The sequence below is a fragment of the Phycisphaerae bacterium genome (genome assembly GCA_017999985.1).
Taxonomy (GTDB): domain Bacteria; phylum Planctomycetota; class Phycisphaerae; order UBA1845; family Fen-1342; genus JAGNKU01.
In genome coordinates, this window is the sequence record JAGNKU010000001.1 from 57672 (window position 1) to 115342 (window position 57671).

The window sequence follows — 57671 nt, forward strand, 5'->3', positions numbered from 1 at the left end:
TGCGCCAGGTAGAGCACGACCGACGCGCGCAGCAATCCGCCCGAGAAATGTCGGCTCGCCGCCGCCTGCGGCCGGTGCACGATCCATTTCAGCGGCTGCTCGTCGAGCGCAAGACCCCGGCTCGGCTCGTCCTCGGTCAGCACGCGCAAGCGCCACGGTGCCTGTGGATCGCTGATCAAGCGGCCGTGCGGCACCGGCACGAGATCGACCAGTTGACCCCCTTCCCAGACGAGCTCCGCGACGGCCAGGCCGTATCCGATCGCCGCCGCCAGGTGCTCCAGTGCATCGCTGAAATGCTCCAGGCGTGCCAGCACAGAACGGCAGTACTCGGCCGCCTCAGCCGCGCCGGGTCCCGCCGCGGCGCCCGGCACGATTTCCCAATCGAGCCCCGTCAGGGCGAGACGCCGCGTGTGCTCCACCGCGGCCAAGCGCGGCCACTTCTGCAGCATCTCGTCAAAGAGCTCGAATTGGGCCTGCGGCGTGCCGGCGTCGGCGGCCTGCAGGAGGCCGAGCAGCCGCGCCGGCGTAAGTCCGACGCTCGGGTATGTGTGGAGGCTGTCTGCGCGCCACGGTTGAATGAGGCGGGACGCGTCGCGCCGTCCACGTGGCCGCCGGGGCCACAGTGACCCCAGGACGCGGAGGGCGGCGGCGACGCGCTGTCGGGTGTGCAGGTTCAAGGCGTGCTCCTGGCGGCCGGGCCGGCCGCGGTGTTGTGCCCGCCTGAAGGGTAGCCGCGCCGCATAGAATATCTAGAAACGCCCCCGTCCCGGGCGGCGGCTGTCACCGTCGCTTGCCGCCTGCGCGATTCTGCGCCCCCGCTCTCGGTCACTCACTCATAGATCCAGGCCGGCGGTACCAGGCTGCCCGGCCAGATCCGTGGCGTCCAGAACACCAAGCCCACCCACAGCAATGCCGACGCCAGCCGCCAGACCCAGGAAGCCCGACCCGGCCGGCGCGCCAGGTCGCGGCCCGCGCCACGCACCAGCGGCACGACGGCCAGGACGGGCCAGATGTGTGGAGACACTTCCGTCGCGAACGCCGGCACAAGCAGCAGCAGCACCCCCACCAGACCCACGACGTACAAGGCTGCGCCGGGGGCCCAGTGCGCCGTGAGCCGCAGCTGCGCCCGCCCGTCCAGCGCGGCCACGCCGGCCATCACCGGCTGCACGACCGCGCCAAACGACAAGAGCGCGCTCAGCATGGCCACCAGCACGACCCGCGGCGCCCAATACAGCGCCGCCGCCTTCAGCGCCGCCGCCGGGCTCGCTCCACCGTGCAGACCGCCCGCCACGCTGATCAGCGCGACTGCCAGCACGTACAGCCACACCGTACCGCACAGCCCCGTCAACCCCGCGCGCCCCAGTGAGCCGCGCAGATCCAGTGTGCGCAGCACCCATCGCGGCCGCAGTACGCCGCGCAACAACTCGTAGAGGCTGCCGAGCAACACCGCGTGCGGCTGCCACACATCGCACACATCCACGTGGCTGGGAACATGCTCGCGCAGCAGACCCGTGTCCCAGTCCGCCGCCGTGAAGGTCAACCCGCACTCCGGGCAGCGCGGCGCGCGCGCGCCGCGCAGGTCGTAGTCGCAGCGCGGGCAACGGCGCGCGGGTTGTTCCGCCGGTTCCACGCCGCGTAGGATACGCGCGGGGCCCCGCCCGGCGACAGGGCGGCCCCGCCGATCCATCCGGTTTCAGGCTCGTTTTCCCGCGTAATCCGCCGCGCAATAAAAGATGGAAGGTCTAGCCGTGGCGCGCTTGGAACCTTCCATCCGGGCGGGCGACCCACCTGGCGAGCCGCCTTTGTATTCAATTGTGTGCGGCGTGCAGCCGCCGCATGACGCAATCTTGCGCGAAACGAGCGCTGGTATGCAAGAGGTTTTTTCAAAAAACTTTGAGCACGCGACCGCGCCGTCACGCGCCGCGCTTAGCTTGTCGCGCGGACGCGCGCCACTGCTCACGCGCTGCGCGCCATGCTCTTGCGCCGCGCTGTCGCCGCACATGCGCGCGTGTCGTGCCGCGTTTTCGCGCGTGCGCGTCTGCCCGCGCGCGTCGTCACGGATCGGCATGCACGGCGCCGCGCTCTGCAGCGCGCGTTCTGCCGCGCGGGGCGTGGCGCGCCGTAACTGTCACCCGGCGATGAAGCGACGTGCGGCAGCGCGTTCGCCGGACGTCACACGCGTCGACCGTGCCGCGCGATGCGCGGCATCCCGGCGCGGGCGCTGCGAACGCATCCCGCCGACGCGCGCGGCGCGGCCCGTGTGCGGACCGCGGCGCTCGATTGTCATCAGGGTTAAGCCGATGCTGGGAGTTGAACCCAGAACCCCGGCTTTACGAAAGCCGTGCTCTACCATTGAGCTACATCGGCACCGTCGCTGGAACCGGCGAACGCATGTCAGCTTAGGGGGACGGTCCGGCGGAATCAAGAGGGCGCGCCCCTGGCCGCCCACGCGGGTCGTCTGTGAGAATTCCCGCAACGCTGGGGAAGTTAACGCGGACCTTCGTCGGAAACATCCTCGTCGTGACGCAAATTTCGAGCACTTGCAGGATTCCACTGGATGGAACGAGGATTGCTCGATATAATCAGCAACGACTGATGGAGCAGGCAACTACGCGACGGCCTCCCCCCTCCCTTCGGCCCGAACACCCCGGTCGTCGCAGCCTGCTCCTTCTTTTTTTTTGCGCAAAGCGCCGGGCAGACCGGCGCCAAGCAGCTCTTCCGCGGGCGCGGTGCGCGGCCGATAATACGCATCCATGATGCCTGCCAGACCTGATCCGGAACTCATTGTTCTCGCCGCGCGCACGCACACGCTGCATCCGCGCGTCCCCTCGGCCGAGGCCATCGCCATCGCGGACGGCCGCGTGCTGGCACTGGGATCACGACGCCGAATGCTGCGCGACCGACGGCGCGCCACACGTGTTCTCGACCTGCGCGACGCGGTCGTGACGCCGGGCCTCGTCGATTGTCATACGCACTTTTTTTACTGGGCGCTCGGCAACGCGCTCGTCATCGACGTGACCGCGTTGTCCTCGCTCAACGCCGTGTTGCAACGAATACACAAACTGGCCCCGATGCGGCGCGCCGGCGAGTGGACCGTCGTCCGCGGCTTTGATTACAACCGCTGGGGCCGCGGTCTGCCCTGTGCCGCCGACCTCGACGCCGTCGTGAAAGACCACCCGGTCATCGCCCACAGCCGCGACGGGCACACCGCGTGGCTGAATTCAGCGGCGCTGCGTCGCGCCGGCATCACCCGCCGCACGCCCGATCCCAAAGGCGGACGCTACGTGCGCGACGCGCGCGGTAACCCCACGGGCATCGTCCAGGAACTGGCCATCGATCTGCTGCCCAATCCGCTGCGCGAATTGGCGCGGCGCACCGACGCCGACGCGCAGCGGATCATCGACCGCGCGCTCCGCGCCGCTTATCGCACCGCCTGGGCCTGCGGGATCGTCGGCGTGCACTCCATGGACGACTGCGCGTCACTGGCCCAGCTCGCACGCCATCACACCGAGCGGTGGCTCGGCATTCGGGTCGTTCACGCCGTCAATCTCCCGGACTTCGAGCACGCCCTGGAACTCGGCCTGCGCAGCGGCCTGGGCGATGACTGGTTCCGTGTCGGGGGCCTCAAAGTGTACGCCGACGGCGCGCTTGGCTCGCAAACGGCGTACATGTTCAAGCCGTACCCGGGACAGAAACACTTCTTCGGCGTCGCCGCCATCGCGGCAGACCAATTGCAGGAAGTCGCCGTGCGCGCCGCCCGCCACGGCTGGGCGCTGTGGATACACGCGATCGGCGACCGCGCGGTGCACGAGTCCATCGTCGCGATCGAAGCAGCCCGGCAGGCTGCCACGCCGCCGATCCCCAACCGAATCGAGCACGCCCAGTGCGTGCGGCCGGCGGACGTGCGGTGGATGGCGCGCGCCGGCATCATCGGCTCAGTGCAGCCCTGCCACATTCTCTGTGACATCCCCATTGCGGATCGACACTGGCCCACCGCGCGAAAACACGCTTTCCCGCTTCGCAGTCTGCTCAACGCCGGCGTCACGCTCGCTGCCGGATCCGACGTGCCCATCGAGTCCATCGATCCACGCCGTAGTCTGTTCGGCGCGACGGCGCGGATGAGCGAGACCGGTCAACCTGCCAGCGGCTGGTTCCCGGAGCAGCGCATCTCACGTCTCGCGGCACTGCGGAGTTTCACGCGGGGTGCGGCGGCAAGCCTCGGTGCCCCGTTGCCGGCGGGAACGCTTGCGCCCGGTGCCCGCGCCGACCTGACGATCTGGGCCGAGGATCCGCTCCGCGTGGCGCCGCGCGATTTGCTGCACATCGGCATCCGCGGCTGCGTCGTTGCTGGCCAGGTCCATCTGACGGCCGACGCCTGATCGGCCGGGGGCTGGCCGGCGCGCCGGTGCCCTTATGCCCACATTCCCTTATGATCCGCGGATCAGCCGGACCCGACGGCCCGGCACGAACGCGTTGCTCCGGACAGGCACATGACGGCGACGTATACCATCGGTATCGATCTCGGCGGCACCAATATCAAGGGCGGCGTCTGTGACGCGCATAGCGCGCTGATCGCCCGGCACTCCATTGACACGCAGGCCGAGCGCGGCCCCGACCACGTCATCCGCCGCATGGCCGAACTCGTCGACGAGCTGCGTCGGCGCGCCAAGTTGGACCCCGCGCAAGTCGCGGGCGTCGGGGTGGGCGCCCCCGGGCCGATGTCTCACAAACGGGGAGTGGTCTACCACGCTCCCAATCTGCCCGGCTTCGTGGAAATCCCGCTCCGCGACCGCATGCAGGCGGCCACCGGGTTCCGCAGCGTGATTGAGAACGACGCCAACGCCGCCGCCTATGGCGAGTTCGCCGCCGGTGCCGGACGTGACGTGCGCGACATGGTGATGCTCACGCTCGGAACGGGCATTGGTGGTGGCATCATCCTCGACGGCCAGCTTTGCCGCGGCTACTTCGACAACGCCGGCGAAGTCGGGCACACGCTGGTCGTCCCCAATGGCCGTGCCTGCCCGTGCGGCCAACACGGGTGCCTCGAACGCTATGCCTCCGCCAATGCCGTCGCGGAGCGTCTCGCCGAAGCGGTCACCGCCGGCGAGGATTCCATTCTGAAGCCGAAAGTCCTGGCGCACACCGCCTTCGACGCCCGGGACGTGCTGGCCGCCATCGATCAGGGGGATACGCTGGCGGCCCGCATCTGGGACGAGACGTGTTTCTACCTGGCGCTCTCCGTGGTGAACCTCCAGCACGTGCTGAACCCGGAGCTGGTGGTGTTCGCCGGCGGGCTGATCAACGCCGGACAGCGTCTGCTGAGCTTGGTGCAGCATCACTTCGAGCGCTTGAGCTGGAAGATCGCCCCGGATCAACCGCGGATCGCACTCGCGACGCTGGGAACGGACGCGGGGACCATCGGCGCTGCGGTCCTCGCCCGGCCGTAGGCTCAGTGCGCAGCCCATCGCGACCCCTGGCGCGCCACACGCGCCGCGATCCAGAACGGCGCGTAGCAGAGCAGGATCAGGCCGGTCGCCACCACTGCCAGCCAGAGCAGCGTCCACGGCCGCGGCCCCAGCAGGTCAAAGAGCGAGGGTCTGGCCGGATTCGCGCATAAGTACATGTAGTTCGCACCGAGTCCCCAATCGACCAGCCCGACGACGATCGCCAGTGCCAGCGTCACCAGCCACACGCGCACCGGCGCGCCCGGCTGAAGCCGCATGTGCAGGCCGAACGTCATCACCAACACGCCGACTACGATCGCCCCGTGCAACACGAAATACCGTACGCAATCAGGGCTGTAGGCCGCGGTCGTCACGTCCGGCGTGAGCAGCGCCTGCGAAGTTCCCCCCAGACCCCACACACACGCCAGTTCATACAGCAGCTGCGAAGCCCGATTGGACTTCGCCCGTCGCCCGACCCCGATCAACGCCACCGCGGTTGTGAGCACCGCGATATCACACAGGTGCAGCGGCAACGATTCCTGCAACGACCACACGCCGCCGATGACCCGCCCGATCTGCGCCACCACGGCCCCGATGAGCAGGACGGCCGCGAGCGCCCAGCACACGCCGCGCCGCACACCCGGACGGTCAGCTCCGCGTCGCAGCAACAGGGAAAGTATGACCGCAGCCCCCGCGATGGCGGCCAGCGCAGCCCAGTGCACCGGGCTGAACGCCACGAATTCGCCGCCGCCAGCTTGCCCCAGAATCTCCATGCCGCCGGATATGGTGGCCGATGCCCCGGGCCGCGACAACCGCCTTGGCGCGGGGACTCACTTAGCCCCCCGCGAGCGTCCGCGCCACGGCATGTCGCACCGCGGCGAGTCGCTGCGCGCCCCGCTGGCCGATCGCCAGGACCAGCAGGTCCGCGGTCGCTTGGGGAATCTGACCCAGGTGTTGCTGAAACGAAAGGTCGTCCAGCTCTTTCTCTTCCGACGGGACCACGTCTTCGTTGACGCCCCCGAAGAGCGTGAAGGAGATCATGGCCAAAGGCCCACTACGCCCCGGCCGGGCGAGGGCCACATCCCAGTCCTCCAGCCGCAGCTTGCCCGCCGCCACTGCGTCGCGCAGCGCGACGTATTCCTCCGCCAGTGTCGGCCAGACCAGGTCAACCCCGCCGAACAGCGTGAAGAATGTGTACTGCGAGCCCACCCGGTCCTGTGGCCGCTGCTGCTGGACCTGTAGCAGGTGGGTTGCGGTCGGCGGCCGACGCAAATCCATGCCGCCGAAGACCGTGATGAAGAAGTCCCGCCCGGTCACGAGCTGTCCGGCATGGCTGCCGAAGATGCAAAGATGGGCCATCGCGCACCTCACGCCGCCGGCGGCGGCACCGACCTCCACTACGGGATTCGCGACATCGCCGCCGTTATTCTGCCCGATCCCCAAGCCGGTGGAAACCGCGCTCGGCGACGCGCTTCGGGACCGCGCAAAACCCGCCGAAAACGGGGCGTGGCCGCGTTGTCCAGGACGCCCGTCGCCCTGTAAATCCACCCGCATTCAGGCTATAATTCGCCCGATTCTTTGGACGCCGGTGGCCGCCTGGAATCAGTCCCCGCTTCCGGTCATTCCTTGGGCGCGTGACGCGTAGCGTGCCCGCCGCACCGGGCCTGTTCAGGCGTGTGGAGCCAAGATGAGCGACACGGAGAAATTGGCGAGCCAGAACATCCCCACCCCCATCTCGCAGGAGATGCAGGAATCGTACCTGACGTACGCCATGAGCGTGATCATGGCCCGGGCGCTGCCCGACGTGCGCGACGGGCTGAAGCCCTCGCAGCGGCGCATCCTGGTCGCCATGCACGACCTCAACCTGCGTCCCACCGCCAAGCATCGCAAGTGCGCCAAGATCTGCGGCGACACCAGCGGCAACTATCACCCGCATGGCGAAGGCGTCATTTACCCCACCCTGGTCCGGCTTGGCCAGGAGTGGAGCATGCGGCACAGCCTCGTTGATCCGCAGGGCAACTTCGGCAGCATCGACGGCGACCCCCCGGCCGCCATGCGGTACACCGAGGCCCGCCTGGCCGGCCCGGCCGAGGACATGCTCACGGACCTCGAAGAGGAAACCGTCGATTTCGAGGACAACTACGACGGCACACGCCGGGAGCCGGTCGTGCTGCCCAGCAAGTTTCCCAACCTGCTGGTCAACGGTGCCGAAGGCATCGCGGTCGGCATGGCCACGCGCCTGCTGCCGCATAACCTGAACGAAGTGTGCGACGCGATCATCGCCAGCCTCGATGACCCCGCAATCACCACGGCCGAGCTGATGAAGCACCTGCCCGGCCCGGATTTTCCCACCGGCGGCGTGATCTGCGGGACCGAGGGCATCCGCGAAGCCTATGAGACCGGCCGGGGCTCGCTGGTCGTGCGGGGCAAGATGCACCTCGAGGACACGAAATCCGGGCGCGTCCAGATCATCGTGGACGAGATCCCCTACGGCGTCCTCCTGCCGACCATCAAGGACCGCCTGCTCGAGGCCATCCACGACGGCACCATCAAGGGCATCGACGACGTCCGCGACGAGTCGGGCCGCGAGCGGCTGGTCCGCCTCGTGATCGTGCTGAAGAAGGACGCCAACGCCCAGGTGGTGATGAACCAGTTGTGGCAGTACACCCCGCTGCAGAGCACCCTGCACGCGCTGAACATCGTGCTGGTCAACCGCGTGCCGCGGACCCTGAACCTGCGGCAGCTCATCGAACACTTCGTGCGGCACCGCATCGAGGTCATCCGGCGGCGCACGGCGTACCGGCTGCGCAAGGCCCGCCAGCGCGCCCACGTGCTCGAAGGCCTGATCCTCGCGGTCGCCGACATCGACGGCATCATCCAACTGATCAAGGAATCGCCGGACGTCGATGCGGCCCGGCAGCGCTTGATGGCGCGCCCCCTGCGGCTGAGCGAGGCCGCGACCGTCCGCAAGCTGCTGCCCGCGCTGTTCGTCGAGCGCGCCACGTCGACCGACCAGCACCTGACGCGCACGCAGGCGGACGCGATCCTTGCGATGCAATTGCGCCGGCTGACCGGCCTGGAGATCGAGCAACTGGCGCAGGAATACGCCGGCCTCGTCGAGGAGATCGCCGATTACGAGCTGATCCTGAGCGACGAGCGGCGCGTGCGCGACATCATCGCCGAGGACCTCCGCGAGTTGAAGGACAAGTACGGCGAGCCGCGGCGCACGACGATCGGCGGCGCCGTCGGCACGCTCGAAATGGAGCAGCTCGTCGCGCGCGAAGACGTCGTCGTCACCATCTCCCACGAAGGCTACATCAAGCGCGTCCCGGCCGACACGTACCGCGAGCAGGGCCGCGGCGGGCGCGGCGTGCGTGGCACCGAGAACAAGGACGGTGATTTCATCGAGCAGATGCGCGTCTGCTCGACGCACGACTACCTGCTGATCTTCACGAATCGCGGGCGCGTCTACTGGCTGCGCGTGTATGACATTCCGAGCATGTCGCGGACCAGCCGCGGCCGTTCGCTCGCCAACGCCATCACCATGCAGGGCAACGAGCACCAGATGGCCGTGCTCGCGGTGAAGGCGTTCGAGGAGAAGTACGTCTTTTTCGCCACGGAGAAGGGCGTCGTGAAGAAAACGCCCCTGACCGCGTTTTCCAACCCGCGTCCGAGCGGCATCCTCGCCCTGACGCTCGATCCGGACGACTCGCTGGTGAAGGTATCGCTCACCGACGGCAACCAGGAGATCGTCCTCGGCACGCGGCAGGGCATGGCCTGCCGCTTCAATGAATCCGACGTCCGCGCCATGGGCCGCACCGCCCGGGGCGTCCGGGGCATCACCCTCGGCCGCGACGACGTGGTCGTCGACATGGTGGTCATCGAGCCGGGCATGAGCGTCCTCACCGTCTGCGAGAACGGCTACGGCAAACGCACCGACGTCGAGGAATACCGCCTGACGCACCGCGGCGGCAAGGGCGTCATCAACATCCGGGCCACCGAGCGCAACGGCCCGGTCGTCGCCCTGCGCGCCGTCACCGACGATGATTCGCTGATCCTGATCACCGCCGGCGGCAACCTCATGCGCATGCCGCTCGATGAACTCCGCGAGATCGGCCGCGCCACGCAGGGTGTGCGTCTGATCCGCCTCGACGAAGGCGACAAGGTCGTCGCCGTCGCCCGCGTTGTCAGCGACCAGGAAGAACGCGCCGTCACCGGCGAACCCGAGCCCGCGCCCGAGGCTCCGCCCGCCGCCGAGAATGGTGCGCCGCCGCCGCCGAACGCTGCGCCCGATAACGGCGCACCCGAGCCGTAGCCGGCCGCGCGGGCTTGCGTACCGCCACCTGCCGTGGGTACGCTTTGAGTCTTGCCGCGCCTCGAGCGCGGCGTCACCGTGAACTGACAGGATGAAAGGCAAGCTCATGACCCGTTGGATGACTCTGATGGTGCTGCTGGCCGTCGTGCCGGCGTTGTTGGCCCAGGAACCGAAAAAGGAAGAGACGATGACCGAGGAGCAGAAGGCCGGGCTGAAGAAACTCCAGGAACTCCAGGCCGCCAGCTCCCAGCCCGCCGCGCCGGCCGCGGTCGACAAGAAGGTCTACGTCAAGCTGGAAACCAGCCTCGGCGACATCGTGCTGGAGCTCGACGGCGAGAAGGCCCCCATCTCGACCAAGAACTTCGTCGATTATGTCGACGCGGGCTTCTACAACGGCACGATCTTCCACCGCGTGATGAGCAACTTCATGATCCAGGGCGGCGGCTACCTGCCCGACCTCACGGAGAAGCAGGACGGCCTGCGGCCGCCGATCAAGAACGAATGGCAGAACGGGCTGAAGAACGTCCGCGGCACGATCGCCATGGCCCGCACGCAGGTCGCCGACTCGGCTACCGCGCAGTTCTTCATCAACGTCGTTGACAACGGCGCGCTGGATCAGCCGCGCGACGGCGCGGCCTACGCCGTTTTCGGCAAGGTGGTCGGCGGCATGGACACCGTGGACAAGATCCGCAACACGCCGGTGCACAGCGACCCGAAGCTCCCGATGGGGCCGGTGGTCCCGACCGAACCCGTGATCATCAAGGCCGCCAAGCGCGCCGACGCCGCCGAGGGCGCAAAGCTCGCCCAGGAGGCCGCCGCCGCCGCCGCCAAGGCCGAGGCCGAAGCCAAGGCCGCCGGCGAAAAACAGCTCGCCGACTTCCTGGGGAAGGTCGAGCAGGAGACCGGCAAGAAGATCGAGAAGACACCGTCCGGGCTGATGTACGTCATCCTTAAGGAAGGCGCGGGCCCCTCGCCGAGGCCGGTGGATACCGTTGAAGTCCACTACACCGGCACGTTCCTCGATGGCAAGAAGTTCGACAGCTCGGTCGATCGCGGCCAGCCCGCCAAGTTCCAGCTCAACCGCGTCATCAAGGGCTGGACCGAAGGTGTAGGGCTCATGAAGGTCGGCGAGAAGCGCAAGCTGATCATCCCGTCCGATCTGGCCTACGGCCCCGCCGGCCGCCCGGGCATCCCGCCGAACTCGACGCTGGTCTTCGACATCGAGCTGCTCGGCGTGACCCCGCAGCCGTAAACGCGTAACTCCGCTTCCGCTCACGGAAGGAGCCGGGAGAGGGTTGCGTCGTTGCGTGCCATGACCTTCTGCGGCGTCGAACACACGTTTCGACGCCGCTCTCTTGCGCGCTCTACATATCCAGCCCGATGTCGAGGCCCGGCGCCGAATGCGTCAGCGCACCCACCGAGATGCGCTCCACGCCCGTGGCGGCCACCTGTGCCACGGTTTCCAGTGTGATGCCCCCGCTCGCTTCCAGCGCCAACTTGCCGCGCAGGCTGTGCGCATCCCGGAGCGCGACCGCCGCCCGCAACTGCTCGAGCGTGAAGTTGTCCAGCAGCACGATGTCCACGTCCGGCACGCGGCAGACTTCCGCCAGTTGCTCCAGGGTATCCACCTCCACCTCGATGAAGGCCGGCGTGTTCGTGATACGGCCGAGCTGTTCTTCGAGTGTCGCGGCCAGGCGCTCGACGGGAATCCCCGCGAGATGGTTGTCCTTGATCAGCACCGCGTCGTACAGGCCGATGCGGTGATTGTGTCCGCCCGCGACCCGCACCGCGTATTTGTCCAGTTGCCGCCAGCCGGGGATGGTCTTGCGCGTGTCGAGAATCTTCACGGTCGGCGCGACCTGTTGCGCGGCCTCGACATATTGCCGTGTCAACGTCGCCACCCCGCTCAACCGTCCGAGAAAATTCAGCAGCGTCCGCTCCACCGCGAGCACCGCTGCCAGCGACCCGCGCACGGTCGCCACGCAGGCCCCCGCCGTGACCGCCGCTCCATCCTGCCACGCGTGCCCGTCGCGCTCGGCCGCGCTGAACTGCAACGGTTTTCCCAGTCGCTGGGCGAAGACCTCGCAGACGACCGGCCCCAGTGCCAGCCCGCAGATCACGCCCGCCCGTCGCGCCACCACCCGCGCCACGACGTCCACCGTCGCCTGCGGCAGGAGCGGCGCGGTGATGTCGCCCGCCGCGCCGAGGTCCTCTTCGCAGGCAATGTCAATGAGTTGCCGTGTCAATCGTGACCACATCGGCGTCACCAGCTTTCCGGCGGGCCGCTCGCGCGCGACGCCGCCTCACTGCCCCGTGAACCGCGGGGCCCGCTTGTCGAGAAACGCCGCCACCCCCTCGCGATGATCCGCCGTCCGTCCCGCCGTGGCCTGCAGATAGGCCTCGTATTCGAGCTGCTCGTCCAACGTGGCGGTGCAGGCATGGTTCAGCGCCCGCTTGGTCAGCGCCAGCGCCCGTGGCGGCAGCGCGGCCAGGCGGAGCGCCAGCTCGCGGGCCGTGGCCGCCAGCAGCGCATCGTCCACCACGCGATTGACCAGGCCCATCCGCAGGGCATCCTCCGCCGAAACCGTCTCGCCCAGCAGGCACAGCTCCGACGCGCGCGCCAGGCCGACCTGCTGCACCAGCGCCCGCGCCGCCGCGCCGTCGGGCACCAGGCCGATCCCGACGAACGCCAGCTTGAAGTACGCGCTGCGCGCGCACACCCGCAGGTCAGCGGCCAGCGCAAAGCTGACGCCTGCACCGGCCGCAATGCCGTTGACCGCGGCGAGCACGGGCTTTTCCATCGTCCGGATGCGCAGCACCAGGGGGTTGATCTTGTCGCGGAGGTGCGCTCCCAGGTCCACCGCCTCGGTCCCGCCCGCCGTCATGCCCTGCAGTTCGCGCAGGTCCTGCCCGGCACAGAACCCCCGCCCCGCGCCGGTCAACACGACGCAGCGCACCGCATCATCTCGCTGCGCCTGGCGCAACGCGGCCCCCAGCTCCACGCTCATGTCCGCGTTGAACGCGTTCAGAACGTCCGGCCGGTTGAGCGTGACCGTCAACACGCCGTCGCCCGACTGAATCTGCACGGTCGCAAGCGCACTGGCCATCGGTGGATCCCTACCGGCCGGCGAAGACCGGCGGCCGCTTCTCCAGAAAGGCCCGCATGCCTTCCTTCTGATCGTCCGTGCCAAACAGCAATGTGAACAACTGGCGTTCGTACGCCAGTCCCTCGCTCAGGCTCATCTCGTGGGCCTGGCGGATTGCTTCCTTGGCGAGCTGCAGCGCCAGCGGTGGCCGGCGACACAGCTCGCGACACAGCGCGAGTGCTTCGCCGTCGCAGCTCTCGCGCGGCACCACGCGGCTCACCAGCCCGAGCGCCAGCGCCTCGCGCGCCGTGATCATCCGCCCGGTCAGGATCAGGTCCATCGCGCGGGCCTTGCCCAGCGCCCGTGTCAACCGCTGCGTGCCGCCGGCTCCGGGCATGATGCCGAGCGTGATCTCCGGCTGCCCGAAGCGCGCGGTTTCGGCGGCCACGACGATGTCGCACGCCAGCACCAGCTCACAGCCACTGCCGAGCGCGTACCCGGCCACCGCGGCCACCAGCGGCTTGCGCAGCTTGTCGATGTCGCTCCAGGCGGCCAGCGGGTGACGCTGCTGCACGTCGACGACGGATGCCCCCGCCATCTCGGCCACGTCCGGCCCGGTCGCAAACGTCCGCTCGTCGCCCAACAGTAGCAGGCAGCGCACGTCCGCATCATGGTCCAGCCGCTGCAGCGCCGCGGTCAGCCGCTGCATCACGGCGCGGTTGAGGGCGTTGCTGGCGGCGGGCCGGTTGATGCGGACGACCCCGACCTGTCCATTGACTTCGCTGAGGATCTCGCTGGACATGCCCGCATGGTACGGGCCGGCCGCGCGGGGCTCAATCCCCGGGCGGCCGACGAAAGCGCGACCGGCCCTGCGTCCGCGCTGTCTGCGCACTACTCTCTGTTCTACTGTCTGTTTCGCGGCTCTTCGGGATGGGTGAGGCCCGCGCGCCACGCGGCGAGCGCCGTCAACACGCAGATCCCCAGGTAGATCGGCAGGGCCACGCGCGTGCGGATCATCGGCAGCGCCTTGCCGTCCGGTCCCGTGCGCAGCCAGATCAGCAGCAGCCCCGTCACCGCATACAGGAGGGTGAGCGCGTAGCACACGAACACCGTCTGCCGCACGGTCAAGCCGCGCTGCACGAGTTGATCGTAGAAGTGGCTGCGGTCGCCCTCGAAGATCGAGCGCCCGGCCCGCCAGCGCCGGAACATGGCCAGCATCGTGTCGAACACCGGCAGAGCAAAGATCATGAGCGCCCCGATGATCCACCGGGCGATCCCGCCCTGCTCCGCGAAGAGCAGAATGAGCATGCCGCAGTTGTAGCCCAGCAGCACGCTGCCGGCATCGCCCATGAACACCTTGGCCGGGTTGAAGTTCCAGGGCAAGAAGCCGAGTGCCGCGCCGAACATGGCGATGGCGAGCACAAGCCGGATCGGGTCGCCGGTGGTGCTGTAGTTCCAGATCGCCAGGTGCGCGGCCAGGAGGAAGAAGCCGAACGAGATGATCGCCGTCACGCCCGAGCACAGCCCGTCCAGCCCGTCGATCAGATTGCTGGAGTTGCACGCCCCGAGCACGATGAACACGCTGAGGACCACGCTGAGCGGCACCGCGAGGAACTCGGGCAGGTGCAAGTTCACGCCGAAAAACGCCGCCACGCCCGTGCACACCGAGCCGACGATGGCAAACCCGGAGCGGGTCAGGAGGATCGTAACCGTGACGATCAACGCCCCCACCAGCAGGCGGGTCTTGGGCGCCACGCCGCGGACATCGTCGACCAGTCCCAGAATGGACATGCCGACGCCGCCGGCGAGCAAGACGAGGAGGGTGGGCCACTCGCGCACCGCGCCCGTGAACATCGCCGCGATGAGCGCCAGGGTCCAAGCAATGCAGATGGCCGTCCCGCCCAGGTACGGGATCGGCCGGGCATGCGGCTTGAGCTTCCGGTCCGGGATGTCCAGGACGCCCAGCCGGTGCGCCGCGCGAATCGCCAGTGGCGTGAGAAACACGGTCGCGATGAACGCCACCCAGCCGTAAGACTGGTAGGCCTGCAGTACGTCGAGGAAGTTGTGCATCTGGGGCGCGAGTATACCCGCTCCGTGCCGCGCGCAAAGCCCCCGCCGCCGGATGGTCTAGCGTGCGCGGACAGCACCCGCCGCCCGGGGGGCGTGTTCCCGCTCCTGCAGAATCCGCAGCACGAGCGCCGGCACGTCCTGGGGCGCGGCCGAATGGAGGGCCGCCCCCAGGTCCACGGCGACCTTGGGCATCCCGTAGACCACGCAGGTTTCCGCGCTCTGCGCGATGGTCGCCGCCCCGGCCGCGCGCATCGCCAGCAGGCCACGGGCTCCATCCGCGCCCATGCCGGTCAGCAGCACGCCCACCGCCCGCGCCCGCGCCACCTGCGCCACCGACTCAAACAGCACGTCCACGCTCGGGCAGTGGCGGTTCACCGGCTCCTGGTGCGTGTACTGCACGCGCCAGCCGACCGCCGCCGACCGCACCACCAGGTGCGTGTCGCCCCGCGCGATCAGCGCCTCACCGACCCCGGGCACCTCGCCGTCCTCCGCCTCGCGCACACACACGGGGACCCGCTGATTCAGCCGGTTCGCAAACGCCCGCGTAAACCCCGCCGGCATGTGCTGCACGATCACGATTGGCGGGCAGTCGTCGGGCATCGCCGCGAGCAGGGCCTCGATGGCTTGCGTCCCGCCGGTCGAGGCCCCGATCGCAAGCAGCGCCTGCTGCGGTTGTGTGCCGCTCGCGCGGAACGAGAACTGGCCCGCCTCGCCGGCCAGCGGCATTGGCACCGGACGCGCCAGGGCGGCCGCCACCCGGATCTTTGCCGCCAGCTCGTACACGTGCGGCAACAGGACTTCGGGGCGCAGGCTATCCGGCCGGCGTACTGCTTCCAGTGCCCCGCGCTGCAGGGCCAGCGCCGCTGCGTCGCGACCGGCTGTGGTGTCCATCGCCAGCACGATGATCGGCACGGGATAGTGCCCGCGCAGCCGGTGCAGCAGGTCGAGCGCGTCCGGCTGGCGCAGCCCCAGGTCGAGGAGAATTACTTCCGGATGAAACTGCAGCAGGTGTCCGCGCAGTTCCTCCAGGTATCCGCCGCTGGCGCGCGCGTGCAGGCCAGCGCACCGGTTCAGCTCGGCCGCCAGCGTCCGTGCGAAGACCGGTGCGGCGTCGATGATCAGAACACGGATCGGGCCCGTGGGTCTCACGTCGCCGGCACCTCCGCCGGATGCGCCTCCGACCAGCTCCGCAGCTTGCGGACCAGCAATTCTCCCGTCCCGGTGTCGAAGAGCAGCTTGCGTCCGCAGGGGCCGCCGGTGTCCTGGTGCACGACGCGAATGCCGGCCGCCTCGAGCAGGGTCAGGGCAACGGCCGCGTTCTCCGCGCCGATCCTGCGGGCGGCGCGATCGGACGGAGCCGGGCCGCCACCGTTGGTGACGAGCGGATGCGCGCCGCCGATGACGGCGGCTTGGAGGCGGTGCCGCAGTGCGCCCGCCTGACAAACGCGTTCGATGAGCCGCGGCGTGGCCACGCAGCCGTAGCGGGTGTCGGCGTGGTCGCCGGACGCCGGGCGCGCCAGGAGGAAATGGTTGACCCCCCCCACCCCCGCCCGCGGGTCGCACAGGCAGACGGCGACGCAGCTGCCGAGGATGGTTTTGACGCGGGCGGGTTGGGCGTGGACGGTGAGTTCGCCCGGGGCGAGGAACACGTCCACTCGGCGGCGGGGGGGTCTCATGTGGCGACCCGCTGGTAGATGGTGGGCTGGACGTAGCGGAGCGGGTGGGCCAGGCCGTTGAGGCTTTCGGAGTGGCCGATGAGGAGGTAGCCGCCGGGGCGGAGGTGGTGGGCGAACTTGGCGACGAGGCTTTCCTGGGTGGGGCGGTCGAAGTAGATCATGACGTTGCGGCAGAAGATGAAGTCGAAGCCGTGCCGAAACGGGAACTGGGCGGACATCAGGTTGAAGCGGGCGTAGCGGATGCGGTCGCGGAGGGCGGGGCAGACCTGGACGCGGGTGCGGTCGGGCGTGTCGGGCCGGGTGAAGTAGCGTTGGCGGAGCATGGGGGGCACGGTGCCGAGGCGGTGGGTTTCGTAGAGGCCGGCACGGGCCTGGTCGAGGACCCGGGTGGAGAGGTCGGTGGCGAGGATGCGCCAGTCGAGCTGGTGGCCGACGGTGTCGTCGACGGTCATGGCGATGGAGTAGGGCTCGTCGCCGGTGGAGCAGCCGGCGCTCCAGATGCGGAGGGTCAGGCCGAGCCCGCGTCGCGGGGGCTGGGCGAGCCGTTCGCGCAGGGCGCGGGCCAGGAAGTCGAAGTGCTGTTTTTCGCGGAACAGGTGGGTCGTATTGGTGGAGATGGCGTCGAGCAGGGCGCAGAGCTCGTTGCCGGTGGGGTCGTGGCGGACGAAGTCGTAGTAGTCGCGGTAGGACCTGAAGTTCCCGGCGCGGAGGCGTTTGCCGAGGCGGGCGCGGACGAGCTGCTGCTTCTGGTCGCCGAGGTTGATGCCGGACTTTTCGTAGACCAGGTCGCGGAAGAGCTGGTATTCGCGGGTGGTGAGCTCGCGGTCGGTCTCGGTCAGCACGGTGGTGTTCCTCGGTCGGGGCTGGGGGTGCGGCGCTCGACGCGGGCGGCTCCCCGGGCTAGGCGTCGGGCTGTGCGCGTTCGTAGAGGCACAGGAGGGGCTGGCCCTCGATGGAGAGGCGGCAGACGTGCCGGGGCGGGCCGGCGACGCCGGCGGGGGCCTCGAGGCATTCGCGGACGGTGGGGATGGAGAGGGTGAAGACGGCGTGTTTGCCGTGCCAGGCGGTGACGAGCTGTCCGCAGAGGACGTTCATGAACTCGCGGAGGGCGTCCTGGCCGGCGATCTGGGCCTGGGCGTCGGCGGCCTCGATGCCGAGGAGGTTGGCGGCGAGGCGGGTGCCGAACTCGCGGGTGCCCCAGCAGCGGAGGGTGCCGGTGGCGGGTCCGTGATAGGTGATCTGGGCCTGGAGCCAGACGGTGCCCGGGGGCCAGTCGGCGGGTTCGTCGTCGGTGACCATGAAGGCGAGGTCGCCGAGGACGTCGAGGAGGACGGTGGTGAGGTCGGGCGCGTCGGTGGCGGCTGGGTTATGGCTGGGCAGCATGTTGGGTCTCGGAGGGTTTGGGGTTCGGGGCGGTGGCCGGGTGCGCATCGGCGGGGGGCGCGTCAAGGTCGACGTCGACGCAGGGGAGGACGGTGACGGAGCCGGTGCGCTGGTTGACGGCGGCCATCTGGGTGACGTCGTCGATCTTGCGCATCTCGATGCGAACGGGTCCGTGCAGGGCCTTCTGGACGCGCGCCTCGCGCGCATCGATGACGAGCCGAACGCCGGGATGGATCATTTCGCCAACCAGAATGCTCGGCGTTCCCTGCGGCTTGCTCTCGGTCTGCAATTGTTCCATCTGCTTTTTCAGTTCATCGACCTGCAGGTCGATCTCGTCCGCTTTGCAGAGTAATTCCGTCGCGCGTTCGCGCTGTGCCGGCAGCAGGCGCTTCATGTTGGCCATCAGGGGCTGGATCGCCTGCCGGATCTGTTCGGCTGACTTGTGCAGTTCCTTGATCTGGCGCTCCAGTTGCCGTCCGCGTCGCAAGGCATTCACGTCGACGCCCGTGCCAACCAGGGTCAGGACACAGCCCTCGCTGCCGAGCACCAGGACCCGCAGTCCTTCACGCGCGTAAACGTCCCCGCCGATCACCGTGCCGCGCTCGCCGATCAGGTGCCCGCGGGTCCGCACACATGCGTTCAGGATTTCCTTGCCAAAGCGCACGTCGCCACCCGCTTCGAGCACGACTTCGTTCAACAACTTGGCCGTCACGCTGCCGCCCGCGCGGACGTGACCCGTCCGTTCCGCCCCGAAAATCCCGCCACGGACCAGCACGTCCCCCCCCACGTCCACCTCGGCGGCCTCAATCACGCGGTCCACCGCCAGCGACGCCGTCGTCTTCACCCTGAATTTCGCCCGCACGGTGCCCGCGATATGTACGTTCACGCACGACTCGATGCTCCCGGTGCTGAAATCCACGTCGCCCGGCACCGCCAGCACTTCGCTGATCCGCACCCGGCCACCGTCGAGTTCCAGCCGCCCGGCCGTAACCGCAAGGAGTGCCCCCTCGTCGGCCGGATCACACTTCACGCCCGCCCCCAGCTTGACCGGGTTGCCCTTGGGCTTGCGCGGTGCGCGCGGGCGCCCAAATACGTCCACGCCGGGCGTGCCCGCACGCTCCGGCACCAGTCGGCCGATCTTGGCCCCCGCTGCGACGGTGACGATCGCGCTCGCCGCGAAGTAATCGACCTGCCCTTCCTCGTCCGCCGGGGCCGTCGCCTGCGCCAGCTCCGGCACCAGCTCCACGCGCCCGTCCTCCCCCTCCACCGGCAATTGCCCTTGCGCGATCACGAACCGCTCCGGCAGGCGCGCGACAGCACTCTCCGCCCCCGCCGCACATGCCTCCCGGATGACCCCCACCAGTTCCTTCGCGCGCGTGCGCACATCGTCGGTCACTGCCAGGCGCGCTGCCTGCGCCGCGGCGACGACCTCGTCCTCAGTCGGCACGGCGAAGTCCGGCCGCCCCACGCCCTGCACCTGGACCCAGGCCGTGAGCCGATCCTCTGCCACGAGGACCTTCAGCCCCGTCGGCTTCGCCACCTTGTCTGTGTTGCCCGGCACGTTCGTCTCCCTGCGCGCCGCGCGCGCGAGCGCAACACAGCGGTCGGCGGATCCACTCACGCCCCGCCGCGCATACATGGCCCCGTACCGGGAATATCGGCACAGCCATAGTGGAACATTGGTAGACTGCGCCCCCCGAGCTGGAGAATTTACCGTCTCTCCCGCGCGCCCCTTATTCTGATAATACGCGGCGAGCCGCTACCCCAGGCCCGCGTTCAGCAGGTCCATCAGCCGCAGCAGTCCCACGGGGCGCCCTGCGTCATCCGTCACCACCAGGCTCGTGATCTGGCTTTCCCGCATGATCCGCAGGCACTCCACCGCGAGATGCGAGCCCTGCACGGCGGAAATCGGGACGGGGGGTGACGCGGCGGAGCGTCGGCTTTGCGCATACGCCGTCCGCGCATCAATCGCGCGCGGGTCCGCAACGCGCTCGAAGATTCGCCGGAGATCTCCGTCCGTAAACGTTCCCAGCATGCGTCCGTTGGTTTCCACGATGAGCGCCAACCCCAGTTGTTTGCGCGTCATTTCCACGACCAGTTCGTTGAAGGTCTGCCCGGCCTGCACGACGGGCAGCGCGGCGCCGGAGTGCATCAGGTCGGCCGCCCGCAGCAGGAGGCGCCGCCCCAGCGCCCCCTCGGGGTGATACTGCGCGAAGTCTTCCGCCTTGAAGCCGCGCTTGTGCAGCAGCGCCATGGCCAAGGCGTCCCCCGCCGCCAGCATCATCACGCAGCTCGTCGTCGGCGCCAGGTTCAGCGGCCCGGCCTCCGGCACGTCCGGCAGGAGCACGAGGTGATTGGCCAGCTCCGCCAGGCGCGAGTTGCGCCCCTGGGTGAACCCGATCACCGGCCCGCCCAGCCGCCGAAAGTGGGCAACGAACCGCAGGATCTCTTCCGTGTTCCCGCTGCGCGAGAGCGCGATCAGGCAATTCCTGGAAGTGACGATGCCCAGGTCACCGTGCAGCGCCTCCACGGGATGCATGAACACCGCCGGCGTGCCCGTGCTGGTCAGAGAGGCAGCGATCTTCTGCGCGATGTTGCCACTCTTGCCAAGCCCACTGACCACGATCTGCCCGTTCGACGCCAGCAGCGTGTTGAGAATCGCCTCGAAGTCGGCGCCAAAACTGGCCGTCAACTGCCGCAAGGCCTCGGCCTCGTCCGCCACGACTTGTCGGGCAATCTCCAGTGCGCTGTTCACCGTGTCTCCTTCGTCTGCTGCTCGGCCACGGTCGGAGCCACCGCCGGCGTGTCGGACTGCTCGATGGCCTCCAGCTTGCCGCGCAGCGCCGCCAGCAGTTGCGCGTCGCGTTCGCTGCGCTCCGCCGCCGGCCGCGCCTCGATCAGGTCCTGCGCCTTTTGCCAGTGCGCCCGCGCTGCGGCGGCGTCCCCGAGCCGCCACTCGGCGTCACCAAGGTGGTCGAAGATCGTCGCATCCTGCCCGACCCGCAACCGCGCCGCCCGCGCCAACTGCTCCCGCGCCGCCGCGAAATCCCCGCGGCGATAGTGTGCCCACCCCAGGCTGTCCAGGTACGCGGCGTTCAGCGGCTCGGCCGCGACGGCGAGCTTGATCATCGCGAGGCTGCGCTCCAGCCGCTCGCCGCGCTCCACGTACGTGTAGCCGATGTCGTTGTTCAGGCCGGCGTCATGCGGCTGCGCTGCCAGGAGCTCTTCGGACACCTCCAACTGCTCCTCCAACCGCTCCGCGGCCCCAAGCACGTAGCGCTTCAGCAGCAGCACGCCCAGCCGCGCGGCCGAGGCGGCCGCGCCGCGCCCCCCGCCGTCCACGGCGCTCGTCTCGCTCAGCCACCGCTCACACTGTGCGACCGCGCGGTCGAATTCCCGCGCCCGCACCAGGAGCTCGAGGATTTCCTCCCGCACCTGCGCGCGCGCCGCCGCGTTCTCCCGGATGAACGTCTCCTCCAGCAACCCGTTCAGATCGCGGACCGCGTCGTCGCGCTTGCCCGCCGCCGCCAGCCCGCGCGCCCGCCAGATGAATGCCTTGAGCACATCGGTCGGGGTCTTCGGCACGAGCGCACTGATCGCTTCGAGTGCATCTTCGCCGCGCCCCGCCGCCAACAGCACCTCGATCAGCCACTCCTGGAGCTGCGCCTCGCCCGGCAGGTCGACCAGCCATTCCCGGATCCGCCGCTCCGCCTGCTCGTACTGCCCCGCGTTCACGCTGACGTGCACATATTCCGACCGCCGCGCGTACAGTTCCGTGCCGCGGGCGGCATATTCCCGTTGGAGGTTCTCGAACTGCGCCTGCGCGTCCGCGTCCTTCGGTTGCTCGCGCAACTGCGCGCTCAACTCCTCCAGCCGCGTCCGGGCCTCCGTGAACTTCTGCGTGACCGGCTCGAGGCGCGCCACGGCCAGCGCCACCGCCGCATCGGCCCGCTCCGCCATCAGCAGGACCTGCAACTTGTTCTGGATCAGCTCGTCGACGTCCGGCTGCTGCGCCAGCCATTCGTCGAGCAACGCGAGGGCGGCGTCGTACTCGGCGAAGCTCAGGTAGGATTCGAGCACCCGTGTCCGGAGCGCCGTGCGCTGCTCCTGGTCCTCGTCGGCCGGGCAGTCTTCCAGCATGCGCCGCATCGTCTGCCGCGCGTCCTCCACCCGGAAATCCGCGAGCTGCGCGTCCGCCAGCAGGCGCAGCGCCCCGCGCCGCCGCGGATAGCGCCGCACCAGGTCTTCGAGCAGGGCGCTCGCCTGCTCATTCTCCAGCCGGCGCAGATGGACCCGGGCCAGCAGGTAAATCAAACGCTCGTCCTGCGGCGCCCGGGCCTGCACCTTCAACAGGATGGGCAGGGCTTCGTCGGCGCGCTGCGTGATGTACAAGCCGGCCGCCAGCTTCAGTCCCGTCGTCACGTCATCCGGATGCTGCTCGAACTGCCGGGTCAGCTCCGCCAAATGGTCCGGCTGCATCGGCGCCGCCGCAAAACGCAGCGCCGTCCGCACGCGCCGCAGGACGTCGTCCGGGACGCCCGAGGCCTCCGCCTCGCGCAGGCACTTCCGGGCGATCTCGTTCTTCCCGCCTTCCAGGTAGCTGTCGATCAACTCCTCGATCGCTTCCCCCTGCGTCGGGTCCGCCGACCAGGCCTCCTGCAGATAGCGCTGCGCTCCCAGCAGGTTGCCGGTCCGCCGGTAGTGCCGCGCCAGCGCCATCACCGCCGCCGGTTCATGCGGTTGCGCCTCGAGCGCCGCCTTGTAGGCCTGCTCCGCCTCCGCGTTGCGATCCAGGCCGACGCAGGCGTCGCCCCGCAGCAGCTGCGCCGCGGCCCGGATCGCCCGTGTATCGCCCGCGATGCTCTGCACCGCAGCGAGGGCCGCGTCGGCTTGCGCCAGCGCCTCCTCCCACCGCCAGGCACTGAGCAGCATGCGGCCCCAGGCCAGCCGCGGGAGCGCGAAGTCCGGCCGCTGCTCCAGGGCTGCCTCAAAGAGCTGCTCGGCCAGGTCCGCTTGCCCCGCAGCGGCCGCCGTCATCCCCAGCACCGTGTACGTTGCGTGGTCCCCGTCGCCCCGCGCCGTGATCTCCCGCACGCGCCGCAGAAAGTCCTCCGTCGCCGTGAAGCTCCGCATCCAATCCGCCAGACGCTCGGGCGGAATCGCCACCCGCTCGCCGTTGCCGCGCACGAACGCGATCAGCGTGTCCAGGGCCGTCGCCAGGTCACCCGCCTCCTTGTAGGCACTGGCCAGCGACCAGGTCGCGTCCGCGTCGTCGGGTTGGTGCGTGGCCAGCCCACGCCAGAGTGGAATGGAAACGTGGTGATCCTTCACCGCATCCAGTCGCTCGGCCAACAGGCGGGCCAGTTCCGCGTGCCGCCCTTCCGACACTTCCTGGGCCAGTTCCGCCACCCACCCCTCGAGCTTGCCCGCCGCGCGCCCCGCCTCAATAGTCAGCGCCAGCAGCATCGTGACCCGCGGAGCGTCGGTCACGCGGCGCTCGTTCTCCGGCACGTCCGGCGCCGCCACACGCTCCCCAAGCTGCTCCCGGCAGAATGCGAACGCCCGCTCCGCCGCGCCCGCATCGATCAGCGCACGGACATACAGCCGCTCCAGGTAGGGCTCGTCCGGCTGGCGCTCGCGGGCGGCCGCGACCGCCTGGACCAGCTTGTCCGGCTGATCCAGCCGCCGGAGCAATTCCACGCGGCGCTCCAGTGCGCCGAACGGATGGCGCTGCAGAATGGCGGTCAGCTCGTCGTCTTCCGGCGGGGCGGGGCGCTCGGCCGACACGGCGCGCTCGAACTGCTCGAAGGCTTCAACGGCGGCCGCCAGGTAGCCGGCTTCCGCCAGCGCGTCGCCCAGTTCATACCAGGCCACCATGCTGCGCGGGTTGTCGGCCGGGTCCTCCGCCGCCAGCGTTGCGGCGCGGTAGTGCGCACACGCGGCCGCGGCGCGGCGTGCCTCGCGCTGCAGGCGTCCCAGCAGGAGGTGCACGTCGACCGCTGCCGGCCGATACAGCAGCGCCTGCTCCGCGGCCAGGCGCGCTTCCCCGGGGCGCCCCAGGGCGCGCTTCGCCTGCGCCATGAGGTACAGCACGTCGAAGCAGCTCCCGTGCGGGAAGCTCAAGGCGGCGTCCAGCTCGGCCACGGCCTGCGCATACTGTCGATTGTCGAACGCCGCGCGCGCCGCGTCGTACCGCGCCTTCACCTCCGGCGCGTCTTCCAGCCGGTGTTCACGCTGCGGTGCCGGCGCGGCGTAGGGCTCGATCTGAGCGAGCGGGACATCAATCAGCGGTGTGTTCGCGTCGGTGGCCGGCGTGCTGTCGTGCGCGCGGGGCTCCTGACCGCGCCCCGCGACCAACGTGGCGGTGAACGCCAGCACCAGTCCCAGGGCCACGCTGCCCGCGCGTTCCCGCGTCCGCCCGCGACCCGCCGCCGTCCGCCCACCGAACCGCTGCCCTATGTAGTGCCTCACGACCGGCTCCCTGGATTGCATGGCCCGCGCCGCCGGGCGACCGCAGGGGACCGAAACCGCCCGCGCCCGGCGCCGGTGCCGTGCGACATCTTAACGATCTGCGCCGTCGGGGCCACCGGCGCCAATGCGGGTGCGACACATCCCCGGGGCACCGAGCGGGCCACCGCGGTGTCAGCGGTCGTAGAAGGGCCGCTCAGTTCGCTGCCCGCACTCGGGGTTTGCGCTTGGGAGTGGATCTGGCGCGCCGCGCCGGCGCTGCGCGCGTCGACGTCTGACGAGGCGGGCCTTTTCGGGAGACCGCTTTCTTGCCCGCGCGGCCGCCGGCCGCGGACGGAGCACGTGCCCGTCCGGCGGCCTGCGGCGCCTTCGTTGGAGCGGTCGGACTTCGCGCCGCGCGGCGCGAACGGGTGCGAGGCGATCGTGGTGTGGCTGGCTGCCCCGGCTCGGCCTGCGCCGGCCGGGGCAATCGCGCCTCCTCGACCGACTCATCCCCATCGTCGAGCTCCTCCGCCAGGCTCGAGGACACCATCTGCAGCATGTTGCGCGCCGTGCGATCCGGCGGTACGCTCACGATGCGTTCCACCTCGCGGCGGCGCACCGCGGACCCCTTCTCGCTCCAGGCGTATTTCTTCAGCAGGGCCACGAACTCCAGGGCGTCGTCTTCGCGGATGGCACGCTCGAGAAACTGTTGCGCCTCCTGCAGCGGGCAGCGCGGGTCGACCAGCCCCTCCTGACGGGCCACCGCCCACATGGCCTCGTCCAGCGGAACTGCGTGCTGCCGCAGCCCGAGCAGTCGAATCCGGGCTCGCGTGTAGGCTTCCAACCCGTCGATCTTCTCGAGGGCGGCCTGCGCGTCCCGCTTCGACATCCCCGCCAGCCGCTCCAGCGAAATGGCGTGCTCGTGCCCGAAGACCGCGTTCAGTGCCCGCGAGATATCCTCGCACTTCAGGCGCGCGTCGGGGAAATCTCCGAGCAGCGCCGCCAGCTCGATCGGCGGCACCACCCGCAGCTCGTTGTAATCCACCACCACCGCGCGCAGCCGCTCGAGGCCCTCTTGCGCCTTCGTCTCCGGCGTGTCGCGCGACAGAATCCCCAGGATCAACTGTGTGACCGGGTCCGTGGCGGTCAGCGGCCCGACCTTCCCCAGTTTCGACCGCAACGCGCTGAAGAACGGCTTCAGCCGCTTCGTGCACTCTGTCGCGCCCCTCATCGCCTATGCGTCCTCCTGGGCCACGTCCCGCCCGGCCGCTTTGGGTACGTTCTCGTCGTCCGGCTGTTCGTCGTCCGCCTCCGTCGTGTCGGCCTCATCCTGCTCCCACGCCGGTCGGACCCCGTATTCGCGCATGGCCGCGTCGATCGCCGTGACGGTCTCGAAGCCCCGCCGCACGGAGTCATCCAGGCGGAATTCCAGGTGCGGGAGCTTCCGCAAGCGCAGCTCCGGGGCCAACCGCCGCCGGAGCAGCCCGCTTGCACTCTGCAGCGCCGCGCAGCACAACTGCCGCTGCGCGTCCGGCGCCATCACGCTGACGTACAGGCGGGCCACGCTGAAATCATCGCTGACTTCGACGCGCGTGATCGACGTGATCGGGGGGATCCGCGGATCCGCCAGTTGACTCTGGATGATCTCGGCCACCAGCGACCGGATCAGGCTCCCGACTCTCTCAGTCCGTCGCGACACGAGCGTCCCGATCTCACACATCCCGGCCTGTTCGCGCCTGGCCGGCCGCGGCGCGCCCCCGCCTACAGCAGCTCGATCTCGTAGTCCAGCAATGACGCGTGCGCATACACCCGCAGCTCGTCCACGATCTTGGACAACGCGCTCTCCACGAAGCGGGTCTCGTTCGCCACCATCGCCAGCCCCAGCGTCGCCGCCTGGCAGTGTTCCAGATCGTCCACTTCGGCGATCGACACGTTGTGTCGCGCCGCCAGCCGGTCCTTGAGGCTCTTCGTCACGCGCCGCTTGTCCTTCAGCGACCGCGCTTCGAAGACGCCCAGCCGGACGCGCAAGACTCCGACCACCATCACCGCACCCGGAGCGGCCACTGCACCGGCGGGGCCGCGGCGCACGCGCAGCGACGCCAGCGCTACAGCTCCTGCGCCTCCTCGACGACCTCGTAACTTTGGATGATGTCCCCCGGCTTGACATCATCGTAGTCCTGGATCTTGATCCCGCACTCGAAACCCGCCCGCACTTCGCGGGCATCATCCTTGAACCGCTTCAGCGAACCGATCGTCTTCCGCTCGATCACCACCCGCCCGTCGCGCACCAGCCGCACCTTGTGGTTGCGATGGATCACGCCGTCCGTCACGTGGCAACCGGCGATCGTGCCGACGCGCGACACGTTGAAGACCTGCCGCACCTCCGCCGTACCGCGGACTTCCTCGCGCTCCACGGGCGCCAGCAGGCCCGCCAGCGCCTTGTGCAAATCATCCAGCAGCTCGTAGATCACGCGGTACGGCCGCACCTCCACGCCGAGCTGGTCCGCCAACTGGCGTGCCCGGTCCTCCGCCACCACGTGGAAGCCGATGATGAGCGCCCCGGACGCCTTCGCCAGGTGCACATCCGCCTCGCTGACCGCCCCCACCGCCGCGTGCAGAACGTTCAGTCGCGCCTTCGCCGCCGGGAATTCGGCCAGTGTCTTCTTCAACACTTCCACCGAGCCCTGCACGTCGGCCTTCACGATCACCGTCAGCTCCGGCACACCCGCCTCGGCCTCGCCCTGCACGAGCGCCTCCAGCGTCCGCGGCTTCGGCGCTGTCTCCAGCGCGGCCGCCCGGCGCTGCTGCCGGACTTCTTCGGCGATCTCCTTCGCACGCGACAGCCCGTCCACGACGTAAAGCCGGTCGCCCGCCTCGGGCAGCTCATCCAGGCCGGAGACTTCCACGGGCGTCCCGGGCCCCGCCTCAGGCAACTGCTGACCACGATCGTCGCGCAGCGCCCGGATACGTCCCGCTCCCGGACCACAGACCACGCACTGTCCGGGCCGCAGCGTTCCCTCGCGCACCAGCACCTGCGCCACGACGCCGCGCCCCTCGCGCATCTGCGATTCGATCACGGCGCCCTGGGCGGGCACCGTCGGGTCCGCCTTGAGGTCCAGCAGCTCACTCAGCGTGCTCAGGTGCGCCACCAGGTCGTCAATTCCCTGCCCGGTCGTCGCACTGGTCTTGATCAGGTCCGTCTCGCCGCCCCACTCCGCCGGCGCCAGCCCATGCTCCGCCAGGCCGGAGTACACCCGGTTCAGATCCACACCCGGCAGGTCGATCTTGTTCAGCGCCACCACGATCGGCACCCCCGCCGCCTTCGCGTGGGCGATCGCTTCCGCCGTCTGCGGCATCACCCCGTCATCCGCCGCCACCACCAACACCACCACGTCGGTCAGGTTGGCACCGCGTGCCCGCATCGCCGTGAACGCCCTGTGTCCCGGCGTATCCACAAAGGTCACGTGCCAGTCGCCGCGGTCAAGGCGGTAGGCCCCGATGTGCTGCGTGATTCCACCGGCCTCCCCTTCCGCCACGCGCGTCCGCCGAATCGCGTCCAGCAGCGACGTTTTGCCATGGTCGACGTGCCCAAGCATGGCGACCACGGGTGGACGCGGAACCAGATGCTCGCGTGGCCGCTGCGCGAATTCGTCCTCCAACAGCTCATAGGCGGTTCGCGCCTTCGCCACTTGAATCGGAATACCAAGCTCCAAGGCCAGGAATTCGGTCTGCTCGGCGTCGAGCGTCTGGTTGATCGTCCAGAGGCGCCCGGTGCTTTCCAGCAGCCGTTTTGAAACCGCCACGAATGGCACGCCCACCGTGGCACAGAATTCCTTGATCGACACGGGCGCGGTGATCAACACGGGCTCGCGACGGTCCGCCGCCGGTGCCCCCGTTTGCGCCGTGGCCTGGCGCCGGCGCTCCGCAGCCCGCCGATCCCGCAAGCCGTGCCCCGTGACGCTGGCCAGTCGCTCTTTGCGCTCCAGGAGATCCTGGTCGCGCCATTCGCGCAGGCGCTGATCGACGTCCGTGGCTGTGCCGTGCCGTCGCGGGCTGCGCGAGCGCGCCCGCGCCATTTCCTCTTCGTCCGCTTTCCGCCCCTTGGCGCGTCCGCGCCGCGCCGGGGTCGTCGCCGGCGCCGGGCCGACCGTGGCCGCCGGCGCACGCTCCCCCAGCGGGCGCATCGGACCGCGCGGGCGCGGAACGCGATGCGGCTCCGGGGCCTCGATGCGCACCACCTTCGGACCGCGCAGCTCGGCCGGGGCCGGGACCACCTGCGGCCCCGCGGGCATGATCGGGGGCGGCGGCGGCGCGGGCGGCAGGACCGCGGGCGACTCCGCCGGCGGGGGCTCGACGCGCGCGGCCGGCGCGAGTTCGACTGGTGCTGGCTCCGCCACGGGCGGCAGCGTTTCAACTTCCTGGATCGGCGGCGCGACCGGCACTTCCGCCGCTGCGAACGCGGGCGGTGGCTCGGTGGCGGCGGGCAGGGCGGGCTCGGCAGTCACCACGGGCGCCGGCTCGGCGACTGCGATCTCGCCGGTCGGCTCGGGCGGGCCCGCTTCCGGCACGGCCTCCGCAGGCGGTGACGCGGGCGGGGCCGGCGCTTCCGCTTCGGCGACTTCCACCGCTTGACCACGACTCTTGCGGCGGGTCTTGCGCACCGCTTCGACATCGACGTGATCGCTGACTTCGACGGAGGTGATGTCGTCGCCCACGGAGAACCACTCGCGGATCGACTCGGCCAGCCCGATCGAGAGTGCGGCCATGTGGTTCTTGAGTTCGATCCCCTCGGCGCGGCATTTCTCGATCACCGCCTTGCTGGGGACACCGAGCTCTTTCGCCAGCGTGTGAACTCTCAACGTCGGGGGCACACCAGGCTCCGTGAGACACAATCGCCGACTGCACCCTGAACAACGTCAGCGTGCCGACGGTAAGAACGCACGTCTACTCTTGCAGGGCGGACCGCTTGGACATATGGGCGCACACGCGCCCCGGCGCCGATCCGCCCCTCCAATCCCGACGCGGTCACCGAGTCGCATCTGCCGTCCGCACGCCAGTGCGATCTGCCTGTCAACGCATAACATATCCTGAGTTTGCGAGTTACGCCACCGGGGCCGCCGGCGAATCTGCATATTTCTGGACGGCCGCGCGCACGGCCTTCCGCCGCGGGCCTGATTCGGTCCCCCGCCGGTTGACAGCCCTCCGGGCGGCCGATAAGCTCCGCACTCTGCGTTCCCGCCCTAGCGCTCAGTGGGCGCCGGAGCGCTTTCGGGCTCACGTTGTCCGGGGCAGCGTAGGATCGGCACGCTACCGGACAGCCGTCGGCGAGTGCCTGGCCCCTTGCGCGAGGTCGATATGAGAGTCTTCATGCTGGGCTGGGAATTTCCGCCCTTCATCAGCGGCGGTCTCGGCACGGCCTGCTTCGGGCTCACCCGCGCACTGGATCGCCTGGGGACGGAAGTGCTCTTCGTCCTGCCCCGTGCCGTCGCAAACCCCGAAGGCTCCCATGTTCAGATCCTGTCCCCAAGTTCCGCCGGCGTGCGCGGCAAGTCGCTCACCCTCGGCGGAATGTTCCAGCACACGCAGTTCCGCGCGGTAGCCGCGGCCCTCCGACCCTACGCGCGGCCCGACGAGCCTTTCGACGAAGACGACGAGGCCGGTCTGCCCGGCGGTCGCGTGGCCCCGGGCGGGGTCCGCGGGCACCGCCCCCGACGGGGGCCGCGCATTCGTAGCGTGCTCGGCCCGGGCACCGATCCGGGCGGGAACTACTCGGGCGACATGTTCGCCGAAATTGAACGGTATGCCGCCCTCGCTTCCGTGATCGCCGCCGAGGAAACGTTCGATCTGATCCATGCCCACGACTGGATGACCTACCTCGCCGGCATCGCCGTCCAGGCCCAGAGCGGCAAGCCCCTGGTCGTGCACGTGCACTCCACGGAATTCGACCGGTCCGGGATGAACGTCAACCAGCGCATCTACGACATCGAGCGGGCCGGGATCCACGCCGCCACCAAGGTCATTGCCGTCAGCCATCTGACGCGCAGCATCGTGCTCAAGCATTACGGCGTCGACCCGCGCAAGGTGGAGGTCGTCTACAACGCGATCGACGACCGCGAGGAACCCGATCAGCCCCCCCTGCCGCCGATCACGCGCGACGAAAAGATCGTCCTGTTCCTCGGCCGCGTGACCATGCAGAAGGGCCCCGAGTACTTCCTCGCCGCCGCCAAGCGCGTGCTCGAGGTCATGGACAACGTGCGTTTCGTCGTGGCCGGCAGCGGCGACATGATCCGCCGCATGATCGAGCTCGCCGCCGAGATGGGCATCGGCCACAAGGTCCTGTTCACCGGCTTCCTGCGCGGCAACGACGTGCGCCGCGTGTACCGCATGGCCGACCTGTACGTCATGCCGTCGGTCTCCGAGCCATTCGGCCTGACGCCGCTCGAAGCCCTCTCGAACGATGTTCCCGTCCTCATCTCGAAGCAGAGCGGCGTGGCCGAGGTGCTCAACCACGCGCTCAAGGTGGACTTCTGGGACGTCGACGAAATGGCCAACAAGATCGTGGCCGTCCTGCGCCACCCGCCGCTGCACGCCACCCTTCGTGACCACGGCAGTTTCGAGGTCAAGCACTTTAGCTGGCTGGACTCGGCCGCGAATTGCATTAAGGTGTACGAAGCGGCGCTGGGTCCGCACGCGAGCTAAACCGATCGCAATGGCGTCTGTCTGCTTCTACTTCCAGGTCCACCAGCCGTTTCGCCTCCGGCGTTTCAGCATCTTCGATCGCGGGGCCGATTATTTCGACAACCCCATCAACCAGGAGATCCTGCGCAAGGTCGCCACCCAGTGCTACCTACCCGCCAACGCGGTCTTGCTGGAGCTGATCGACCGCTTCGACGGCCGCTTTCGCGTGGCGTTCAGCCTCAGCGGCGTCGTCATCGAGCAGTTCCAGCGCTTCATGCCGGACGTGCTCGAATCGTTCCACCGCCTGGCCGAGACGGGCGCCGTCGAGTTCCTGGCCGAGACCTACTATCACTCCCTCAGCTTTCTCTACTCCCGCTCGGAATTCAGCGCGCAGGTCGCGCTTCACCGCCAGTTGATCAAGCGGCTTTTCAACCAGACGCCGACCGTCTTCCGCAACACGGAGCTGATCTACAACAACGAGGTGGCCAAGGCGGCCGCCGACCTCGGCTACCGGGCCATCCTCTGTGAAGGCGCCGATCACCTGCTGGGCTATCGCTCCCCCGCGCGCCTCTACACGCCGCCCGACCTGCCCGGCGTCAAGCTGCTGCTGAAGAACTACCGCTTGTCCGATGACATCGCCTTCCGCTTCAGCAACCGCAGTTGGCCCGAGTGGCCCCTGACCACGGACAAGTTCGCCCAGTGGGTTCACCAGGTCAACGACCAGGGCCCGGTCGCCAACCTCTTTCTGGATTACGAGACGTTCGGCGAGCACCAGTGGGCCGAGACCGGCATCTTCGAGTTCCTGCGCCACCTGCCCGAGGCGATCCTGAACCTCCCCGGCAACGACTTCAAGACTCCCAGCGAGTGCGCCGCCGCCTACGACGCGCATGGCGAGTACGACGTGCCCCACATGATCTCCTGGGCCGACACCGAGCGCGACCTCTCGGCGTGGCTCGGCAACGCCATGCAGTCGAACGCCCTCCACGAGCTCTATCGCCTCGAGCCGCTGGTCCTGCAGCGCGGCGACGAGGCCCTGCTCCACGACTGGCGCCGACTCCAGACGTCGGACCACTTCTATTACATGTGCACCAAGTTCCTGTCCGACGGCGACGTGCACCGCTACTTCAACCCGTATGACTCCCCCTACGATTCGTTCATCAACTTCATGAACGTGCTCGACAACCTCCGCGGCCGGCTCGGCGCGTCCACCGCCGCTGCCCGCTAGCCACCCCCCCAGCGGCTCAGCCACAGTGCCCGCGTACACGGATCATCGGCCCGGTGGCGGCCCCAGGAGCTCCGGGCCGATGGCCGCGAGAAACGCACGGTTGCTCTCCAGCACGTTCGGCAGCGCCTCAATTTCGTCCCGCCGACACCAGCGCCACTCCGCCACTTCCGTCGGGTTTGCCCGCAGTTCGTCACTCGCGAGGTCCGCCAGCCACCAGTAAAGTCGCAGGGTCCCGTCCGGTCGCGCGTACTCCCAGATCCGGCGCAGGGGTCGCACTGCGCCCCCCAGCTCCTCCCGAAACTCGCGTACGACCGCGTCCGCCTCCGACTCCCCGGCCTCGATCGCCCCGCCCACGAAGCACCAGGCCCCCGGCACCACGACACTCGCCGCCCGGCGGATGAGCAGGCAGCGCCCGTCGCGCACCACGACCACGACCACGCCGCGCACTTCGCTCGCGTTCATCGCCGCACCCGGCCCCCGCGCCGTGTCATCGTCGCGTGAACTTCGCGCGCCATTCCTCCTTGCCGGTGGGGTTTGACAGGTACATGTACCCGCACGAGTCGCACGTCGCCACGCGGTACTGGACGACCTTGCCCGCCGCATCGGTGAACGTCACCAGCTCCTTCTCCTTGTCGAACGCGTACCGGCCGGTGAGCTGGGTCGGCCGGCCGGCCCGCACCACCGACAGCCGGTAGGTGCCGTCGCCGCCGAACGTCACCGCCTGCACGCCGAAGTGCCGTGCCGCGTCCGCCGGCACAAGCTCAGTCAGCTTCCACGTCCCAACCGGCCCGGTGCAGCCCGGCAACCCGACCAGCACCACGGCCACCCCAATCAACACGCTCAGGTTTCTCATGTGGTCGCTCCGCTCACGCGCCGCAGCGCACGCGCGCCGCGCCCGGCATTATTCCGCGCCGGCGGACCGCGGCAAGCCGGTGGGACGCCCGCGCCCGATAATGTTTCGGGCTGGACGCGCCGCGGGGCTTCACACCACACCGGCGGCGGAATCCCGACTTGCGGACAGCGCTGCTTGCGAGTCTAATGCCGATCTGCGCGCTGCGCATGCCGCGACGGGAGCCATGACACCCACGGAGAGCGTACAACACGCCCGCCCCGAGTCCGCCGGACGCCCGGCCCGCTGGCGCCGACTGGTCATTCCCGCGGTGCTCATTCTGGGTGCGACGGTGTTGGTCTGCGCGATCGCGCTGATGAGGCCCCCCCAGGCACCGGTACAACCCGCCGAGGTGGCCCCGATCAACGTGCGGGTGAATTCCGTGCAGCCGCTGGCGGAACTCGCCGACACATTCGACCTCACGGCGGTCGTCGAGCCGGAGCGCATCGTAACCGTCGCGGCCGAAGTCGCCGGCCGCCTTGAACGCTACGGCCAGCGCACGGTCGACACACCGTGGCATGATCAGGTGCTGCCCGCGGGCAGCCCGCTCCAGGAAGGCGAGCCCGTGCGGGCCGGCGATCCGCTCGTGTATTTGAACACGGACCTGCTGCAAGCGCGCCACGAGCGCGCCGTGGCGCAGTACGAATACGACGAGCGCGAGTACAACCGCATCCTCGACCTCTTCGAGCGCGGCAGCACGTCCCGCACCGAACTGGATGATGCCCGCACGCGGCGCGATGTGTCCCGTGCCGCGCTCGCCGAAGCCACGCGCGAGCTGGAGCGCACCACGATCACGGCACCGGTCGCCGGCATCCTGAACCGGCTGCCGATGGAGATCGGCGAGTACGCCGTCCCCGGCGACAGGGTGGCCGAGATCGTCCAGCTCGACACGGTGAAGGTGGTCGCCGACGTTCCCGAGCGCGATGTGCCCTACCTGCGCGTCGGACAGCCGGCCGCCGCGATCCCGCTGAACGGCGGCCACGCGCCGCTGGCCGGCACGATCACCTACATCAACGCCATCGCCGACGAGAGCACGCGCACGACGCGGATCGAGATCACCGTCGATAACCGCGCGGGGCCGTTGCGGAGCGGGCAGATCGTCAAGGCCCATCTGACGCGGCAGGTGCTTCGCGACGTGGTCATGATCCCGCTCGCCAGCGTGATTCCGCTCGAAGCCGGCAAGATGGTTTACGTCGTCGAGAACGGCCAGGCCGCCCGCCGCGACGTCGAGCTGGGCTTCATCAAGGGTCGCGACGTGCGCGTCCTCAGCGGCCTGCAGGCCGGCGATCAGCTCATCGTCGCCGGGCACCGCTACGTCGGCCCCGGCCAGCGCGTGACCGTCGTCGAGGAGCAGCAAGGCCGCCCGTGATCATCTCCAACGCTGCCATCCGCAACCGCACCACGGTCGGCGTCCTCACGGTGCTGATCGCCGCCTTCGGCTTGTACAGCTACATCACGCTGCCGCGCGAGGCCTCGCCCGACATCCCCGTCCCCTACGTCCTCGTCACCACCGCGTACGAAGGCGTCGCGCCGCAGGACATCGAATCGTCCGTCACGATCAAGATCGAAAAGGAGCTCGCCGGCCTCAAGGGCGTCAAGGAAATCAGCTCATCCAGCGCCGAGGGCCTCTCGGTCATCACCATCGAGTTCCTGCCCAACATCAAGGTCGACGACGCCATGCAGTATGTCCGCGACAAGGTCGACCGCGCCAAGGGCGAACTGCCCAGGGACGCCGAGGAGCCCACCCTTACCGAGATCAATTTCGCCGATTTCCCCATCCTCATCGTGAACATCTCGGGCGACGCGTCCCCTGTCCGGCTCAAGCTCATCGCCGACAACCTCGAAGACGCGATCGAGGCGATTCCCGGCGTCCTGAAATGCGAGGTGCTGGGGGCCCTCGAACGCGAAATCCGCCTCGAGATCGACCAGGACCGCCTCGTGGCCTACGGCCTGACCATCCCGGAGATCCTGAGCCTCGTCCCTGCCGAAAACGTCAACATCTCGGCTGGCGGCCTGGACACGCCCGGCACGAAGTTCAACGTCCGCGTACCCGCCGAGTTCGTCGAGCCCGAGGAGGTCGACAAGCTCGTGCTCGCGGTCCGGAACGGCCGGCCGATCTACCTCACCGACGTCGCCCAAGTGAGCGACACGTACAAGGACCGTGACAGCTACTCCCGCCTGGGAACTCCCGACCCCCACGCGCCCGCCGACGGTGACCCCCTACCCATGGCGGACACCGTCACGCTCACCGTCCAGAAGCGCGTTGGCGAGAACATCATCCATATCGCCGACGCCGTCAAAATGGTCGTCGCCGAGTTCCAGCGCCGCGCACCCGCGGGCGTCCGCTTCGACATCACGCTCGACCAGTCGAAAGACATCCGCTCGATGGTCGCGGACCTGGAGAACAACCTCGCCACCGGCATGATCCTGGTGGTGATCATCCTGCTGCTGTCGATGGGCTGGCGCAGCGCCGTCATCGTCGCGCTCGAGATCCCCATGAGCATGCTGCTCAGCTTCATCATCCTGCAGGCGCTGGGCTACACGCTGAACATGATCGTGCTATTCAGCCTGATCATGGCCGTCGGGATGGTCGTCGACAACGCCATCGTCGTCGTCGAGAACATCCACCGCCACTACGAGCTCAGCGGCAAGAAGATCGCCGCGGCGATGTCCGGCGCCGCCGAGGTCGCCTGGCCCGTCATCACCTCCACGTTCACCACCGTCGCGGCCTTCGCCCCCATGGTCTTCTGGCCGGGCATCATGGGCGGCTTCATGAAGTATCTGCCGATCACGCTCATCATCACGCTGCTCGCGTCGCTGTTCGTGGCGCTGGTCATCAACCCGATGTTCAGCTCCATCCTCGTCAGCCGCGGCCGCGGCGACCCCGCGCGCCCCAACCGCTTCCTGCGCGGCTACCGCCGCCTGCTCCAGGCCGCGCTCGAACACCGCTTCACCACGGTCACCCTCACCGTGCTGCTGCTCATCGGCCTGGCCATCTTCTACGGCAAGCAGGGCCATGGCGTGGAGCTGTTCCCTGACTCCGATCCGCGCCGCGCCGTCGTCGATCTCCGCTTCCCCCAGGGCACGAACATCCGCGAGTCCGATCGGCTGGCGCGCATCATCGAGGAGCGCCTCCGCCCCTTCGCGCCGCACTTCGAACGCGTGATCACCAGCGTCGGCTCCGGCGGCGGCGGCGACCCGCACATGGGCGGCAGCGGCCGCGGCGAGCACCTGGCCAGCGTCACGCTGACGTTCCACGACTATGAGATCCGCGAGGTACCTTCCGCCACGATCGTGGCCGAGATCCGCCAGGCATTGGCCGACCTGTCCGGCGCGGAAATCAAGGTCGACAAGGAAGAAGAAGGCCCGCCGACCGGTGCCGCCGTCACCGTGCGACTCATCGGCGAGGACTTCAAGCTGCTCGAAGAGCTCAGCGCGCAGGCCAAGAACCTCATCGCCGACGTGCCCGGCCTCGTCAACCTGCGCAGCGACCACGAGGCCACGCGTCCCGAGCTGGCGTTCCGCGTCGACCGGCGCCGCGCGATGCTGCTGGGCGTCAACACCGCGCTGGTCGGCAACTTCCTCAAGACCGCCGTCTTCGGCTCCGAGGTCGGCAAGTACCGCCAGTTCAACGACGAGTACGACATCACGATCCGCCTGCCGCTCACCCAGCGCCAGTCCGTGGACGATCTCTTCCGCCTCCAGGTTCCCAACAGCCAGGGCCGGTCGGTCCCGCTCAGTTCGCTCGGCGAGTTCGAGTACACCGGCGGCTACGGCACGATCAGCCGGGTCAACCAGAAGCGCGTCATCACCCTGACCGCCGACGCGGAGGGCCGCCTCGGCACGGAGGTACTGGCAGATGCGCAGCAGCGCCTCGCGCAGCTCGACCTGCCGCTGGGCTATGACCTCCGTTACGCCGGCGAAAAGGAAGAGCAGGACAAGGCCATGGCCTTCCTGTCCAAGGCGTTCATCATCGCCCTGTTCCTCATCGTGCTGATCCTCGTGGCCCAGTTCAACACGTTGATCGTGCCGTTCATCATCATGACGACGGTGATCCTCTCGCTCATCGGCGTCTTTGCCGGCCTGCTCATCTGCAAGATGCCCTTCGGCATCATCATGACCGGCGTCGGCGTCATCAGCCTGGCCGGCGTCGTGGTCAACAACGCCATCGTGCTGCTGGACTACACGCGGCTGCTCCAGCGTCAGGGCATGGAGTTGATTGCCGCGTCCGTGCAGGCCGGCGCGACGCGCCTGCGGCCGGTGTTGCTGACCGCGGCGACGACCATCCTGGGCCTGATCCCCATGGCCGTGGGCGTCAGCTACGACTTCCACAAGATGGCCTGGGTCACGCGCAGCGAATCCAGCCAGTGGTGGGCGAGCATGGCGATCGCGGTGATCTTCGGCCTCACGTTCGCCACCCTGCTCACGCTGGTCGTCGTGCCCGCGCTCTACGTCATCTGCACGCGGATCGCCCTGCGCCTGGGGTTCGGCGAACTCGGCGCCTCGCAGGAATAGAATCTCCCGTAATCCGCGGAGGTTGCCCATGCTCGCTTGTCGCCGCCTCGCGACGCTCAGCTTCGTCACCCTTGCGCTCGCCAGTCCCGCCTGTCTCGAGCACCGGGATCCAGCGTGCCAGGACGTGCCAGCGCGCAGCGCTGACCCCACGGGCGAACTCTACGTCGGCCGTGCAGATCCATACGCACCTGGCCCGCTGAGTGTTCGGACCATCTCCGTCGCACGCTGCGAGGCGGGCGCGCCCGTCGCGCTGCTCATCCACACGCCCGAAACGGCTGGCACCTACGCGGTCGTCGTCTTCCAGCACGGCTTCCTCGCCCGCAATTCGGCCTACACCGAAATCCTGCGCGCGCTCGCCAGTCACGGCTTCATCGTCGTCGCCCCGCAGATGTACACGCCCGGCCTGCCCGCCCTGCTCGGCTGTCCCACCGCCGCCGCCGAAGCCGATCACGCGGCACAACTCCTCGCGTGGCTCCCCGGCCACCTGGACGATCTCACCGGCCAGCGCGCCCGCACCGACCGCCTCGGCCTCGCCGGCCATTCGCGCGGCGGCAAGGTCGCCTGGCTCGTCCTCGTGGCCGACCCTGCGCGCGCCCAAGCCATTGCCGGCGTCGATCCCGTGGACGGCACCGGCGGCCCGCGCGGCAATCAAGCCCGTGTCGTGAATGGCCCCTTCAGCTTCGCACGCCCCGCGCTCGTCATCGGCACCGGACTCGGTGGCAATTGTGCCCCCGCCGGCGACAATCACGAGCAGTTCTATGCCGCCAGCGCGGCCCCCGCCTGGCACGTGGTCGTGCCCGACGCCGGCCACGCGGACATGCTCGACGCGGACTCCGCGGCGGCGTCCCTGGGCACGCTGGTCTGCACGCGCGGCACTGATCCGGCCGCGATGCGCCGCCTCACGGCCGGTCTGCTGACCGCCTTCTTCCGCGCCAGCCTGCAAGGCGACACCACCGCCTCCGCGTATCTCACCGACACCGACGCCGCCCCGTTACCCATCGAAGTAGAATCGAAGTAGCGCCGGCGAGCGTCCTGTCCGGTGGCCAAGCCTCACCGCGCGGTCTCGCTGCTTGACGTCCATCCCACCGGCGCGCGGACTTCCAGCGCGCTCCCGCCGGGAGTCTCATCTGCGACGCGGATGTCCTTGCCCGCCACCGACACGCTCAGCACATGATCGTGCAGGTGAATGCGCGTGATTGTCAGCGCGGGCCAATCGCTCGGCAGCCGCGGCGAAATCTCGCAACCGGTCGCAGTCGGCTTGAACCCCAGGAACCCGTACAGCATGACCTGCGGCACGAGGATCGACTCGAAGAACTCGCGATCGAGGCCCAGCCCGCCGGCCACATTCCCGCCCTGCATCGTCCCGCGCGCCGGGTCACTGTAGTACGCCCGATACCCGCCCGCCGCCTGCGTCTCGTCGAACCATGTGCAAATCTCGCGCAGCCGTCGCGCCGCATCATCCGGACCGGCGGTCAGCAGGCGCGCCATCAGATCGTGATACGACCAGCCCAGCACCGCCCCGCCGTCCTGCACCTGCCCGCCGAACGGAATCGACTCCGGTCCCGACCAACCCCAGAAGTAGTAATCGATGTTGCGGCGCGTCGTCGAGCGCGGCCCGAACCGCCAATGATAAATGTCCGCACCCTGCGACGTGTCCTCCGCGACGACCCGCTCGCCAGCAATCCACGCATGGATCGACCGTGCCTGCTCCGGCGTCGCGAAGCCGTAATACACCGCCTCATTGTTCAAAAACGTGAAGCCGTAGTCGTGCAACACGCCGTCGAGATCGACCGTCCCGAACCGCCCAGTCGCGGCGTTCCAGAACCGCTTCGCGCCGTAGTCTTTGACCTCCTGGGCATGTTGCCGCAGGTCCGCCGGATCAAACGCATCGCCGCCCGTCGCGACGTCCCATTCCGGATGGGCTGCGATCGCCTCCTCCAGCTCCGCCAGATCTAGCAGCGTGTCGTAGTAGTAGATGGTCGCGAGCGCGTCCTCGCCGCCAAACGGCAGCAAATCCCAGTAGTTGCTGCCAATCCCCTCGCCGGGCACGATGACTTTCTTTCCGTCCACGTAGCGCACGCCGCTGCGGCCCTCGTGGCCCGGCCAGGTCGTGTAGATGCACTTGCGCGCCCGCGTGTCGAACTCGCGCATCGTGAAGCGCAGCGCGGTGCGAATCCGTCCGATCTGGCCGCGCAGAAACGCGTAATCCGCCGACCAGCGGAAATACTCGGCGCACCCGCGAATGAAATTGAGATTGTTCACGTTGTGCCGCGTGTCGCACGCCGTGTGGAACGACTTGATTGCCACCGTCGCCGAACCCGCGTTGTCGAAACTGATCCGCACCTGCGTGATCGTCCCCTTCCACCCGGCGTGGCGATAGACTGGGATCATGCCGCGCGTCTCGCCGACGTCGAGCTTGAGCTTGTCGCCGCCGCGGGCCGGCGTGAAATACATCCGCCGTTGCGGTGAAAACTCGTGTTCGTCGCGCGTGGTCCACTCGACGTAGCAGTTCGCGCCATCCAGGCCGGCCGCCCACCAGTTCAGCCGTAGCCACGGGGCGCTCCGCGCTTCGACCGCGAACGCCGGCGTGGTCGCGCTCGCGCGCGGCTCGGTCAGCTCGATGGCCCAGCCTTTCTCGCCCACGTCGCCACCGCGCCCGCCGGTGATCTGCCAGCCCTCGGGCGTCGCCGGCGGCGCGTCGTAGCCCTGTACGCCGGTGCCGCGAAAGTGCCAGCCGATGCCGCCGGCCTGTGTCCAGAGCGGAAACGGCCAGCCCTCGGCGTGCGCGAGGCCGTCGTGCTGATGAGTGAGCATGTAGCCTTCGGCGTTCATGCCCCGGCCGGCCAGCGCCCCCGCCCACCGCCGGCGCATCGCGTCGAGTTCGCGTCCGCTGCCGCGCGCCGGCCACAGCGTGCTCTGCGACATCCACTCGTCCCACAGTGTGATCAGCGGCCCCGCCGGCTGATAGTGCAGCCAGAACAGCGCCCGCAGGCTGTCCATCTCCTGCTCATGCCCCGGCACGATGAACCGCGGAAAATCCTCCGGAATCGTCGGCCCACTCGCCGGCGGCTGGGCGGACGCGCCATGAGCAAGCAGCGCCATTGCCATTACGAAAGCGAAGCAGGGCGCGCCCAACACCCCCCTCCGTCTCAGAGAGGGGGCGGGGGGAGCGTAGAAAGCCGAGCCGCTGCGCCCCCGGTTGGCATTCTCAGCCGCCGTCAGAGTCATCCGCGTATCCTCCATGAACGTGTAGGGCAGGTCGTGCGCCGCCGCGACCTGCCGTTCCGACAAGACTCGCTGTTCATCGCCGCTTACGTTGGCCTGGCTTCTTCCCATTCCTGCAGTAACGTGACCAAAGCCGACCCCACAGGACCGCGCGCGTACAACTCGCCGTTGGGCGCATCGTACACGTACAACTCGTCTCCCTTGAGGCCGTAGTACCACACATCTGCAGCGTCCATGAAGAACTCAATGGAAGGATCGAGTTGCCCGGCATCACAGACCTCGGGCTGCGCTCGCAGTCTGCTGAGCGAGTAGAGCCCGTAGATCGTCGGACCCGCAACCACCGCCAGCTTCATCGAACCCTGAAGAAGACTCCCGCCGATGAAGTCGCCGTACACGGGTTGAAGCAATAACGGGGTCGTTTCCGACGCCGGTCGCGCCCCAGCGAGTCTGTACAATAGGCAGCGCCGGGCCTCGCGCTCCTCGTTCCAGCGATGCTCCACAAGCATCGCGCCGGATACCACCAGCGGCTCGCCGTAGCGCTCTTTCAACACCTGCTCTACCAAGCCGCTCATGGTCAGCAATCTCAACCGCAACCGTCCCAGCGACCAAGCACACCCTTTGTGGCTAGTCGAAGTATAACGGCCAGTCGCATAAGAACGCGACATGCCCCACCAACCGCGGTGCGCGGTGGGCGTCCGTCAGCCCTACGGGCTGACGAGGAGGCGGGGTCGGGGGCTGCTTCCTCCGGGGACTCGAAGTCCCTGGCGACTCGCGTATGCCCTCCGGGCGTAGGATGCCGCAAGCCCGCGCGACACACGCGCGGGCTCCTTGTCACCTTATCACGTTATCACCTTCTCACTCCCACGGGGCTCACATTGTCACCTTGTTACCTGCGCACCTTGTCACGGCCCCCTCGGACTGGCGGTTGATGGCTGACAGCTCCTTGCGAACCACCCGGACCGGCGCGTCTGCACAGCAAAGCCCGCCGCTATAATCCCTCCAACGCAACGGAGAGTGCCATGCCCGCGACCCTCGACATCATCTTCGCCATGCCGCACCCGGACGACGTGGAAATCACCTGCGGCGGAACCATCGCCAAGCTGGTCCAGCTCGGCCACCAGGTCGGCGTCCTGCACATGACCAACGGCGAGCCGACGCCGCGCGGGACGCCGGAGATTCGCGCCCAGGAACTCGCGGCGGCATCCCATGCGCTGGGCGTCACGCACGTCGAGACGCTGCATCTGACCAATCGTGAGCTGATGGACGGCCCGCCGGCGCGCTACGCCGTCGCCACCGTCTTCCGGCGTTACCGCCCGCGGATCGTGGTCGGCATGGCGGGCCGCACGCCGGCCGCGTCGCCGGACCATTACCAGGCCCAGCTCATCCTGGAAGGCGCGCGGTTCTACGCGCAACTCACGAAGTGGGACGACCGTTTCGACGGTACCGCGCCACACCGCATCGACTGGCTCTGGTACCGCCCCGTGTCGCTGGGGGCCGAGCAGGACAACTGGCCGGCGACGTTCGTGGTCGATGTCAGCGACGTCTACGAGCAGAAAATCGCGGCGATTTCCGCGTACCAGTCGCAGTTCGACGAGCAGCGCCTGGCGCGCCTGCTGCATCGCGTCCGCGCCCGCGATGCGAACGACGGCGCACGGGCGGGCTTCGAATACGGCGAGCTGTTCACGCTGCCGCATCCGCTGCCACTGCGTGACCCCGTCGCCCATTTCCGGGACCTGGGCCCGCTAACGCTGCCCGCGTATCCGCCGCGCTCCGGATGATTCGGACCCGCATGGCGGACGTGGCCACGGGCCGCGGGCCAGCGACACGCGCTCCCCATACTGATATGTCATGCCGCAGCCCCGCACCGACGATGAACCGGTGCAGGCGCACCGTGGCCAGGCCGCTGCAGTGACGCCCTGCCTGCGCTGGATTATCGGAGGGCCGCAATATGCACGCGCGGTTTGAGGCTCGGGGCAAGACCGCAGCGCGGCGCGTGGGGCTGCTGATCGTGGCGGCCTGCACGGCCAGTGCCAACGCGCAGCTCAGCAGCCAGGAACTGGATGCGCTGCGCACGCAGGGCCTGCGGGAAGGCTGGACCTTCACGATCGCGCAGACCCCCGCGACACAACGCGACCTGAGCACGCTGTGCAACCTGCGCATACCCCCGGAATGGGCGGCCCTGCCACTGAGGGCAACGCCGCGCGAGGCGCCCGCTGACCCCGTGCTCCGCGCGCTGCCCACCGCGTTTGACTGGCGCGCCGAAGGCGGCTGCACACCCGTGAAAGACCAGGCGGACTGCGGCTCGTGCTGGGCGTTCGCGACGGTCGGGCCGCTGGAGTGCAACATCCTGATTCAGGACGCGGTCACCGTCGACCTCGCCGAGCAGTGGCTGGTAAGCTGCAACACGCTGGGCTACGGCTGCGACGGCGGCTGGTTCGCGCACGAGCACCATCGGACACGGCCCGACGGCTGCGGCGGCGCGGGCGCCGTCCTGGAGGCCGCGTTCCCCTACGTGGCCGCGGACGTAGCCTGCGGCTGCCCCTACGTCCACGCGTACACCATCGCGGGGTGGGCGTACGTGGATACCGGCTCCGGCATTCCGACGGTCGACGCGATCAAGCAGGCGATCTACGCGCATGGCCCGGTCGCCGTGGGGGTCTACGTGGATGCGACGTTCTCCGCGTACGGCGGCGGCGTCTACAACGCCTGCCCCGACGGGACGGTCAATCACGCCGTGGTGCTGGTGGGGTGGGACGACAGCCAGGGCACCGAGGGCGTGTGGATCCTGCGGAACTCGTGGGGAGCGGGTTGGGGCGAGGCCGGCTACATGCGCATCGAGTACAACTGCGCCCGCGTGGGATACGCCGCCAATTTCGTAGAATACCTCGGCGACGGGACGCGGTTGCTGGAGGTCACGCCGGCGGAGGCGGACTTCGGCACTTTGAATGCCGGCGAGACGGACACCATCACCTTGACCGTGAAGAACGTCGGCACGGGCACGGTGACCGGCACCGCCGCCGGGCTGACTGGGCCGTTCACGCTGGTCGGCAGCGGTGACTATGAACTCGACGCCGGCGAGACGACCACACTGACGGTGCAGTTCACCCCAACGCTGGTCGGCGACTTCAGCAGCACGCTGGCACTCTCCGGGCACGGCCTGACAACCGTGGCCGTCAGCGGCACGGCGACCGGCGACGGCGTGCCCGCCGACCGCTGCGCCGCGGCCCCCACGATCGGCGATGGCACCTACGCCGCCAGCACGACCGCGGCCGACACGGAGCGGAATGCCGCGTGTGGCGGCGGCGGCGCGGGCGATGTCTGGTGGAAGTTCGCGCCCGCCGCCGACGGCATTGCCATCTTCGACACGGTGGGCAGTGACTTCGACACCGTCATCAGCGTCTATTCGGCGTGCGGGGGCGCTGAGCTCGGCTGCAACGATGACGCGGCCGTGGGCGTGGAGACGGCGCGCCTCTCGATCGCCGTCGCCGCGGGCCAGACGTATCTCGTGCGCGTGGCGGGCTGTGCCGGGGAGCGTGGCACCGTCGCGCTGGAGATCGTGACCACGCCGGAGCCGGTACAGATTTCAGGGCACGTGCGCGACGACGAAGGCGCACCGGTCAGCGGCGTGACCCTGAGCGGCTTGCCGGGCGACCCGCTGACTGACATCGACGGCACATACGTGGCCGAAGTGCCGTATGACTTCAGTGACGTGGTGACGCCGGTGAAAGCGGGCTGGACCTTCACACCCGCCCAGCGGGTGTACGCCAGCATCACGAGCGCGCAAGTGAACGAGAATTACCTCGCGACGCGCACGACATGCACGATCGCCGGGCGCGTGCTGACGCCGAGCGGCTCCCCCGTACCTTTTGTCACCCTCAATGGGTTCCCGGACCCGGTGACGACCGGCGCGGACGGTACCTACACCGCTAAGGTCGCCTACGGCTTTACGGGTCACGCGGCCCCGCAACTCGCCGGTTACACGTTCGTGCCCAGCGGACGCGACTACGACGGCGTGCTGACGGACCGGCCAACGGACGACTACGAGGCGCTCCCGCTGTCCGGTGCGCTGCAAATCGCGCTCGCACCCGCGGCGGTTCATCCGCTGGGGGCGGCATGGTGCGTGGACGGCGGTGACTGGCAGGCCAGCGGCGCGGCAGTGACGAACCTCGCGGTAGGCGCCCATACGGTCGACTATGCCCCCGTCGAGGGCTGGAGCGCTCCGCCGCGCGAGATCGTGAGCGTCGTCGCCGGCCAGACAGCGGTGCGCACCCGCACCTATACGCCGCAGCGCTGCACGCTGAGCGTCGTCGTACACCCCCAGGAAGGCGGCGCCGTGTCAGCCACACCGGAACCTGACGACGCCGGGCAGTACGACTACGGGACGGTCGTGACACTGAGGGCCGAACCGGCACGGGGCTATCGTCTGGCAGCGTGGTCGGGCACGGACGATGGTCCGTCCGGCGATCCGGCCGCGACGGTCACGCTGACAGGCGATGTCGCGGTGGTAGTCGAGTTCACGTCGGCGGCGGTCGCGGCGGGGTTCGACGACCAGGACGGCGGGTTGGCCCCGCTGGCGTGCGGCGGTGGCTGCGGCGCCGGTTCTTTCGGTTTGCTGCCGTTCATGATGGCCGGCCTGAGCGCGCTGAAATGGCGCCTGCGGCGCGGGCAGCGCTAGCGTTCGAGGCGACAGAGCCGGGGATGCGGTTTCAGGGCGCCGCCGAACCGCGGGTGGCGGTCGCGCCGGGCTCGGCAGTCACGGATTCAGCCGCGCGCAGGTGGGCAACGTCGGCGGCGAATTCGCGCTGGAACGTCTGCACCTCGACGGGCATTTCCTCGACGACGGCCCGCCCAGTCACGCGCGTGCCGTCCTCGGTGAGCACGTCCACATCCAGGCGTCGCTGACGCGGGGCGAGGAACACCTTTTGAAAGCGGATGGTGCCCTCCACAAAATCGCTGCGGCCCGCAAGCGCCCCCAGCTCCTGGATGAGAAAGCCGCGGACGCCCGCGTGCTGCTCTGTCGAGACCGGCACGGTCCCAAGGGTGTCGGGGAAAATCAGCCAGACCACGAAGGCCCGCGGCCCACCCGCGGACCCTGGCAGCGGAAAGGCCAACGCGCACATGCGCTCATCACCGTCGGCGGCATGACACGCACGCGCCGCGGTCAACTTCAGGTTCTGCTGCGATGGCGGCGCGAACGGCTGGTGCAGCACGAACTCGCCGTTGGGGACGCAGCCGGCCAGTCCCAAAACGCACAGAGTGACCCAGCCCAGGCGGCCCAGGATCCGGAAAACACCAGACGAGAGGTGATGCATGGCGTTAGCATAAACACCCAGCCGCCGGCTGGCCAGCCGCGGAACAGACCGCCCTCGCCCGTCCCGGCACGAATTACCGGCCGTGTAACCGCGCAGGGGAGCCGCTTTTCCAGCGCGCGGCCCTTCCTAAGCCCGCCCAGCCAGCGGTATCATACCCGGAATGCTGGCTTTACGGGCGGACAAGTGGGTGCGCGTCAGCTCCGGACTGGCGCTGCTGGTGCTCCTGGCGGCACAGGAGAAGGCATACCCGTGGCTCGCCCACACGGTCACGGAAGAGGCCCCGGCCACCACCGCCAGCGTGCCGGACGACGGTGAGGACGCCACTGACAAGCCAGCGCCCAAGCGCCTGCCGCACCTGCTGCCGGATCCGCCCACACCGCGCTGGCCGGCGGGATGGCAACACGGCGTGCTGCGTCAGTTCGGCGGCACCCGCGACAGCATCGTGTGCTGCGGGGAGTGCCGCCCGACGACCGGAGCGTCCGCCTGGCTGCCGGAAACAAGCGACGCCTGTGCGTGGCGCGCGCTCGAACCACTCCGCGAGAGTCTGGATACGAACGGGCCGACGACGATTGCGCCTCCAGCGCGCGACCCGGCCGTTACTTCCGCCATCACCCGCACGGGGCCCCCGCTGCCGCGGAGCGCTGCATAGCCGATCTGGCTCAGGCCGCCGGAGCGGTCCGGCCAGCGACACCCGGATTCATCTGCTTTTGTACATCCATTCATTTGACCTCGTACGAGGAAACGAACCATGGGAAAAGACGTGGGTCAACGTCTCATCATCATCGCGATCGCGATTGTGATCGCTTTCGTGCTGCTGTGGCCGCCGAGCCAGAAGCTGCGGCCGGGGCTGGACATTGCGGGCGGCACATCGCTGATTTTTGAAATCGACACGAAGGACGCCGAGGCGAGCGCGAACCTGGCCGAGGCGGTCAAGACGCAATTGCAGAAGCGCGTCGACCCGGCGGGCGTGTACAACCTGACCTGGCGCGTGCATGGGCGCAACCGCATCGAGGTGCAGATGCCGCTGCCGCCCAAGGAAGCCACGGCGCGGCGCGAGGCCTACGCCCAGGCACTGGACAAGCTGTATTCGTTCGAGTTACGGCGCGGGGCCGTTGAAGCCGCGCTGCGCGAGCCGCCCGAACAGCGCAGTATCGCGCTGCAACAGCTCGCGCGGGGCCGGGCCGACGCGGCTACCGCGGCCCTGACGGGCGCGGACACGGCGGCGCTGCGGGCGGCCATCGAACAGGTGGTCGCCACGCGGCAGGCCCTGCTGGAGGAAGCCGCGCGGCGCTGGGACGCGCAGCAGGCCGCCGAGGCGGCGCGGGCGCGCGGCCCCGTGCCCGCCGAGCCCGCCGCGGAGGCCACCACCCAGGCGACCAGCGTTCCGGCCACGCAGACGGCGGAGAGCCTCCAGGAGGCCTATCGCGACGCGACCGAGCTGTTCGAGGACGCGATGCAGGACGTGCTGGCTTCCAACCTGAATCGCCGGCGCTTCGAGGAAATCCTGGAGCTGGAGACCAAGTCGGAGACGCGGCGCAAGAGCCTGCCGGAAATTCGGACGGCGCACGCGGATTTGCACGATCTGATCGACGACGTCGTCACCAAGCATACCATCTGGCGGAGCGGCAAGCGCTTCCTGGACAGCCCGAACGATTTGAAGCGCCTGCTGCGCGGGGCGGGCAAGCTCGAGTTCCGCATTCTGGCGCAGCCGGATGCGTCGAATCCGACCAAGTACGACCGCTACCGCGAGCAGCTCAAGGACGGCCGCCCGCGCCGGCCGCAGGACGAATACGGCTGGTTCAAGGTCGACAATCCGCTGCAGTTCTTCAACCAGAACTCGCCGGCCGCGCTGGAGCAGTTCGACCCGCGGCGCAGCAGCCGGGAGGTGGTGGAGAAGATCGACAACGACTACTGGGTGCTGGCCCACATGTCGGCCAACGAGGGCTTGCTGCAGGACGTGCAGGGGCAGCGCCGCTGGCGGCTGAACGGGGCCCAGATCGACCGCGACCAGCACGGCCGCCTGAGCGTGAGCTTCCAACTTGACGACGTGGGGGGCCTGCTGTTCGGGAACCTGACGCGGCGCAACATCGACCGCCAGTTGTGCATCATGGTCGACGACGTGGCCTACTCGGCAGCCCAGATCCAGAGCGTGATCCATACGCACGGGCAGATCACCGGCGATTTCAGCCCGGAGAAGGTGTCGTACCTCGTGCAGACCATGCAGGGCGGTACGCTGCAGGCCCGGCTCAAGGACACGCCGCTCTCGGAGCGCACGATCGGCTCGAGCCTGGGCGAGACCAACCGCGACGCGGCCGTGCGGGCCGGCCTGATCGCGACGCTGGCGGTGATCGCCATCATGCTGATCTACTACATGATCTGCGGCGCGATCGCGAACGTCGCGATGCTGCTGAACGTGTTCCTGACGCTGTCGGCCCTGGCCATGCTGGGGGCCCGCATCACGCTGGACGGCATCGCCGGCCTGATCCTGGCGGTCGGCATGGCGGTCGATGCCAACGTGCTGATCTACGAGCGCATGCGCGAGGAGAAGGAGCGCGGCGGCTCGCTGCGGATGATCATCAAGAACGGCTTTGACCGGGCGTTCTCGACGATTTTCGACTCGAACATGACCACGCTGCTGACCTGCGTGATCATCTACTACGTCGGCAGCGAAGAGGTCAAGGGCTTCGGCCTGACGCTGGGTTGGGGCATCGCCCTGAACCTGTTCACAGCCGTCTTCGTCACCCGCACGCTGTTCGACCTCCTGCTCAAGTTCAACCTGCTCAAAGACGTCAAGATGCTCAAGCTGATCGGCGTGCCGAAGGTTGACTGGATCGGCAAGTCGAAGATCGTCGTGCCCATCACCGTGGCGGTCACGCTCGCCGGGCTGGCGCTGCTCTTCGCCCGTGGCAAGGACAACGTGTTCGACATCGAGTTCCTCGGCGGGGTCGCCGCGGAGTTCGAAGTGAAGGAAAAGGGCCTCGACGACGTCGCGATCGGCAAGCGCCTGACCCAGGTCAGCGAGAACCTGAAGCAGGACGCCCGCCAGCTCGACCAGGTCAGCGTGACCGCGGTCGTCGGTCAGCCCGGCGCGTTTGACGTGCAGCTCGCCGGCGTCGCGGCCCCGCGCCTGGCCGCCATGTTGACCGAGCCGCTGGAGGCCGCCGAGTTGCTGGCGCGCGGTTCAGCGGCGCCCGAGAGCGGCAGCGGGCCGTGGCGGGTGCGCCTGCAGCAGGATCTGACGGCCGAGCAGTTGGCGGCGAAGATCCAGCAGTTGCGCGGCACGGTCCTGCAGACCCTCGACAACCTGGAGCGCGCGAACGTCAACGCCGTGCTGGCGGTGGGCGGCGTGGCCCAGGACGGCCTGATCTGGAACGTCACGACGACCGCGGACAACATGCGTCTGGTGGAACATGCCCTGAAGATCGCGATCGGCGACGAGATGCGCGTGCAGCCCAGCGTGACCTACACGTTCCATGGGCACGACGAGCGGCCATACGCTATCACGGAGCGGCTGCTCGACATCGTGGTGCCAGGGCTGCCGTCCGGCGTGAATGCCGACCTGACCGACTACCTCGGCGGGGCGGCGATCCACCTGACCGATCTCAACCCGCCGCAGTCGGTCACGGCGCTGCGCACGCGACTGGAAAACATGCACTTCCAGCCGGATTTCCAGGACCTGCCGAAGCGGCAGTTCCAGGTGATCGGCGTCGCGCCCGCGGGCGGCACCGACGACAAGGGCGAGGCGCTGCAGAGCAGCGTGGTGATCGTCACGGTGGACCCGGACATCCTGTACCGCAACGATCCGCAGACCTGGTACAGCGGCTTCGCACAGGGCGAGCTGCGCCTGGTGCAAACGGCGCTGGGCACGGAACAGAACCTGCGCAAGGTGATGCAGTTCAAGCCGCAGATCGCGGCCCGGGCTTCGCAGCAGGCGTCCATGGCCCTGGTCCTGTCGTGGGCGATGATCGTCGTCTACATCTGGATCCGGTTCGGCAAGCTGTCGTTCGGCATGGGTGGCGTCGTGGCCCTGGTGCACGACGTGCTGCTCGCGCTGGCGTTCGTCGGCTTTGCGGGCTACCTGTCCAACACGGGCGCCGGCAAAGCCCTGTTGATCGAGGACTTCAAAATCAACATGCCGATCGTGGCGGCGCTGCTCACGGTCATCGGTTACTCGGTCAACGACAAGATCGTGCTGTTCGACCGGATCCGCGAGCTGCGCGGGCGGCTGGGCCAGGTGTCGACCGAAATGGTGAACGAGGCCATCAACCAGTGCATGTCCCGGACGATCCTGACCGGCGGCGCCGTGCTGGTCGTGCTCATCATCTTGTACATCTGGGGCGGCAGCAGCATCCGCGGGTTCAACTACTGCATGTTCATCGGCGTGGTCGGCGGAACCTACTCGTCGATCTCGATCGCCACGATGATCGTGCTGCTCCAACTCAGCCGCAGACGATCCGGCGCCCTGTCCGCGCCGCGCTCGGCGTAGCGCCACGCTGTCTTGAACACCTTACCAGTGCTATAATGCTGCCCGGCCCGCGCAGGACGCGCGGGCCGGGCAGGCTGCTTTGCGAGGGACGGCGATGCGCACAGAACTCAAGATCGGGATCTTCGTCGGTCTGCTGGTGATCGCGGGGGCCATCATCTTCTTCGTCAACCAGGGCCAGAAGACCGGCGGCAACGTGACGGACGTGTTGCCGATGACCGCGCCCGCCGGCAAGGTCACACCGCCCGCCGCCAAGCCCGGCGGCGACAAGCCTGTGGTCGACCGGCCGGTGACACCCACACCGCGCCCGATCATCACGCCGCCGCCGCGCCCGGTGGCCGAACCGAGCACGACTCCGCTCAGCGGGGCAGCCACCCGCCCGACTGCGCCGCCGCCGGGCCCCGCCGTCACGCCGGAACCGGGTTCCCCGCCGCGCGTCACCCCTGAGTTGCCGCCGCTGGTCGCGCCGCCGGTGACCGCCGAGCCCACGACCCGCCCGGGTGCGGGGCCCACCGCGAGCGAGTCGCCGACGCGCGCTCCCGGCGTGTCCGTGCCGCCCCGCGCGCCCATCGAGCCTCCGGCGGCTGCGCCCTTGCCGGCGCCGCCCCGCACACCGTCGGTCGCAGCTAAGAAATACACCGTGGTCGAAGGCGACAGCCTGTGGTCGATCGCGCAGGAGCAGTACGGCGACGGGCACCTGTGGACAAAGCTGAAGGCCGCTAACCCCGGCATCGATGATTTCGTCAAGGTCGGACAGGTGCTGGTCGTGCCGCCCAAGGAGGAGATCCTTGGACCGACCGAGCCGACGCAGCCCGCGGCCAGGCCCGGCGCGACGCCCACCGAGCCAAAGACCACGCCGCGCCCGGAACCCGGGACAACGCCGGCCGCGACGTACGTGGTCGAACAGGGCGACACGCTTTACGGCATCGCTCAGAAGCTGCTGGGCAACGGGCTGCGCTGGCGCGAGCTGTACGAAGCCAACAAGGACAAGCTCGAACGGCCGGAAGATCTGCGCGTGGGCATGCAGTTGCGCGTGCCGGCCAAGGAAGCGACGACACGCCCGGCGGAACCGGCCCGGCCCGCGCGGGGCAACGCCGGCAACGGCGGCGCGCGCAGCCGACCCTGACCGGCACCGCCCGGGTCGCATCGAACGCTGCCGGGACGGTGTGCGCCTAGCCCTGTCTCTGCTCGTTGGATGACAGCAGGGCCGCGAGCTCAGCCAGCTTCTGGTTGACGCCGGTTACCGTGGGCTGCGCCGGCGGCGCGGGCGCGTCGCTGACCGGTGCAGCGGGGGTCGGTTGCGGCTCCAGCAATGCGCTCGCTGACGGTGCGACGGCACAACGGGCCTGCCGCCACCACCGATCCACGATCTCCTCGACGTTGCCGCCGCCGGTCCCGGTGGACCATTTGTGGAAGAAATCCACGTCGCTGCTGCGCGGCAGCTTGGGCGGCAGGTCGATCAACGTGCGCATGGGCATCATGACCGCGTCGCCGATGATGAAACCCTCGCCGGGCCGCATGCTCGGGAGCAGGCCGATGAGGCTGCGGAACTGGTCGCTGACCACGCGGCCGACGTAGTTCTGGTCGTCGGGGTTGTTCATGCGCATCAGGACCATCGAGTTGCACTGGCTGAGGATCGTCTCGGAGATTTCGCTAGGGCGCTGCGTGACGATCATGGCGGACACGCCGTACTTGCGGCCTTCCTTGGCGACCTTCTCGACGGCTTCGCGCGCGAACATGGTCGTGCCGCGGTCCGTGCGGGGCAGGTAGTTGTGCGCCTCCTCGTAGACCAGCACGAAGGGCTGGCGCTGCTCGGACGGCGCCCAGAAATTGAAGTCGAACAGCGTGCGCGTGATGGTGGCGACGGTGATGTCCACCACGTCGAATGGCAGGCCCGACAGGTCGATGATCGTCAGGTTCTTGCGGGTGCTCAGCCGGCCCAGGAACTGGCGGATGATCGCCCCCAGGCTCTTGCTGGCGGTGCCGGGGGACGTCTCCGGGTTCAGGTGCGGCACGAGCTCGGGATTGCGCAGCGCCTGCTCGCGCGGCCGCAGCAGGAAGTCGTAGCGGCGATCATTCAGGCGGGTCTCGATCTGATTCACCAGCCCCAGCAGCCGGCCGAAGTACGTCGCGTGCGGCACTTCGCCCTCGGCGTTGCCCTTGTTGAACTCCATCCGGCGGGTCAGCAGGAGCTGCTCCTGCTCCTCCACCGGCAGTTGCCGGTAGGGCAGCCGCGAGAACGCGTAGTTCTCCGTGTTGAGCACGAAGCGGGCCTCGTTCATGTTGAGCGCGTACGTGCGGAGCTGCTCGAGCGGGTAGAACACGGGCGTGTCGATGGTGTATTCGGCCAGCAGGTCGAGTTCCGCGGCGGCGCTCTGCTTCAGCTTCTCGAACGCCGAGCGCAGGAACACCTTCTGCGCGTTGATGTTCATCGGGTTGTTCGTGTCCAGGAAGATCCGCTCGAACTCGGCATACTGCAGCATCCAGTACGGCATCACGAGGTTGCGGTCGGAGAGGTACGTGACATTCGGCAGGGGCTGGCCCTGGTCATCACTGAACGCGGCCAGGTATTCGCCGTGCATGTCGAACAGCACGACCTGGGAATGTGGCAGACTCAGGGCTTCGTGCAGGATCTTGGCGGTCGTGACGGACTTGCCCGAGCCGCTGTTGCCCATGACAGCCACGTGCTTCGCGAAGAACTCCTTGCCCAGCGCCTTGACCTCGAAGTCGGTGTCAACGGCGAACCGGCCGAAGGAGAAGGCCTTGCGCTCGGTGCTGCCGCCGGCCATGTCGCTGAAGCAGCCGAAAATGAGCTCGAAGTCGTCGTCGATTGCCAGGCGCACGGGGTCGCCCAGCGTCGGGTACTCGTTCACGCCGCGCGAGAACTTGTCGTTGCGCACGGTGCCCAGGAGTTGGACGGTCATGGTGACGCGGCGGGGGCCTGCGGGGTTCGGGCCGGGCTCGAGATCGCCCTGGGCGCCGACGCGCGTGATGTAGCCGATGAGCGTGTGTTTCCCCATCGGCAGGGTGACGTAGGTTCCCAGGCGACCGACGCGGTGGGTTGTGCCGTGGTATTCCAGGTGCAGGTCCGCGACGCTGATCTGCACTTCGACCTCGTCGCCGTTGACGCCGATAACATGTCCGATCTTGAGCGGATCCATGCGGGTTCTCCCGGGTGGATTGTCGTACCTGTAGTTGTATCGAGTGTTCCGGGGGCGGGCATCAGCCGCGGCGCGGATCGGCCGGGCCGGCGAGGTCCGATACGCGCGGGCGGCGCAATCCATGCAGGATCGGATGTCGCCGGTACCGTTCCTGCAATGCCAGCACCGCGGCGCGGACGTGCGCGACCGCATCGTCGTCCGTCCACTCCGGGTGCTCATGCGTGTACAGCGGCGGGCCGTAGGCGACCAGTACAGGGCGCGGGTGCGGCAGCTTCGCATTGCGCGGCCACGACTCGAACGCACCCAGGATCAGCGTCGGGACGATCGGCACGCGGGCCTTGCGCGCCAGCAGCACCACGCCCGCGTGCATCGGGCCGATGCTACCGTCCACGGTGCGCGTGCCCTCGGGGAAGGTCAGCACGACCTTGCCGGCCTTCAGCCGCCGCAGCGTCTCCTTGATCGCGCCCAGGTCGGCGGTGTTGCGCTTGACAGGAAAGGCATTGAGGTACTCGATGAGGCGGCGGAATTGCGGCTGGCGAAACAGCGTGTCGCGCGCCATGTAGTTGCACTCGCGCGGTATCGCCAGCGTCGCCAGCACCGGGTCGAGAAAGCTCTGGTGGTTGCTGACCAGCAGGACGCCGCCCGCGCGCGGCACGTGCTGTGTGCCGAACACCCGCCCCCGCACCAGGAACGTGAACAGCGCTTGCGCAATAATGCGGCAGACGGCATAGCCCTTCCGCATCGGCAATGCTGACGGCGTTTCAGCCACGCACGCTCCCGTCAATTCGCCCGGCGACCCGCTACTCGCCACCCAGCGCACCGCCGGCGTGCCCGGCCATCAGGCGCCGAGCGCGCAGGTGCTCCACGATCATGTCCAACACTGCGCTGATGGAGAGGTGCGAAGTGTCGATGCGCACCGCACCGGCGGGCACGGCCAGCGGCGCCACCGGGCGCTCGGAATCCGTTTTGTCGCGCTCGTCCAGGTTCGCCAGCACCTGCGGCAGCGTCACTTCCTCGCCATCCGACCGCAGATCGTGCAACCGCCGCTCCGCGCGCTTCTCGCGGGCCGCGTCGAGGAAGAACTTCGCGTCGGCGTCGGGAAACGCCGCTGTGCCCTGGTCGCGGCCCTCGGTGACCATGGAGCCGAGCCGAGCGGCGATCTCGCGCTGCTTGCGGATCAGCACGTGGCGCACGCCTGGTGATCCGGCGATGTAGCGCGTGTGGTCGTTGACGCGCATCGAGCGGATTTCCTCGGTGACATCGCGCCCGCGCAGCGTGACGCGGATGTGCGTCGGGCCAAGATCGAGCTGGTAGTCGTCGCGCTCGGCCAGCGCCGTCAGGGCGGCCTCGTCGTGCAGGTCGACGCCGTCCTCGAGCGCGGCCAGTGTGACGACGCGGTACATGGCGCCGGTGTCGAGATACGGGATGCCCAGGCGGGCCGCCAGCTTGCGGGCGGTTGTGCTCTTGCCCGAACCCGCCGGTCCGTCGATGGTGATGATCACGGTCGCTCTGCCCTCGGTCGCATGCTCGGTTGCATCCTGAATCGGCGGGATTATACGGCCGCCCGGCGGGTCCGCCTATGGTCGCGGCGCACTGGCGGAAACCGGGGCGAGCGGGTAAACGTGCGCGTGCGGACTGCCCGGCGGGGCGGACGCGAAGGAGACACGTGCGATGAGTCGTCCGAAGACGATCATGGTGGACCTGGACGGCGTGCTGTGCACCGAGGAGTCGTTCCACGACCGGCCACTGGCGGAGCCGATCGCCGGGGCGTGTGAGGCCCTCCGCAAGCTGCGCGCCGCCGGGCACACGGTCGTAATTTACACGGCCCGCGGCTGGGGCGAGTACCGCGTGACGCAGCACTGGCTCGACGAGCACGGGTTCGAATACGACGGGCTGCACATGGGCAAGCCGGTCGCGGATGTCTGGATCGACGATCGGGCGATTCAGTTCACGGACTGGAAAGCGACGCTGGGCAAGCTGGGATTGTGAAGCCGACGACGACGGCGAATAACTTGGAGGGACGCCGAGCTGACCGGCACGGCGACGGAGGCATTCCTGGAAACGCAGGGCGACTGGCTGGGACACGCAGGAGGACACGGCGCTGATCGGGGCGCTCGCAGCGCAATGGGGGTTGGGAGCAATTCACCGGCGCGCGCTGGCTGCGTTGCTTGCTCCTGCTAGTCCGTGGGTGGACTCGCCGGCGGTTTCGCATCGGTGCGTTCAAACGGCGTGCCGCATTCCGGGCAGCGCGGCTCGGGCAAACCGTACAGCAGATAGCCGCATTTCCGACAGCGACCCCTAGCGGGCCGACGGCGACGCACATCCACGATCTGGCAGGCAAGACCCGTCGCAGCGCAGGCGAGCCCTGAGATTACGACAATCGCGCACGCGGCCACATAGAATTGCCCAAGCGACGCCTGTCCGTAGCCGATCGCAATCATGTCGCGACGGTCCGGAAGGCACGTGGGGGCGAAGCCCATTCCGCCCACCAGTCCGTAGTAGAGTAACCATCGTGGATGGACGCGCAGGCTCTCGCAGTAAGCGCCGAGGATCAAGCCACCGAATGCAACGTAGTGCCCAACCGTCACGACGTTTCCGGGGCGGATGAGGCCGGGGTTGGAGATCAAGGCCAACCCTGCCGCCGCGGCGGCCCAGCCCATCAGTCGTGCGAGCGCTGCGCCGGTCTCACCCCGAATCCACCTCATGGCAGCCATCGTACCAGGAGATCACACTGCAATGATGCACGACAGTCCGAGCTCGCGCGGTCGTCGAGCAGTGCGAGTCAATGCACCACCGGCATACGAACCACGCTATTCAATCCCCTGCGCCGCCAGCCAGCGCTCCGCGTCCAGGGCCGCCATGCAGCCCGTGCCCGCCGCCGTGACGGCCTGCCGGTACACGTGATCAGCCACGTCGCCGGCGGCGAACACACCCTCGACGTTCGTGTGCGTGCTGCCCGGCCGCACGAGCTTCAGATAGCCCTTGTCGTCCGTCTCCAGTACGCCCTTGAACAGCTCGGTGTTCGGCGTATGGCCAATCGCCATGAACAGCCCCTGGCACGGGAAGTCGCGCTCGGCACCGGTCTTCACGTTCCTCAGCCGGACGCCAGTGATCATCTGGTCACCAAGCACATCGACGACCACGCTGTCCCACACCGGCGCCATCTTGCCCTCTTGGACCAGCCGGAAGAATCGCTCCTGCATGGCCTTGCTGGCGCGCAGCTCATTGCGGCGATGAACGAGATACACCTTCCTGGCGAATTTCGTGAGGTAGCTGCCCTCTTCGATCGCCGAGTCGCCGCCGCCGACCACGACCAGGTCCTTGCCGCGATAGATCGGCAGCGCGCCGTCGCACACCGCACACGCCGACACGCCGCCGCCGCTCTTGGCGAGGCGCTGTTCGTTTTCGAGGTTGAGCCAGTTGGCGCGGGCGCCGGTGGCGATGATGACCGCGTGGGCCTGGGCCGTTTCGTCCGCGCTCTTGATCGTGAACGGCCGCCGCTTGAGATCGACGGACACGACGTCGTCGCGGATAAACCGCGCCCCGCAGTGCTCGGCCTGATCGCGGAAGGACTTCATCAGGGCGGGGCCCATGACGCCCTGCGGAAAGCCCGGGTAGTTCTCGACCTCGGTCGTGAACATCAACTGGCCGCCGGGAATCAGCCCACCGGCGCTGTAGCCCTCAAAGCACAGGGGCTGGAGGCTGGCGCGGGCAGCGTAAATCGCCGCGGTCAAACCGGCGGGCCCCGAACCGATGATG

45 protein-coding genes and 1 tRNA gene (2 of these 46 cut by a window edge) are annotated in these 57671 nt (G+C 68.8%); 15 read left to right on the forward strand and 31 right to left on the reverse strand.

The window, feature by feature from the left end:
- From KA383_00240 to KA383_00255, 4 genes are all read right to left on the reverse strand, one after another.
- Positions 1-677: the 5' portion of a DUF935 family protein gene (locus KA383_00240; protein MBP7744527.1), read on the reverse strand. Its footprint begins 607 nt before the window's first position; 677 of the gene's 1284 nt are visible here — the first part of the coding sequence; its start codon is at positions 675-677; its stop codon lies off the left edge, out of view.
- A gap of 152 nt (positions 678-829) precedes the next feature.
- Positions 830-1630: a hypothetical protein gene (locus KA383_00245; protein ID MBP7744528.1), complete on the reverse strand. Its 801-nt coding sequence runs from the start codon at positions 1628-1630 to the stop codon at positions 830-832.
- Between the two features lie 63 nt (positions 1631-1693).
- Positions 1694-2068, reverse strand: coding sequence for a hypothetical protein (locus KA383_00250; GenBank protein MBP7744529.1), 375 nt, complete (start codon positions 2066-2068; stop codon positions 1694-1696).
- 227 nt (positions 2069-2295) lie between these two features.
- A tRNA-Thr gene (locus KA383_00255) sits at positions 2296-2367 on the reverse strand.
- A 386-nt stretch (positions 2368-2753) separates the two neighbouring features.
- Here KA383_00255 and KA383_00260 point away from each other — a divergent pair.
- Both KA383_00260 and KA383_00265 read left to right on the forward strand, forming a co-directional pair.
- Positions 2754-4379: an amidohydrolase gene (locus tag KA383_00260; protein MBP7744530.1), complete on the forward strand. Its 1626-nt coding sequence runs from the start codon at positions 2754-2756 to the stop codon at positions 4377-4379.
- 111 nt (positions 4380-4490) lie between these two features.
- Positions 4491-5447: an ROK family protein gene (locus tag KA383_00265; GenBank protein ID MBP7744531.1), complete on the forward strand. Its 957-nt coding sequence runs from the start codon at positions 4491-4493 to the stop codon at positions 5445-5447.
- A 2-nt stretch (positions 5448-5449) separates the two neighbouring features.
- Here KA383_00265 and KA383_00270 read toward each other — a convergent pair whose 3' ends face one another.
- Positions 5450-6217, reverse strand: a complete 768-nt coding sequence (locus KA383_00270) for a TIGR02206 family membrane protein (GenBank protein ID MBP7744532.1) — start codon at positions 6215-6217, stop codon at positions 5450-5452.
- Between the two features lie 61 nt (positions 6218-6278).
- Positions 6279-6803 (reverse strand): hypothetical protein, encoded by a 525-nt coding sequence (locus tag KA383_00275; GenBank protein ID MBP7744533.1) that lies wholly within the window; start codon positions 6801-6803, stop codon positions 6279-6281.
- Positions 6804-7131: 328 nt separating this feature from the next.
- Here KA383_00275 and gyrA point away from each other — a divergent pair, with 328 nt between their 5' ends.
- Positions 7132-9759: a DNA gyrase subunit A gene (gene gyrA, locus KA383_00280; protein MBP7744534.1), complete on the forward strand. Its 2628-nt coding sequence runs from the start codon at positions 7132-7134 to the stop codon at positions 9757-9759.
- Positions 9760-9850: 91 nt separating this feature from the next.
- A complete protein-coding gene (locus KA383_00285) occupies positions 9851-11011 on the forward strand; it encodes a peptidylprolyl isomerase (protein MBP7744535.1) in 1161 nt (386 codons plus the stop codon).
- Positions 11012-11123: 112 nt separating this feature from the next.
- On the opposite strand, the gene nadC is transcribed toward KA383_00285, so the two are convergent.
- From nadC to infB, 15 genes are all read right to left on the reverse strand, one after another.
- Entirely contained in the window at positions 11124-12017 is an 894-nt protein-coding gene (nadC, locus tag KA383_00290; protein ID MBP7744536.1) for a carboxylating nicotinate-nucleotide diphosphorylase, read from the reverse strand.
- Positions 12018-12062: 45 nt separating this feature from the next.
- Complete coding sequence (locus KA383_00295; protein ID MBP7744537.1) at positions 12063-12866, reverse strand: enoyl-CoA hydratase/isomerase family protein; 804 nt, start codon at positions 12864-12866, stop codon at positions 12063-12065.
- A gap of 10 nt (positions 12867-12876) precedes the next feature.
- Positions 12877-13647 (reverse strand): enoyl-CoA hydratase/isomerase family protein, encoded by a 771-nt coding sequence (locus KA383_00300; GenBank protein MBP7744538.1) that lies wholly within the window; start codon positions 13645-13647, stop codon positions 12877-12879.
- Between the two features lie 101 nt (positions 13648-13748).
- On the reverse strand, positions 13749-14915 hold the full coding sequence (locus KA383_00305) for an undecaprenyl/decaprenyl-phosphate alpha-N-acetylglucosaminyl 1-phosphate transferase (GenBank protein ID MBP7744539.1): 1167 nt from the start codon (positions 14913-14915) through the stop codon (positions 13749-13751).
- 57 nt (positions 14916-14972) lie between these two features.
- On the reverse strand, positions 14973-16064 hold the full coding sequence (locus KA383_00310; protein MBP7744540.1) for a chemotaxis response regulator protein-glutamate methylesterase: 1092 nt from the start codon (positions 16062-16064) through the stop codon (positions 14973-14975).
- Complete coding sequence (locus KA383_00315) at positions 16061-16591, reverse strand: chemotaxis protein CheD (GenBank protein MBP7744541.1); 531 nt, start codon at positions 16589-16591, stop codon at positions 16061-16063. The genes KA383_00310 and KA383_00315 overlap by 4 nt, the downstream gene beginning before the upstream one ends.
- A complete protein-coding gene (locus KA383_00320) occupies positions 16588-17433 on the reverse strand; it encodes a protein-glutamate O-methyltransferase (protein ID MBP7744542.1) in 846 nt (281 codons plus the stop codon). The genes KA383_00315 and KA383_00320 overlap by 4 nt, the downstream gene beginning before the upstream one ends.
- 58 nt (positions 17434-17491) lie before the next feature.
- Positions 17492-17974, reverse strand: coding sequence for a hypothetical protein (locus KA383_00325; protein MBP7744543.1), 483 nt, complete (start codon positions 17972-17974; stop codon positions 17492-17494).
- Positions 17958-19535 (reverse strand): DUF342 domain-containing protein, encoded by a 1578-nt coding sequence (locus tag KA383_00330; GenBank protein ID MBP7744544.1) that lies wholly within the window; start codon positions 19533-19535, stop codon positions 17958-17960. The genes KA383_00325 and KA383_00330 overlap by 17 nt, the downstream gene beginning before the upstream one ends.
- 198 nt (positions 19536-19733) lie before the next feature.
- Positions 19734-20729 (reverse strand): KpsF/GutQ family sugar-phosphate isomerase, encoded by a 996-nt coding sequence (locus KA383_00335; GenBank protein ID MBP7744545.1) that lies wholly within the window; start codon positions 20727-20729, stop codon positions 19734-19736.
- Entirely contained in the window at positions 20726-24445 is a 3720-nt protein-coding gene (locus KA383_00340) for a tetratricopeptide repeat protein (GenBank protein ID MBP7744546.1), read from the reverse strand. The genes KA383_00335 and KA383_00340 overlap by 4 nt, the downstream gene beginning before the upstream one ends.
- A 193-nt stretch (positions 24446-24638) precedes the next feature.
- Positions 24639-25655, reverse strand: a complete 1017-nt coding sequence (locus tag KA383_00345; protein MBP7744547.1) for a hypothetical protein — start codon at positions 25653-25655, stop codon at positions 24639-24641.
- 3 nt (positions 25656-25658) lie between these two features.
- Positions 25659-26144: a 30S ribosome-binding factor RbfA gene (rbfA, locus tag KA383_00350; protein ID MBP7744548.1), complete on the reverse strand. Its 486-nt coding sequence runs from the start codon at positions 26142-26144 to the stop codon at positions 25659-25661.
- A 41-nt stretch (positions 26145-26185) separates the two neighbouring features.
- Positions 26186-26467 (reverse strand): DUF503 domain-containing protein, encoded by a 282-nt coding sequence (locus KA383_00355; protein MBP7744549.1) that lies wholly within the window; start codon positions 26465-26467, stop codon positions 26186-26188.
- A 62-nt stretch (positions 26468-26529) separates the two neighbouring features.
- Positions 26530-29295: a translation initiation factor IF-2 gene (gene infB, locus KA383_00360; protein ID MBP7744550.1), complete on the reverse strand. Its 2766-nt coding sequence runs from the start codon at positions 29293-29295 to the stop codon at positions 26530-26532.
- A 484-nt stretch (positions 29296-29779) separates the two neighbouring features.
- On the opposite strand from infB, the gene KA383_00365 reads away from it, so the two are divergent.
- Both KA383_00365 and KA383_00370 read left to right on the forward strand, forming a co-directional pair.
- Positions 29780-31123 carry a glycosyltransferase gene (locus KA383_00365; GenBank protein MBP7744551.1) on the forward strand — a complete coding sequence of 448 codons (1344 nt, stop codon included), beginning with the start codon at positions 29780-29782 and terminating at the stop codon, positions 31121-31123.
- 10 nt (positions 31124-31133) lie between these two features.
- Positions 31134-32327: a glycoside hydrolase family 57 protein gene (locus tag KA383_00370; GenBank protein MBP7744552.1), complete on the forward strand. Its 1194-nt coding sequence runs from the start codon at positions 31134-31136 to the stop codon at positions 32325-32327.
- 42 nt (positions 32328-32369) lie between these two features.
- Here KA383_00370 and KA383_00375 read toward each other — a convergent pair whose 3' ends face one another.
- Complete coding sequence (locus KA383_00375) at positions 32370-32789, reverse strand: NUDIX domain-containing protein (GenBank protein ID MBP7744553.1); 420 nt, start codon at positions 32787-32789, stop codon at positions 32370-32372.
- A 25-nt stretch (positions 32790-32814) separates the two neighbouring features.
- Positions 32815-33180, reverse strand: coding sequence for a hypothetical protein (locus tag KA383_00380; protein ID MBP7744554.1), 366 nt, complete (start codon positions 33178-33180; stop codon positions 32815-32817).
- Between the two features lie 223 nt (positions 33181-33403).
- Here KA383_00380 and KA383_00385 point away from each other — a divergent pair, with 223 nt between their 5' ends.
- Genes KA383_00385 through KA383_00395 form a run of 3 tightly spaced genes read left to right on the forward strand, consistent with a single transcriptional unit; the run spans position 33404 to position 38749 of the window.
- On the forward strand, positions 33404-34585 hold the full coding sequence (locus KA383_00385) for an efflux RND transporter periplasmic adaptor subunit (GenBank protein MBP7744555.1): 1182 nt from the start codon (positions 33404-33406) through the stop codon (positions 34583-34585).
- A complete protein-coding gene (locus KA383_00390) occupies positions 34582-37731 on the forward strand; it encodes an efflux RND transporter permease subunit (protein MBP7744556.1) in 3150 nt (1049 codons plus the stop codon). The genes KA383_00385 and KA383_00390 overlap by 4 nt, the downstream gene beginning before the upstream one ends.
- 28 nt (positions 37732-37759) lie before the next feature.
- Positions 37760-38749, forward strand: a complete 990-nt coding sequence (locus tag KA383_00395; protein ID MBP7744557.1) for a dienelactone hydrolase family protein — start codon at positions 37760-37762, stop codon at positions 38747-38749.
- A gap of 32 nt (positions 38750-38781) precedes the next feature.
- On the opposite strand, the gene KA383_00400 is transcribed toward KA383_00395, so the two are convergent.
- A complete protein-coding gene (locus tag KA383_00400) occupies positions 38782-40833 on the reverse strand; it encodes a hypothetical protein (protein ID MBP7744558.1) in 2052 nt (683 codons plus the stop codon).
- 209 nt (positions 40834-41042) lie between these two features.
- Positions 41043-41528: a hypothetical protein gene (locus KA383_00405; GenBank protein MBP7744559.1), complete on the reverse strand. Its 486-nt coding sequence runs from the start codon at positions 41526-41528 to the stop codon at positions 41043-41045.
- Between the two features lie 447 nt (positions 41529-41975).
- On the opposite strand from KA383_00405, the gene KA383_00410 reads away from it, so the two are divergent.
- Positions 41976-42734: a PIG-L family deacetylase gene (locus KA383_00410; protein MBP7744560.1), complete on the forward strand. Its 759-nt coding sequence runs from the start codon at positions 41976-41978 to the stop codon at positions 42732-42734.
- 170 nt (positions 42735-42904) lie between these two features.
- A complete protein-coding gene (locus tag KA383_00415) occupies positions 42905-45631 on the forward strand; it encodes a hypothetical protein (protein MBP7744561.1) in 2727 nt (908 codons plus the stop codon).
- A 31-nt stretch (positions 45632-45662) separates the two neighbouring features.
- On the opposite strand, the gene KA383_00420 is transcribed toward KA383_00415, so the two are convergent.
- Complete coding sequence (locus KA383_00420) at positions 45663-46268, reverse strand: hypothetical protein (protein ID MBP7744562.1); 606 nt, start codon at positions 46266-46268, stop codon at positions 45663-45665.
- A 160-nt stretch (positions 46269-46428) separates the two neighbouring features.
- On the opposite strand from KA383_00420, the gene KA383_00425 reads away from it, so the two are divergent.
- The 3 genes from KA383_00425 to KA383_00435 all read left to right on the forward strand — a co-directional run bounded on the left by KA383_00425 (position 46429) and on the right by KA383_00435 (position 51877).
- Positions 46429-46917 carry a hypothetical protein gene (locus tag KA383_00425; GenBank protein ID MBP7744563.1) on the forward strand — a complete coding sequence of 163 codons (489 nt, stop codon included), beginning with the start codon at positions 46429-46431 and terminating at the stop codon, positions 46915-46917.
- 99 nt (positions 46918-47016) lie between these two features.
- Complete coding sequence (secD, locus tag KA383_00430) at positions 47017-50754, forward strand: protein translocase subunit SecD (GenBank protein ID MBP7744564.1); 3738 nt, start codon at positions 47017-47019, stop codon at positions 50752-50754.
- Positions 50755-50848: 94 nt separating this feature from the next.
- Positions 50849-51877 (forward strand): LysM peptidoglycan-binding domain-containing protein, encoded by a 1029-nt coding sequence (locus KA383_00435; GenBank protein MBP7744565.1) that lies wholly within the window; start codon positions 50849-50851, stop codon positions 51875-51877.
- Between the two features lie 46 nt (positions 51878-51923).
- Here the strand turns inward: KA383_00435 and KA383_00440 are convergent, their stop codons facing one another.
- The 3 genes from KA383_00440 to KA383_00450 all read right to left on the reverse strand — a co-directional run bounded on the left by KA383_00440 (position 51924) and on the right by KA383_00450 (position 55414).
- Positions 51924-53912, reverse strand: a complete 1989-nt coding sequence (locus tag KA383_00440; protein MBP7744566.1) for an ATP-binding protein — start codon at positions 53910-53912, stop codon at positions 51924-51926.
- A gap of 61 nt (positions 53913-53973) precedes the next feature.
- Positions 53974-54681 (reverse strand): 1-acyl-sn-glycerol-3-phosphate acyltransferase, encoded by a 708-nt coding sequence (locus tag KA383_00445; protein ID MBP7744567.1) that lies wholly within the window; start codon positions 54679-54681, stop codon positions 53974-53976.
- A gap of 31 nt (positions 54682-54712) precedes the next feature.
- Positions 54713-55414 (reverse strand): (d)CMP kinase, encoded by a 702-nt coding sequence (locus tag KA383_00450; protein MBP7744568.1) that lies wholly within the window; start codon positions 55412-55414, stop codon positions 54713-54715.
- 169 nt (positions 55415-55583) lie between these two features.
- On the opposite strand from KA383_00450, the gene KA383_00455 reads away from it, so the two are divergent.
- Positions 55584-55901, forward strand: a complete 318-nt coding sequence (locus tag KA383_00455; GenBank protein MBP7744569.1) for a hypothetical protein — start codon at positions 55584-55586, stop codon at positions 55899-55901.
- Positions 55902-56089: 188 nt separating this feature from the next.
- Here the strand turns inward: KA383_00455 and KA383_00460 are convergent, their stop codons facing one another.
- Together KA383_00460 and trxB are read right to left on the reverse strand one after the other, a co-directional pair.
- The gene (locus KA383_00460) at positions 56090-56617 is read right to left on the reverse strand and encodes a hypothetical protein (GenBank protein MBP7744570.1); all 528 of its coding nucleotides are present in this window, start codon (positions 56615-56617) and stop codon (positions 56090-56092) included.
- 105 nt (positions 56618-56722) lie between these two features.
- Positions 56723-57671, reverse strand: the 3' portion of a protein-coding gene (gene trxB, locus KA383_00465; protein MBP7744571.1) for a thioredoxin-disulfide reductase. 20 nt of this gene lie beyond the right edge of the window; the window shows 949 of its 969 coding nt (coding positions 21-969); the start codon falls outside the window, past its right edge; its stop codon occupies positions 56723-56725.

What these genes read in the sequence shown, in the direction of transcription:
- KA383_00420 (MBP7744562.1), bottom strand. Translation starts at nt 46,268, where the DNA reads ATGCATCACCTCTCGTCTGGTGTTTTCCGGATCCTGGGCCGCCTGGGC.
- KA383_00455 (MBP7744569.1), top strand. Translation starts at nt 55,584, where the DNA reads ATGAGTCGTCCGAAGACGATCATGGTGGACCTGGACGGCGTGCTGTGC.
- KA383_00355 (MBP7744549.1), bottom strand. Translation starts at nt 26,467, where the DNA reads ATGGTGGTCGGAGTCTTGCGCGTCCGGCTGGGCGTCTTCGAAGCGCGG.
- KA383_00365 (MBP7744551.1), top strand. Translation starts at nt 29,780, where the DNA reads ATGAGAGTCTTCATGCTGGGCTGGGAATTTCCGCCCTTCATCAGCGGC.
- KA383_00345 (MBP7744547.1), bottom strand. Translation starts at nt 25,655, where the DNA reads ATGAGGGGCGCGACAGAGTGCACGAAGCGGCTGAAGCCGTTCTTCAGC.
- rbfA (MBP7744548.1), bottom strand. Translation starts at nt 26,144, where the DNA reads ATGTGTGAGATCGGGACGCTCGTGTCGCGACGGACTGAGAGAGTCGGG.
- KA383_00275 (MBP7744533.1), bottom strand. Translation starts at nt 6,803, where the DNA reads ATGGCCCATCTTTGCATCTTCGGCAGCCATGCCGGACAGCTCGTGACC.
- KA383_00400 (MBP7744558.1), bottom strand. Translation starts at nt 40,833, where the DNA reads ATGGCGCTGCTTGCTCATGGCGCGTCCGCCCAGCCGCCGGCGAGTGGG.
- KA383_00315 (MBP7744541.1), bottom strand. Translation starts at nt 16,591, where the DNA reads ATGAGACCCCCCCGCCGCCGAGTGGACGTGTTCCTCGCCCCGGGCGAA.
- KA383_00395 (MBP7744557.1), top strand. Translation starts at nt 37,760, where the DNA reads ATGCTCGCTTGTCGCCGCCTCGCGACGCTCAGCTTCGTCACCCTTGCG.
- KA383_00295 (MBP7744537.1), bottom strand. Translation starts at nt 12,866, where the DNA reads ATGGCCAGTGCGCTTGCGACCGTGCAGATTCAGTCGGGCGACGGCGTG.
- KA383_00300 (MBP7744538.1), bottom strand. Translation starts at nt 13,647, where the DNA reads ATGTCCAGCGAGATCCTCAGCGAAGTCAATGGACAGGTCGGGGTCGTC.
- KA383_00380 (MBP7744554.1), bottom strand. Translation starts at nt 33,180, where the DNA reads ATGAGAAACCTGAGCGTGTTGATTGGGGTGGCCGTGGTGCTGGTCGGG.
- KA383_00410 (MBP7744560.1), top strand. Translation starts at nt 41,976, where the DNA reads ATGCCCGCGACCCTCGACATCATCTTCGCCATGCCGCACCCGGACGAC.
- nadC (MBP7744536.1), bottom strand. Translation starts at nt 12,017, where the DNA reads ATGTGGTCACGATTGACACGGCAACTCATTGACATTGCCTGCGAAGAG.
- KA383_00460 (MBP7744570.1), bottom strand. Translation starts at nt 56,617, where the DNA reads ATGAGGTGGATTCGGGGTGAGACCGGCGCAGCGCTCGCACGACTGATG.
- KA383_00415 (MBP7744561.1), top strand. Translation starts at nt 42,905, where the DNA reads ATGCACGCGCGGTTTGAGGCTCGGGGCAAGACCGCAGCGCGGCGCGTG.
- KA383_00425 (MBP7744563.1), top strand. Translation starts at nt 46,429, where the DNA reads ATGCTGGCTTTACGGGCGGACAAGTGGGTGCGCGTCAGCTCCGGACTG.
- secD (MBP7744564.1), top strand. Translation starts at nt 47,017, where the DNA reads ATGGGAAAAGACGTGGGTCAACGTCTCATCATCATCGCGATCGCGATT.
- KA383_00435 (MBP7744565.1), top strand. Translation starts at nt 50,849, where the DNA reads ATGCGCACAGAACTCAAGATCGGGATCTTCGTCGGTCTGCTGGTGATC.
- KA383_00265 (MBP7744531.1), top strand. Translation starts at nt 4,491, where the DNA reads ATGACGGCGACGTATACCATCGGTATCGATCTCGGCGGCACCAATATC.
- KA383_00370 (MBP7744552.1), top strand. Translation starts at nt 31,134, where the DNA reads ATGGCGTCTGTCTGCTTCTACTTCCAGGTCCACCAGCCGTTTCGCCTC.
- KA383_00270 (MBP7744532.1), bottom strand. Translation starts at nt 6,217, where the DNA reads ATGGAGATTCTGGGGCAAGCTGGCGGCGGCGAATTCGTGGCGTTCAGC.
- gyrA (MBP7744534.1), top strand. Translation starts at nt 7,132, where the DNA reads ATGAGCGACACGGAGAAATTGGCGAGCCAGAACATCCCCACCCCCATC.
- KA383_00375 (MBP7744553.1), bottom strand. Translation starts at nt 32,789, where the DNA reads ATGAACGCGAGCGAAGTGCGCGGCGTGGTCGTGGTCGTGGTGCGCGAC.
- KA383_00305 (MBP7744539.1), bottom strand. Translation starts at nt 14,915, where the DNA reads ATGCACAACTTCCTCGACGTACTGCAGGCCTACCAGTCTTACGGCTGG.
- KA383_00440 (MBP7744566.1), bottom strand. Translation starts at nt 53,912, where the DNA reads ATGGATCCGCTCAAGATCGGACATGTTATCGGCGTCAACGGCGACGAG.
- KA383_00285 (MBP7744535.1), top strand. Translation starts at nt 9,851, where the DNA reads ATGAAAGGCAAGCTCATGACCCGTTGGATGACTCTGATGGTGCTGCTG.
- KA383_00260 (MBP7744530.1), top strand. Translation starts at nt 2,754, where the DNA reads ATGATGCCTGCCAGACCTGATCCGGAACTCATTGTTCTCGCCGCGCGC.
- KA383_00405 (MBP7744559.1), bottom strand. Translation starts at nt 41,528, where the DNA reads ATGAGCGGCTTGGTAGAGCAGGTGTTGAAAGAGCGCTACGGCGAGCCG.
- KA383_00385 (MBP7744555.1), top strand. Translation starts at nt 33,404, where the DNA reads ATGACACCCACGGAGAGCGTACAACACGCCCGCCCCGAGTCCGCCGGA.
- KA383_00325 (MBP7744543.1), bottom strand. Translation starts at nt 17,974, where the DNA reads ATGCTGCCCAGCCATAACCCAGCCGCCACCGACGCGCCCGACCTCACC.
- KA383_00250 (MBP7744529.1), bottom strand. Translation starts at nt 2,068, where the DNA reads ATGCCGATCCGTGACGACGCGCGCGGGCAGACGCGCACGCGCGAAAAC.